This is a genomic window from Nitrospira defluvii, from assembly GCF_905220995.1.
GTDB lineage: Bacteria > Nitrospirota > Nitrospiria > Nitrospirales > Nitrospiraceae > Nitrospira_A > Nitrospira_A defluvii_C.
On the sequence record NZ_CAJNBJ010000003.1, the window covers coordinates 1 to 57,671 of the forward strand.

Annotated in this window: 51 protein-coding genes and 1 pseudogene (1 of these 52 running past the window's edge); 39 read left to right on the forward strand and 13 right to left on the reverse strand. The window is 57.5% G+C overall.

Going from position 1 to position 57,671, the window contains the following annotated elements; genetic code table 11:
- Positions 1-241: 241 nt before the first annotated feature.
- Entirely contained in the window at positions 242-2,518 is a 2,277-nt protein-coding gene (locus KJA79_RS09660; protein WP_213041839.1) for a [protein-PII] uridylyltransferase family protein, read from the reverse strand.
- 69 nt (positions 2,519-2,587) lie between these two features.
- Between KJA79_RS09660 and KJA79_RS09665 the strand changes: the two genes are divergently transcribed.
- Positions 2,588-4,402: a [protein-PII] uridylyltransferase family protein gene (locus tag KJA79_RS09665; protein ID WP_213041840.1), complete on the forward strand. Its 1,815-nt coding sequence runs from the start codon at positions 2,588-2,590 to the stop codon at positions 4,400-4,402.
- On the opposite strand, the gene groL is transcribed toward KJA79_RS09665, so the two are convergent.
- From groL to KJA79_RS09685, 4 genes are all read right to left on the reverse strand, one after another.
- Entirely contained in the window at positions 4,399-6,039 is a 1,641-nt protein-coding gene (groL, locus tag KJA79_RS09670; RefSeq protein ID WP_213041841.1) for a chaperonin GroEL, read from the reverse strand. The genes KJA79_RS09665 and groL overlap by 4 nt on opposite strands.
- 51 nt (positions 6,040-6,090) lie before the next feature.
- Complete coding sequence (locus KJA79_RS09675; protein ID WP_213041842.1) at positions 6,091-6,393, reverse strand: co-chaperone GroES; 303 nt, start codon at positions 6,391-6,393, stop codon at positions 6,091-6,093.
- A gap of 313 nt (positions 6,394-6,706) precedes the next feature.
- Entirely contained in the window at positions 6,707-8,197 is a 1,491-nt protein-coding gene (locus KJA79_RS09680) for a N,N-dimethylformamidase beta subunit family domain-containing protein (RefSeq protein ID WP_246507539.1), read from the reverse strand.
- A 49-nt stretch (positions 8,198-8,246) separates the two neighbouring features.
- On the reverse strand, positions 8,247-9,263 hold the full coding sequence (locus tag KJA79_RS09685; protein ID WP_213041844.1) for a sigma-70 family RNA polymerase sigma factor: 1,017 nt from the start codon (positions 9,261-9,263) through the stop codon (positions 8,247-8,249).
- Positions 9,264-9,396: 133 nt separating this feature from the next.
- Between KJA79_RS09685 and KJA79_RS09690 the strand changes: the two genes are divergently transcribed.
- From KJA79_RS09690 to KJA79_RS09790, 21 genes and pseudogenes are all read left to right on the forward strand, one after another.
- Positions 9,397-10,677 carry an MFS transporter gene (locus tag KJA79_RS09690; protein WP_213041845.1) on the forward strand — a complete coding sequence of 427 codons (1,281 nt, stop codon included), beginning with the start codon at positions 9,397-9,399 and terminating at the stop codon, positions 10,675-10,677.
- A gap of 68 nt (positions 10,678-10,745) precedes the next feature.
- Positions 10,746-11,954 carry a bifunctional 3,4-dihydroxy-2-butanone-4-phosphate synthase/GTP cyclohydrolase II gene (locus KJA79_RS09695; protein WP_213041846.1) on the forward strand — a complete coding sequence of 403 codons (1,209 nt, stop codon included), beginning with the start codon at positions 10,746-10,748 and terminating at the stop codon, positions 11,952-11,954.
- A 156-nt stretch (positions 11,955-12,110) separates the two neighbouring features.
- Positions 12,111-12,569 (forward strand): annotated as a pseudogene (gene ribH, locus KJA79_RS09700) (6,7-dimethyl-8-ribityllumazine synthase); the annotation flags it as partial.
- Between the two features lie 97 nt (positions 12,570-12,666).
- A complete protein-coding gene (nusB, locus tag KJA79_RS09705) occupies positions 12,667-13,119 on the forward strand; it encodes a transcription antitermination factor NusB (protein ID WP_213041848.1) in 453 nt (150 codons plus the stop codon).
- Positions 13,120-13,214: 95 nt separating this feature from the next.
- A complete protein-coding gene (gene purB, locus KJA79_RS09710) occupies positions 13,215-14,546 on the forward strand; it encodes an adenylosuccinate lyase (RefSeq protein ID WP_213041849.1) in 1,332 nt (443 codons plus the stop codon).
- Positions 14,543-15,337, forward strand: coding sequence for a chlorite dismutase family protein (locus KJA79_RS09715; protein WP_213041850.1), 795 nt, complete (start codon positions 14,543-14,545; stop codon positions 15,335-15,337). The genes purB and KJA79_RS09715 overlap by 4 nt, the downstream gene beginning before the upstream one ends.
- Before the next feature lie 13 nt (positions 15,338-15,350).
- Positions 15,351-16,064 (forward strand): phosphoribosylaminoimidazolesuccinocarboxamide synthase, encoded by a 714-nt coding sequence (purC, locus tag KJA79_RS09720; RefSeq protein ID WP_213041851.1) that lies wholly within the window; start codon positions 15,351-15,353, stop codon positions 16,062-16,064.
- 134 nt (positions 16,065-16,198) lie between these two features.
- Entirely contained in the window at positions 16,199-16,426 is a 228-nt protein-coding gene (locus KJA79_RS09725) for a hypothetical protein (protein WP_213041852.1), read from the forward strand.
- Entirely contained in the window at positions 16,423-16,662 is a 240-nt protein-coding gene (gene purS / locus KJA79_RS09730) for a phosphoribosylformylglycinamidine synthase subunit PurS (RefSeq protein ID WP_213041853.1), read from the forward strand. Before KJA79_RS09725 ends, purS begins: the two co-directional genes overlap by 4 nt.
- Before the next feature lie 101 nt (positions 16,663-16,763).
- Complete coding sequence (purQ, locus tag KJA79_RS09735) at positions 16,764-17,486, forward strand: phosphoribosylformylglycinamidine synthase subunit PurQ (protein ID WP_213041854.1); 723 nt, start codon at positions 16,764-16,766, stop codon at positions 17,484-17,486.
- Between the two features lie 68 nt (positions 17,487-17,554).
- Positions 17,555-19,801, forward strand: coding sequence for a phosphoribosylformylglycinamidine synthase subunit PurL (purL, locus tag KJA79_RS09740; protein ID WP_213041855.1), 2,247 nt, complete (start codon positions 17,555-17,557; stop codon positions 19,799-19,801).
- A gap of 12 nt (positions 19,802-19,813) precedes the next feature.
- Positions 19,814-21,244: an amidophosphoribosyltransferase gene (gene purF, locus KJA79_RS09745; protein ID WP_213041856.1), complete on the forward strand. Its 1,431-nt coding sequence runs from the start codon at positions 19,814-19,816 to the stop codon at positions 21,242-21,244.
- 63 nt (positions 21,245-21,307) lie between these two features.
- Positions 21,308-21,733, forward strand: a complete 426-nt coding sequence (locus KJA79_RS23315) for a lasso peptide biosynthesis B2 protein (protein WP_213041857.1) — start codon at positions 21,308-21,310, stop codon at positions 21,731-21,733.
- Between the two features lie 315 nt (positions 21,734-22,048).
- Positions 22,049-22,369: a PqqD family protein gene (locus tag KJA79_RS09755; RefSeq protein ID WP_213041858.1), complete on the forward strand. Its 321-nt coding sequence runs from the start codon at positions 22,049-22,051 to the stop codon at positions 22,367-22,369.
- A gap of 228 nt (positions 22,370-22,597) precedes the next feature.
- Positions 22,598-23,638, forward strand: coding sequence for a phosphoenolpyruvate carboxykinase (ATP) (locus KJA79_RS09760; protein ID WP_213041859.1), 1,041 nt, complete (start codon positions 22,598-22,600; stop codon positions 23,636-23,638).
- 145 nt (positions 23,639-23,783) lie between these two features.
- Positions 23,784-24,935 (forward strand): nucleotidyltransferase domain-containing protein, encoded by a 1,152-nt coding sequence (locus KJA79_RS09765; protein WP_213041860.1) that lies wholly within the window; start codon positions 23,784-23,786, stop codon positions 24,933-24,935.
- 189 nt (positions 24,936-25,124) lie between these two features.
- Positions 25,125-25,670, forward strand: a complete 546-nt coding sequence (locus KJA79_RS09770) for a peroxiredoxin family protein (RefSeq protein WP_213041861.1) — start codon at positions 25,125-25,127, stop codon at positions 25,668-25,670.
- A gap of 17 nt (positions 25,671-25,687) precedes the next feature.
- Positions 25,688-25,927 (forward strand): hypothetical protein, encoded by a 240-nt coding sequence (locus KJA79_RS09775; RefSeq protein WP_213041862.1) that lies wholly within the window; start codon positions 25,688-25,690, stop codon positions 25,925-25,927.
- Between the two features lie 24 nt (positions 25,928-25,951).
- Positions 25,952-26,548 carry an MBL fold metallo-hydrolase gene (locus KJA79_RS09780; RefSeq protein ID WP_213041863.1) on the forward strand — a complete coding sequence of 199 codons (597 nt, stop codon included), beginning with the start codon at positions 25,952-25,954 and terminating at the stop codon, positions 26,546-26,548.
- Between the two features lie 6 nt (positions 26,549-26,554).
- Positions 26,555-27,379 (forward strand): tetratricopeptide repeat protein, encoded by an 825-nt coding sequence (locus KJA79_RS09785; RefSeq protein WP_213041864.1) that lies wholly within the window; start codon positions 26,555-26,557, stop codon positions 27,377-27,379.
- Complete coding sequence (locus KJA79_RS09790; RefSeq protein WP_213041865.1) at positions 27,376-27,807, forward strand: hypothetical protein; 432 nt, start codon at positions 27,376-27,378, stop codon at positions 27,805-27,807. Before KJA79_RS09785 ends, KJA79_RS09790 begins: the two co-directional genes overlap by 4 nt.
- Positions 27,808-28,669: 862 nt before the next feature.
- Here the strand turns inward: KJA79_RS09790 and KJA79_RS09795 are convergent.
- A complete protein-coding gene (locus KJA79_RS09795; protein WP_213041866.1) occupies positions 28,670-29,086 on the reverse strand; it encodes a hypothetical protein in 417 nt (138 codons plus the stop codon).
- Positions 29,087-29,477: 391 nt separating this feature from the next.
- On the opposite strand from KJA79_RS09795, the gene KJA79_RS09800 reads away from it, so the two are divergent.
- Positions 29,478-30,260 (forward strand): PQQ-binding-like beta-propeller repeat protein, encoded by a 783-nt coding sequence (locus KJA79_RS09800; protein ID WP_213041867.1) that lies wholly within the window; start codon positions 29,478-29,480, stop codon positions 30,258-30,260.
- Between the two features lie 3 nt (positions 30,261-30,263).
- Here the strand turns inward: KJA79_RS09800 and KJA79_RS09805 are convergent, their stop codons facing one another.
- Complete coding sequence (locus KJA79_RS09805) at positions 30,264-31,706, reverse strand: peptidase MA family metallohydrolase (protein ID WP_213041868.1); 1,443 nt, start codon at positions 31,704-31,706, stop codon at positions 30,264-30,266.
- A 216-nt stretch (positions 31,707-31,922) separates the two neighbouring features.
- Between KJA79_RS09805 and recG the strand changes: the two genes are divergently transcribed.
- From recG to KJA79_RS09820, 3 genes are read left to right on the forward strand one after another with little or no spacing between them, the layout of a single operon-like run.
- Positions 31,923-34,406, forward strand: coding sequence for an ATP-dependent DNA helicase RecG (gene recG, locus KJA79_RS09810; protein ID WP_213041869.1), 2,484 nt, complete (start codon positions 31,923-31,925; stop codon positions 34,404-34,406).
- Between the two features lie 39 nt (positions 34,407-34,445).
- Entirely contained in the window at positions 34,446-34,772 is a 327-nt protein-coding gene (locus KJA79_RS09815; RefSeq protein WP_213041870.1) for a hypothetical protein, read from the forward strand.
- 10 nt (positions 34,773-34,782) lie between these two features.
- Positions 34,783-35,760 (forward strand): Ppx/GppA phosphatase family protein, encoded by a 978-nt coding sequence (locus KJA79_RS09820; RefSeq protein ID WP_213041871.1) that lies wholly within the window; start codon positions 34,783-34,785, stop codon positions 35,758-35,760.
- 72 nt (positions 35,761-35,832) lie between these two features.
- On the opposite strand, the gene KJA79_RS09825 is transcribed toward KJA79_RS09820, so the two are convergent.
- Positions 35,833-37,326, reverse strand: coding sequence for a class I SAM-dependent methyltransferase (locus KJA79_RS09825; protein WP_213041872.1), 1,494 nt, complete (start codon positions 37,324-37,326; stop codon positions 35,833-35,835).
- A gap of 81 nt (positions 37,327-37,407) precedes the next feature.
- Positions 37,408-37,782, reverse strand: a complete 375-nt coding sequence (locus tag KJA79_RS09830) for a cupredoxin domain-containing protein (RefSeq protein WP_213041873.1) — start codon at positions 37,780-37,782, stop codon at positions 37,408-37,410.
- A gap of 228 nt (positions 37,783-38,010) precedes the next feature.
- On the opposite strand from KJA79_RS09830, the gene KJA79_RS09835 reads away from it, so the two are divergent.
- Both KJA79_RS09835 and KJA79_RS09840 read left to right on the forward strand, forming a co-directional pair.
- Entirely contained in the window at positions 38,011-38,607 is a 597-nt protein-coding gene (locus KJA79_RS09835; RefSeq protein WP_213041874.1) for a hypothetical protein, read from the forward strand.
- A 205-nt stretch (positions 38,608-38,812) separates the two neighbouring features.
- Positions 38,813-39,265: a hypothetical protein gene (locus tag KJA79_RS09840; protein ID WP_213041875.1), complete on the forward strand. Its 453-nt coding sequence runs from the start codon at positions 38,813-38,815 to the stop codon at positions 39,263-39,265.
- 27 nt (positions 39,266-39,292) lie between these two features.
- Here KJA79_RS09840 and KJA79_RS09845 read toward each other — a convergent pair whose 3' ends face one another.
- Positions 39,293-39,760 (reverse strand): S16 family serine protease, encoded by a 468-nt coding sequence (locus KJA79_RS09845; protein ID WP_213041876.1) that lies wholly within the window; start codon positions 39,758-39,760, stop codon positions 39,293-39,295.
- A 295-nt stretch (positions 39,761-40,055) separates the two neighbouring features.
- On the opposite strand from KJA79_RS09845, the gene KJA79_RS09850 reads away from it, so the two are divergent.
- From KJA79_RS09850 to scpB, 3 genes are all read left to right on the forward strand, one after another.
- A complete protein-coding gene (locus tag KJA79_RS09850; protein WP_213041877.1) occupies positions 40,056-41,156 on the forward strand; it encodes a pentapeptide repeat-containing protein in 1,101 nt (366 codons plus the stop codon).
- A gap of 99 nt (positions 41,157-41,255) precedes the next feature.
- Entirely contained in the window at positions 41,256-42,035 is a 780-nt protein-coding gene (locus KJA79_RS09855; RefSeq protein ID WP_213041878.1) for a segregation and condensation protein A, read from the forward strand.
- Complete coding sequence (gene scpB, locus KJA79_RS09860) at positions 42,020-42,940, forward strand: SMC-Scp complex subunit ScpB (RefSeq protein WP_213041879.1); 921 nt, start codon at positions 42,020-42,022, stop codon at positions 42,938-42,940. Before KJA79_RS09855 ends, scpB begins: the two co-directional genes overlap by 16 nt.
- Before the next feature lie 96 nt (positions 42,941-43,036).
- Here the strand turns inward: scpB and KJA79_RS09865 are convergent, their stop codons facing one another.
- Complete coding sequence (locus KJA79_RS09865; protein ID WP_213041880.1) at positions 43,037-43,606, reverse strand: hypothetical protein; 570 nt, start codon at positions 43,604-43,606, stop codon at positions 43,037-43,039.
- Between the two features lie 307 nt (positions 43,607-43,913).
- Between KJA79_RS09865 and KJA79_RS09870 the strand changes: the two genes are divergently transcribed.
- The 7 genes from KJA79_RS09870 (at position 43,914) to KJA79_RS09900 (ending at position 55,138) form a co-directional block, all read left to right on the forward strand.
- Entirely contained in the window at positions 43,914-46,883 is a 2,970-nt protein-coding gene (locus tag KJA79_RS09870) for a 6-bladed beta-propeller (protein WP_213041881.1), read from the forward strand.
- Between the two features lie 38 nt (positions 46,884-46,921).
- The gene (gene guaB, locus KJA79_RS09875) at positions 46,922-48,388 is read left to right on the forward strand and encodes an IMP dehydrogenase (RefSeq protein ID WP_246507544.1); all 1,467 of its coding nucleotides are present in this window, start codon (positions 46,922-46,924) and stop codon (positions 48,386-48,388) included.
- 87 nt (positions 48,389-48,475) lie between these two features.
- Positions 48,476-50,032 carry a glutamine-hydrolyzing GMP synthase gene (gene guaA, locus KJA79_RS09880; protein ID WP_213041882.1) on the forward strand — a complete coding sequence of 519 codons (1,557 nt, stop codon included), beginning with the start codon at positions 48,476-48,478 and terminating at the stop codon, positions 50,030-50,032.
- Positions 50,033-50,128: 96 nt separating this feature from the next.
- Positions 50,129-51,376 (forward strand): pseudouridine synthase, encoded by a 1,248-nt coding sequence (locus KJA79_RS09885; RefSeq protein ID WP_246507546.1) that lies wholly within the window; start codon positions 50,129-50,131, stop codon positions 51,374-51,376.
- Positions 51,373-53,136 carry an aspartate--tRNA ligase gene (aspS, locus tag KJA79_RS09890; protein WP_213041884.1) on the forward strand — a complete coding sequence of 588 codons (1,764 nt, stop codon included), beginning with the start codon at positions 51,373-51,375 and terminating at the stop codon, positions 53,134-53,136. The genes KJA79_RS09885 and aspS overlap by 4 nt, the downstream gene beginning before the upstream one ends.
- 18 nt (positions 53,137-53,154) lie before the next feature.
- Positions 53,155-54,318 (forward strand): chorismate synthase, encoded by a 1,164-nt coding sequence (gene aroC, locus KJA79_RS09895; RefSeq protein ID WP_246507548.1) that lies wholly within the window; start codon positions 53,155-53,157, stop codon positions 54,316-54,318.
- Positions 54,319-54,334: 16 nt separating this feature from the next.
- A complete protein-coding gene (locus tag KJA79_RS09900; protein ID WP_213041885.1) occupies positions 54,335-55,138 on the forward strand; it encodes an ABC transporter ATP-binding protein in 804 nt (267 codons plus the stop codon).
- Between the two features lie 66 nt (positions 55,139-55,204).
- Here KJA79_RS09900 and KJA79_RS09905 read toward each other — a convergent pair whose 3' ends face one another.
- Entirely contained in the window at positions 55,205-56,239 is a 1,035-nt protein-coding gene (locus KJA79_RS09905) for a S1C family serine protease (RefSeq protein WP_213041886.1), read from the reverse strand.
- Positions 56,240-56,395: 156 nt separating this feature from the next.
- Between KJA79_RS09905 and KJA79_RS09910 the strand changes: the two genes are divergently transcribed.
- Complete coding sequence (locus KJA79_RS09910; protein ID WP_213041887.1) at positions 56,396-56,953, forward strand: Slp family lipoprotein; 558 nt, start codon at positions 56,396-56,398, stop codon at positions 56,951-56,953.
- A 285-nt stretch (positions 56,954-57,238) separates the two neighbouring features.
- Here KJA79_RS09910 and ypfJ read toward each other — a convergent pair whose 3' ends face one another.
- Positions 57,239-57,671, reverse strand: the 3' end of a protein-coding gene (gene ypfJ, locus KJA79_RS09915; protein ID WP_213041888.1) for a KPN_02809 family neutral zinc metallopeptidase. Its footprint extends 434 nt past the window's final position; the window shows 433 of its 867 coding nt (coding positions 435-867); its start codon lies beyond the right edge, outside the window; its stop codon occupies positions 57,239-57,241.

A 57,671-nucleotide genomic window follows, 5' to 3' on the forward strand; every position in this document is an offset into this window, starting at 1 on the left:
GAATAAATCAGACCTTCCCTAGTAGATGGTGATACTTTCCGTACTGAATGCACTGGGCATCAAACGCTTCCAGCTGTGTTCTGTCTAGAAAATCAAAGGCCATGTTGCTTCGAAACTGATAGATCTCGATATACTCCCAAATAGTCTGTGCATGTCCAACGAGTACTGACCTTAGTGCAAGACTATCATGCATTCATGTGCGGGTGCGGGGGCAATGGAAAGAGCCAAACTCTATTCCCCCTCACACCTTCCCAAACATCTTCTCGAAGAACTGTCTGTTTTGCTTCATATGCTCTTCGATATCTGTCTGGAGATGTCTCGCCCCGGTCTGCCAGTCTTCGGTCTGGTAGCCGACGCGGCGGGCGAGGAAGATGAATTCGTCGGAGTCCGCTGGAGGGAGGACGAGGTCTTTGGTGTTGCCGCGCACCATGCGCAGGCCGTCGATGAGCATGCGGATGAAGAGGTAGGATTTGCGCAGGTTCTCGCCGGTGGCGCGGGGAATGAGGCCTGCGTCAATCAGGGCTGCGAGTGCGCGGAGCGTGTTCGGTGTGCGCAGGCTGGGATAGCGGTGGCCATGCATTACTTGGAGGTACTGAATGGCGTACTCCAGCGTGACGATGCCGCCATGGCTGTGTTTGAGGTTGATCTGCCCAGGCTCAACAAGTTGCTTCACCTGCTGCCGCCGTAGATCGAGCGCCACCGTCAGATCCCAGGGTGCGCCGCTGTAGACGAAGCTGTCGCGATGGGCTTCGACTTTCTTGCCGAGTGCGGCGTCGCCCGCGATATGGCGCAGCTTAATGAGCGCCTGCCGCTCGAATGGTGCAGCCTGCCCGTCGGCACTGTAATACTTGCAGACTTCGTCGAACGCATTGGCGAGCGAGCCCTTGCCGCCATGCGGCCGTAGCCGGACGTCGATGTGGAAAATGCCTTCCTGCTTGGCCTCGATCCACTGCAGAAATTCCTGTGCGAGGCGCTCGAAGTATTCGCTGTTCTCGATGCCTTGCTTCCCGCTTGTCCGCCCGGGGCCGCCGTAGACGAAGAGCACCTCGATGTCGGAGGCGTAGCCCATTTCTCTCCCGCCGAATTTTCCCGCGCCGAGTACCGCGAAGGGGCAGGGCTTCTTATTGATGAGCCGAGGGGAGCCGTAGAGCTTGATGAGCTTGGCCTGACAATCGATGAGGCTGCGTTCGACAATCACCTCGGCCAGTTCCGAGATCGCGAGCGAGAAGTCGGGGAGGCTGGTTTCCGGTTCGACGATGTGTTTCATGTCGATGCGGAACAGTTCCTGGTCCTTGAAGCGGTTGAGCGCTTCCTTCCTCGCCTCGTCGGTTTTTGCCTTCGCGATGATGCGGTTCAGCTCCTTGCGCAGGGAGGTTTGTGGCTTAATCAGCGGGGCGTCGCGGTAGTCCTTCAACAGCGGCAGTAGGTTGACATGTTGCCGTCTGAGAAAATCTTCCCACAGAAAATCGCTCGCCCCGAGCAGCCTCGCCAGTAGCGGAAAGGTCTTCTTGTCGTTGATGAAGTCCCAGGCCTGTTTTTTTCCAGCCTGCCGCGACCCTTCGAGTATCAGATCGAGGAACTGATCAAAGGACTCCAGGGCCTTTGCTGGATCCGGCGCCCAGGTCAAAGCATGGGTGAACTGTTTGATGAGCACGGCGGTGAGGCGGAGTTGTTCCTGATCGACCGGATCGAGCAGCTTCTGCCCGAAACGATTGCGGACGTAAAAACGGTCATGCAGTTTGCCGTCTTCGATCGCAAACTGCGCCTTGCTGATATAGACGTTGCGCATCGCCAGCGCGTTGGCAAAGGCATACAAAAACGCCGGTGTGTCGTCCGACCGGATGTCCATGATGGTATCGGTCGCGGACTGACTGTTGTCGAACGTGATCTGGACAGTGTGCAGCAGGCCACTGAAGGAACTGCGGCGTTTGCCGAGGTGCTCGACGAGTTGGCGGTTGACCTGTTGCCGTGCCTCGTCGAACTGATTGTCGTCCAGCAGCAGGATCATACGTGAGAGCTGCTCCGTGAGCCGTTTCTGTTCTGCGGCGGTAAACGGTTGTTTCTCTGTCGGACTCACCGTGAAGACGTCGACGATCTTCTTTCTGGTGAGGCCAGGGCGACTCTGTGGTCTGGGGCGTTCGCCGTAGGACGTGCTTGCGCGTGTCGGGCGGGGTGGGTCGCTTTCTGCGGAGGTGAAGATGCGTCCTTCTTCGATGTTCAGGCCGAAGGCGGACAGGAGTCCGCAGATCGTGGCGAATTCGGAAAAGTAGTCGTAGGCGACGATCGTAATCGTCCAGCGTCCGCGGTCGAGCTTGGTAAATCGGACTTCACAGGGATGATCCGGTGTGAGGTGGGCGGCGAGCGCGACATGTGTGGCGATTATGGCAGGGGGAAAGACCGCCAAATAGTCCTGGTCCATCCGTGAGACGAAGTCGTGCAGGATATCGGGTTCCACACCGTGGCAGAGCGGTGTGAGGGTGGCCAGCATCGATTCGCGATCGGTGGTCGCCTGCAGCATGATGCTGTGGAGTATACCCGAAGGTGGTCTCGTTGTACCGGAAGAATTGCGCCAGTATAATGCGGCGCCATGATACGACGCCCCCCTCAGCAGGACGGACCTGATCCGCGTCCAGGTTCCGCTGCGCCCCCTGTGTATCCAGACCCGACCCCTCTCCTGGTCGCATCCGGACTTGAACCTGAGCAGGTGGTGAGGATTCTTGGTCCCTATGGTGTGAGACATGCGGCCGAAGCGGACGCGAATATCCAGAGTATGGCGGGGGAGCCGCACACCCGTCGACTGCTGGCCGCAATTCTCCCTTTGCTGCTGGCGGAAATTGCCCGAACGGCCGATCCCGACCAGGCCCTGAATCATTGGGAGCGTTTGCTCGCGGGGAGTGTCAATCGCTCGTCGTTAATCCAATACCTTCAATCCTCCCCCAGAATGTTGGGCCTGCTGTGCACGATTTTCGGGAACAGCGATTCGCTCGCTTTCGCGCTCATTCGAGATCCCATGCTGATCTACTGGTTGGCGGAGGAGGACGTGTTGACGACGGCCCCGACCAGAGCAGGCATGGTGGCGGCGCTTCGCCAGAGTCTCGGTTCGCTCAAAGCCATGGAATTGAAGTTGGATGTCTTGCGGCGCGTCCGACGTCGCGAAATGTTACGGGTCGGCGTGCGCGATTTGCTGCGCCTGGCCACGGTGGAGGAAACGACCGCGTCCTTGTCGGACCTCGCCTCCGTCCTCATTCATGCCGCCTATGAAATCGTCGATAAGGCCCTCAAGGCGCTGCACGGCACGCCCATGCATCAGCTCGCGGACGGCACCTGGGTGGAGACGGAGTTTGTTGTGATCGGCATGGGCAAGCTCGGCGCCCATGAACTGAATTACAGTTCCGATGTGGATCTCATCTATGTCTACGGCTCCGCTGAAGGAGAGACGCGAAAGGCGAAGGGCAGCCGTCAGGCGAGGGTCGAGGCCGTCTCGAACGAAGAATACTTTGAGATGCTGGCTCGTTCCTTGACGAAGGCGTTGGCCGAGCAGACGAGAGAGGGTGCCGTGTTTCGGGTGGATCTGCGGCTCCGCGCGGAAGGCACTGTGGGACAACTGGCGCGGTCGGTAGAGGCCTATGCGAAGTACTACGCGCAGCGCGGGCAGGTGTGGGAGCGGCTGGCACTGCTGAAGGCGTGGCCGGTCGCCGGTTCCCCTGCGGTCGGGCAGGCCTTTGTCCAGATGGCGGAAGGTTTCGTCTTTCAGCCTGATCCCCGTCCTCTGACACGAGAACGTGCGCTTGCCGTCATTCGTGAGGTCCGAGCCGTGAAGGAGATGATCGATGAAAAGATCGCCATGCGTGGACATCAGCACCGGAACGTGAAGTTGGGGACCGGGGGCATTCGGGAGATTGAATTTCTGGTCCAGACGATTCAGGTGTTGGTCGGCCGGTCGGTCCCAGGGATTCTCGACCGTAAAACCGTGGGGGCGCTGCGCCGCTTTTGCCGGCACCGATTCGTCAACGAGGGTGACGAGCAGCGGCTGACTGAGGCCTATTGGTTTCTACGGGATGTCGAACACAAATTGCAGATGATGCATGACTTGCAGACACACGCACTTCCCGATAGTAGCGAGGAGTTGCAGCGTTGTGCGATTCGAATGGGGTATCAGGCGGAGTCGCGTCAGGCGGCGCTGGAGCAATTTCTGGCAGATCGGCAGCGGCACACGGCAGTGGTGCACCACACCTTCCGATTATTCTTCTACCACCCCGAAACGTCGGATTTGTTGGCTGCGGTGGTGGCTGCGGCGGAAGGCCACTCCCGTCGCAGCACGTCTCGGCTCGAAAAAGAGACCGGTCCGGCGGGGCCACCGCCGGACCGGTCTTCGACAGCGAAGAAGAAACGGAAACCTTAGTACATCCCTTCCATGCCGTGGTTGTGACCAGCATGGCCACCGGCAGGCTCTTTCTTCTCTTCCGGCAACTCCGTGATCATGACTTCGGTCGTCAGCATCAAGCCCGCGACGCTGGCGGCGTTCTGCAAGGCGCAGCGCGACACCTTGGTCGGATCGATGATGCCGGTCTTGATCATGTCCACGTATTCGTCGGTAGCGGCGTTGTAGCCGCCGTTCGGGTTCTTGTCCTCACGGACGCGGCCGACCACCACGGAACCTTCGGCTCCCGCGTTGGCAGCAATCTGACGAACCGGCTCCTCGAGCGAGCGGCGCACGATATCCACGCCGACTTTCTGCTCCAAAGGCAGGTCCTTCAGGGAATCCAAGCCCTTGAGGCAGCGCAGATAGGCCGTGCCTCCGCCGGGAACGATGCCTTCCTCGACGGCCGCCTTGGTGGCGTGCAACGCGTCTTCCACGCGCGCCTTCTTTTCCTTCATTTCGGTCTCGGTCGCGGCGCCGACGTTGATGACGGCCACACCGCCGACGATCTTCGCCAACCGCTCCTGCAACTTCTCGCGATCGTAATCCGAGGTGGTTTCTTCGATCTGGGCCTTGATCTGCTTCACGCGGCCTTCGATCTTCTTCGGATCACCATGACCTTCGACGATCGTGGTGTTGTCCTTGTCGATCGTGACGCGCTTGGCGCGGCCGAGGTCCGTGAGCTTGACGTTTTCCAGCTTCAAGCCGAGGTCCTCAGAGATGACCTGGCCGCCGGTGAGGATCGCGATGTCCTCCAGCATGGCCTTGCGGCGATCGCCGAAACCAGGGGCTTTCACGGCCGACACATTGAGGGTCCCGCGGAGCTTGTTGACCACGAGGGTCGCAAGCGCTTCGCCTTCGACTTCTTCAGCAATGATGATGAGCGGCTTGCCCAGCTTGGCCACCTGCTCGAGGACCGGGAGCAGGTCCTTCATGCTGCTGACTTTCTTTTCGTTGATGAGGATGAGCGGCTCGTCCATGACCGCTTCCATCCGCTCGGCGTTGGTCACGAAGTAGGGAGAGATGTAGCCGCGATCGAACTGCATACCCTCAACGACGTCCAACGAGGTGGTCATCGACTTGGCTTCTTCCACCGTGATGACGCCATCCTTGCCGACCTTTTCCATCGCTTCTGCGATGAGGTCGCCGATGGTCTTGTCGTTGTTGGCGGAGATGGTGCCGACCTGGGAGATCTCGGTCTTGTTCTGGCAGGGCTTGCTGAGCTTCTTCAGCTCGCCGATCACGACTTCCACGGCCTTGTTGATGCCGCGCTGGATTTCCATCGGGTTGGCACCGGCGGTGATGTTCTTGACGCCTTCCCGATAGATCGCCTGGGCCAACACTGTGGCGGTGGTGGTTCCGTCACCGGCCGTGTCGCTGGTCTTGCTGGCGACTTCGCGAACCAGCTGGGCGCCCATGTTCTCGTACGGATTCTTCAACTCGACTTCCTTCGCCACGGTCACGCCGTCCTTGGTGATCGTCGGGGCGCCGAACTTCTTGTCCAAAATCGCATTCCGGCCCTTGGGGCCGAGCGTCGCCTTCACGGCATCGGCGAGCTGGTTCACCCCTCTCAGGATGGCTGCCCGCGCCGCTTCGCTATACAACAATTGCTTTGCCATAGTCGTCCTCCGTTAGTCGTCAGATGATCGTGTTAGTCGGGTGAGTAGGAATTAGTGGGTGAAGATGCCCAGGATGTCCTCTTCCTTGAGGATCAGGCACTCTTCGTCTTCGATCCGCAGCTTGCTGCCGGAATACTTGTCGAACAAGACCTGGTCGCCGACCTTGATGTTCTCGACCTTCTTGCCGATTGCCTGCACGATACCCCGTTGCGGCTTTTCCTTCGCGGAGTCAGGAACATAGATCCCGCCGGCGGTGCGTTCCATTTCCTCGGTGTAGGTGACGAACAGACGATCACCCAGGGGCTGGAAGTTCTTCGCAGCCGTCGACTTCTTCTCTTTCGATTCCGTAGCCATACCCAATCCTCCTCTTAGATTAGTGAGCGTCTCGGCCCTGATGTACAGTTGTGTGAAAGCTGGAAATTCAGCTCTGACGTGTTACTGCAAGGGCTACCTGCAGAAAACTCGACACATAGATAGCGCCAGGAAGAGGCAAGTCAAGGGATGGACTATAAAATTATTCTTCTCGCAGAAGCAATGGGAAAGTGTGACATAAGTCGTTGATTCTTCTGAGCCGGTCGAAGCGTGATGTCTTGCGGGTTGGCGAAGTTTCCGTAGCGGACTCCTGGAGGGACTGTGGAAGATTGAAAGGGAGGAGCGGGTGAGCTGCCTATGGTCGTGCCGGAATGGCGCTCGCCCCCAAGAGTTTCAGCACATTGGCGGTAATCTGACGCGCGGCCTCATTGGACCGGGGGCTTCGTAGCGAAGGGGCATTGTAGTCGTCGAGGCCCCAGCTCCATTGCATGGTTCCCGCGGCAAATACGGAAGCGCCGCTCGGGGCTTGGTAGAGAGTCATATCGCCATAGACCACCTGCCTATCCCTTGGGTAAGGAGAATGCGCCAGGATGGTCAGGCCGGCAGGTCCGTCGGGAAACGCCCGGTCAATCTCATAGCCCAGCAGGCCGGGGAGTCGGCGGTCCGGCGGCAGGTCGACGCCTTCAAACAGGGGATGCGACGGCTGGGTGACCAGGATGTCTCCATCGACGGGCACGGTTTCGTACATGACGCCGAGCAGTTGATGCTCGGGGTGATTCACGGGCGGCTCACGCCACTGTACCGTGATCAGGTGGTCGTTCGACGGATCGCCGTCCAGGGCCAGGGGGTCCTCCTGCAGGGCCACTTCCTTATAACTGACCATGGTCCGGTTCGGCTCACCCGTCACCGGGCTGGGTTCCAGCCTGATCTGCCAATAGCAGGTATTGGCAGAAAAAAACCCGAGCCCGAGCCCTTGGCCGCGAGCGGCCTCCACATGGTGTCGCATCTCCTGTGACCAGTATTCATCGTGGCCGACCGACAGCCAGGCCCGGCGGCCCTTCCAGAAATCCACCCTGCTGTGCGTGTCGATATCGGTGCTATAGGTCACGTCATACCCCTGACGTTCCAACCAACGCACCATGTTGTATTCCCAGCCGGCGGTCGAGAGCGTGCGGGTGGGGTGGATCGACATGGCGGTGAGAAATTCTCCGGCACCGGTGCCGCTCCCGCCGCGCGGATGTTGGCTCCGGCCATACGGACGATTGAAGGAGACCTTGCGGGCCCATCGCTCGTCCTGGCTGTTCGATGGATAGGTCGATTTGCCGCCCCAGTTGTTGTAGGCCTGAAAGGTGGTGACGCTGGATTGAAACAGGAGTTCGGCGGGGCGGTCGTCTTCCCTGACGACAAAGATGATGTAACTTTGTTTTCCGCTGCTGGACCCGGTCAGCTTGGCGAGGTAGATCCCGCTGCGCCACTCCTGATCGTCGTCTGTGGTGGTGCTGAGTGTATAGGATACCTGCCAGTCGCATTCGATGAGCCCGGTGACCGGATCGGCGGTGGGCATGGGTTGCCGGACCCCCGGAATCGTAATCCCGCCACGCATCAACCTCGCGCCGCTCCCTCCATACCAGCCCATGCGGTAGATGGCGATCGTCACCGTGGGGTCGGTGCTGTGAATGTAGAAGCGCAGTGGCTCGCCACGATTGATGCTGGTGGCGGAGGCGTAGCCCTCGACTTCATGGTCTGCGGGATCGGTCAGGACCCAGTCGGACTGTCCTGGCCGGGCATTTTCCAGCGTGATCGGGGAGGCGGCATGGGCGGGGAGGACACTGAGGAAGACGAGCATGGTTGCGAGCAGGAGGCCGGTGGGGCCGATCTTGTCGTGGCGCCTCGCCCTACATCCGAAGGCGGTCAAAGTCTTTCACGTCCTTCTTGATGAAATCACGCAGTCGTTTGATGATGCGGGCCTCCAGTTGCCTGGTTCGTTCCTTCGTGATGCCATATTTGGCGCCCATGTCTTCCAGCGTGAGCGGGGTCTCGGACAGAATGCGATTGCGGAGAATGTCTTCCTCGCGCTCGTCGAGCGTCTTGGTGAATTCCGCTAGTTTGCGCCGGAAGAGGGCCTTGAGTTGGGTATCGGCCAAGCGTTCGTCCGCCGGTTGCTCATGGGCCGGCAGGATATCCATCAGCGTGCCGTCATGTTCCTGGCCGATGGGTTGATCGAGGGATAACTCCCAACTGCCCAGCCGCTGGTCCATTTCGATGACATCGCGTTCACGCACATTCAGGCGGTCAGCCAACAGTTTGCTGTCCGGCGCAAATCCTTCTCGTTCGAGTTTGGCCTTTTCCTTTTTCAGGTTGTAGAACAGTTTGCGCTGATCCTGCGTGGTGCCGACTTTGATGAGACGATAGGTGTTCAGCAGGTAGCGAAGAATGTAGGCCCTGGACCACCAGGCCGCGTAGGCGTAAAAGCGCACGTTCTTCGTCGGGTCGAACTTTTTAATCGCTTGCAGGAGTCCGACGTTGCCTTCCTGGATCAGGTCCATATGGTCGGCGCCTGTATGCAGATATTCGGAGGCGATGGAGACGGATACCCGCAGATTGGCCAGAATGAGCTTCATCGCCGCATCGCGGCTCCCGCGGAGCTGGTATTCCTCGAAGAGACGTAACTCTTCTTCCTTGCTGAGATAGGGATAGCGGCGGATTTCCGTCAGGTATTGCTGCAGGGTTGTGACGGGAACGAGGGACGTGCTCAACGGGGCGGACTCCGGCTCCTTCGACGGCTGCCGATCGGCCGCTTCATGTTCTTCCGTGACTTCCTCGTCCGTGGGTTCCAAGACTTCTGGTTCGAGTGAGTCTTCGTCCAGTTCTGCCTGGAGGTCGGACTCTTTTCTGTGTTTCGGTTGTGCCATGGTGCGTAATTTCGTGGGTCCAGGGGCTGACTATACCAGATGTCGGGCGTCAGGCAACAAGGCGGCGTGCTGAGGGCTCCCGTCTCCCTTGCGTCTCAGAAAGCGTGCCTCGTATAGTGCGTGAGCATTGCGCGTGCGTCGATCTGTTCCGGTTGAGGCCGGCGGTGCCGGAGAATTCGTCGCCATGAGTCTGAGTTCCTTCGCGGAAGCCCTTCGGAGCGGGCATTGGCCGACGTTGGCCGGCGCCTGGTTGCATCTGACCGTGAGTTTCATGGTGTGGTTGCTGTTCGGCGCGTTGGCTGTATCCATAGGAGATGCGTTACATCTCACCCCGGCTCAACAAGGCATGCTGGTTGCCTTGCCGCTGCTGAGCGGGGCGATTCTGCGTATTGTCGCCGGGTGGTCATGCGATTGGTTTGGCGCCAAACGGACCGGGCTGTTGGTGCTTGGGCTTGAGCTGATCGCGATTCTCTGGGCCGCGCTCGGCGGCACGAGTTATGAGGAACTGCTCGGCATCGCGCTGCTGCTCGGCGCCGGCGGGGCCAGCTTCGCGGTGGCCATGCCGGTCGCCGGTCGAGCCTATCCACCGGCCCATCAAGGCCTCGTTTTGGGGTTGGTGGCATCCGGTAATATCGGGACGGTGCTGGTCCTGTTGTTGGCCCCTCAGTGGGAGTCGGCATGGGGATGGCACGGAGCCTGCGGAATGTTGGCGCTGCCGGTGACGATGGTCTTTGGTCTGTTTGCGTTTGTGGTCCGGGAAGCCGAGCGGGCCGGTTCCTCCGCAGGAGGGGCCTGGTGGCACGCCGCCTGGGGCATGATGCACGTCCGATCGGTTTCGTGGCTGTGCCTGGTCTATGGGATCACCTTCGGCGGATTCGTCGGGCTCACCAGTTTTCTCCCCGTCCTGTTGCATGAACATTATGGCAGTGACCCCATTGTTGCCGGTGCCATGGCCGCGTTGTGCGGGTTCGTGGGGAGCTTGATCCGTCCCGTTGGAGGGGCGGTCGCGGATCGATGGGGCGGGGTCCCGGTTCTGGCGGGCGTCTTTGTGGTGTTGGCGTTGATCACGGCTCTCACCGGGTCTCTGCCCGCCCTGCCCTGGGCCTTGGGGCTATTGGTCCTGACGATTGCAGTAATGGGGTTCGGGAACGGCGTGATTTTTCAGATTGTGTCGGAGTGGTTTCCCAATGAGATCGGTCTCGCGTCCGGACTGGTCGGGGCGGCCGGCGGGATCGGTGGGTTTCTGGTACCGATTGGATTCGGGCTCCTGCGGGAAGGAACGGGGACGTTTGTGTTCGGGTTTGCGGGCTTGGCCGTGGCCAGCGTGATCGCCGCGATGACGGTCAGTCCTGTGCTCCGGTGGGGCCCTCCGGGCGTCGTGTCGTCGCCCAACGCCGGCGGTTTTTCCCGTTGACAGGGGCGGTTTGAAAAGGGTTAGCTGGGCCACCCATCGCAGGCCGGTCCGTGGACATTCGGGGGAATATGGCGACACCATTCAATTCGATCGAAGACGCAATCAAGGACATTAAGAAGGGGAAGTTCATCATCCTCGTCGACGATGAGGATCGGGAAAACGAAGGTGATCTCGTGATGGCGGCCGGGAAGGTCACGCCGCAGGCCGTCAACTTCATGGCCAAACATGCGCGAGGCTTGATTTGCCTGGCGCTCACGCCGGAACGGGTCGAAGAACTGCAGCTGGCGCCGCAGGCGGTGGAAAATACGGCCACGTTCGGGACGGCCTTTACGGTCTCGATCGACGCCCGCAAGGGGATTACGACCGGCATTTCGGCTGCCGACCGTGCCACGACGATTCATGTGGCGATCGACCCTCGCAGCTCACCGGCAGACCTGGCACGTCCGGGCCATATCTTCCCCCTCAAAGCCCAGGTAGGCGGTGTGCTGCGGCGGGCGGGGCAGACGGAAGGATCGGTGGATCTCGCCCGGCTGGCGGGGCTCTACCCCGCGGGCGTCATTTGCGAAATTATGAATGAGGACGGCACGATGGCCCGCGTGCCGGAATTGGCCAAGTTTGCCAAGCGTCACAAGTTGAAGATGGTCACGATCAAGGCCTTGATCGAATACCGGATGCATCGTGAAACCTTCGTGCGGCGGGCGGCCAGCGCCTTTCTGCCCACGACCTTCGGTGATTTTGAAGCGATTGCGTTTGAAAATGATATCGACGGCGCCACCCATATCGCGCTCGTGAAGGGCAAGGTGGATCCGGAGACTCCCATGCTGGTGAGGGTCCATTCCGGCTGCTTGACTGCGGATGTGTTGGGGTCGTTGCGTTGTGACTGTCGTGAGCAGCTGCATCGCGCGATGGAGATCATCCAAAAAGACGGCCGCGGGGTTTTGCTCTATCTCAACCAGGAGGGGCGCGGGATCGGCTTGTTGAATAAAATCCGCGCGTACGGCTTACAGGATTCGGGCAGCGATACGGTGGAAGCGAATCTCCAGCTCGGTTTCAAAGCCGATTTGCGTGACTACGGTGTCGGCGCCCAGATCCTCGTGCAACTTGGGTTGCATCGCATCCGTCTGATTACGAATAATCCGCGCAAGATCGTGGGCATTGAAGGGTATGGGCTCAAGGTTGTGGAGCGGGTGCCGATCGAGATTCCTCCTCGCGCCGACAATGAAAAATATCTCCGCACGAAAAAAGCCAAACTCGGCCACTTGTTGAAAAAGGTTTAGCCTGCCGCTGCGTCTCGGTCCGGGTCGCTCTCGTCGGAAAGGTGAGAGCGTCGCGCCCTGAAACGTGTAGCCATTTGTGGGCGTTTCCAGGTATGATTCCTCTTTTTCTTCGGCACACGCAGATTCCAGGAAACGTCTGACTCGGTATTGCATTCCATGAAGCTTCGCAAAGGCTCCCAAGACGCGACGGGTCTGACCTTCGGCCTCGTGGCGAGCAGGTTCAACAAGTTCGTCACCAGCCGATTATTGACCGAATGTGTGAAGGCCTTAAGCAAGGCCGGGGTGGCGGACGACGCGATCGAAGTCGTCCGGGTACCGGGCGCGTTTGAAATTCCCCTGGTGGCGCGACAATTGGCCAAATCCGGTCGGTTCGATGCAGTAATTTGTCTCGGCGCCGTGATTCGCGGCGACACTCCCCACTTCGAATACATCAGTTCCGAAGTCAGCAGAGGCATTCTCCAGGCTTCGATGGAATCAAATATACCGGTCATCTTTGGCGTGCTCACAACCGATACGGTGGCGCAGGCGATTGAGCGGGCGGATCCGGACAAGCTGAACCGTGGGGCCGATGCCGCCAAAACGGCGATCGAAATGGTCAATGTGATGCGGTTGCTCAAAAAGGACATGACCGAGGATGCTCCGCCCTCCGCGGCTCCCGCGCGACCGGCCGGGCGTCCAGCAGCGAGGTCGAAGCGCTGAACGGCGTGGCACTATGGCCTCTCGACATCAGGCCCGGGAACGGGCCGTACAAATTCTCTTTCAGTACGATATTCATGGCCAGGCCGGTCCGTGGCTGGATGATTTCTGGGTCCAGTATCCGCTCACGGAGGAGCTGAGGGCGTTCGCGGAACGGCTGGTCGCCGGCGTCCGCACCCATGCGAAGGAGCTGGATGCGCTGATCGGGTCCTATGCGACCAATTGGAAAGTGGGCCGCATGCCGATCATCGACCGGAACATTCTGCGTCTGGGATGTTTCGAGTTGCTCTACGTACCGGAAGTGCCGGCCAAGGTGACGCTGAACGAAGCGATCGAGCTGGCGAAAAGTTTCGGCGATGAGGAAGCCTCCAAGTTTGTGAACGGCATTCTCGACAAGGTGTTGGGCGCGGACGCCCGATTGGAACGCAAGCGCGCGTTTCCGGAATTACCGGTCGTCGGGAGCGATTAGGTAGTTGGACCGTACAAGTCAGACAATAAAAAGGCGATGGAAGAAGAAACCTTGCACCTGTTTGCGATTCACGGTGTTCGTTTCACGAGGTGGCGATGATTGAGCGATATACCCGGCCTCGCATGAGCGCGATCTGGGATCTCACGCACAAGTATGAGATTTGGTTGGAAGTTGAGCTGCAGGCCTGCGCGGCCTTTGAACGCGCCGGACAGATTCCGCATGGCACGAGCGCAAAGATCCGCAAAAAAGCGAAGATCGATGTGGCGCGTATCGCCGAAATCGAAAAGGTGACGAAACACGATGTCATCGCCTTTCTCGAATCACTGATGGCCTCCGTCGGGCCGGATCATCGCTTTCTCCACATGGGGCTCACGTCGTCCGATATCGTGGACACATCCCTGGCGGTGCAGATGACCGAGGCATTGGACCTCATTCTCGAAGACCTCGACGAGTTGATCGCCGTTTTGAAAAAGCGCGCGCTGGAGCATCGTCATACGGTGATGGTCGGCCGTTCGCACGGCATCCACGGCGAGCCGGTGTCCTTCGGGTTTAAGTTGGCAATTTGGTATGAAGAAGCCTGTCGGCACCGAACGCGGCTCCAAGCGGCGCGAAAGGACATTGCCGTCGGCAAACTATCCGGTGCGATGGGGACGTTTGCGCATCAAGGTCCTGAAATCGAAGAGTATGTCTGTGCGAAGATGGGGCTCGCGTCCGATCCGGTGTCGAACCAGATCGTGCAACGTGACCGCCATGCGGCCTATGCCTCTGCGCTGGCGCTGCTGGCCGCCACCATCGAGAAGATCGCGACGGAGATCCGTCACCTCCAACGGACGGAGGTGCTGGAAGCGGAGGAGTATTTCTCCGAAGGGCAGAAGGGCTCCTCGGCGATGCCGCACAAGCGCAACCCGATTGCCTCGGAGAACTTGTGCGGTTTAGCGCGTCTCGTACGCAGCAACAGCCTGGCGGCGATGGAAAATGTCGCACTGTGGCATGAACGGGATATCAGCCACTCCTCAGTCGAGCGAGTGATCATGCCTGACAGCACTATTCTGATTGATTACATGTTGGCCCGCGTCACGGACCTGGTCAGGAATCTGGTGGTGTATCCCGAGCGGATGCAGCGGAATCTGGATTTGACCGGGGGGCTGGTCTACTCGCAGCGGCTCCTGCTCGCGTTGATCGATAAGGGGGCTCAGCGCAAGGAGTCGTATGAAGCCGTGCAACGCAATGCCATGACTGCGTGGAAGGGCGGGGGCGGATTTCAGGAATTGGTCCGGCGCGATCCGTTCATCACGACTCATCTGAAGCCGACCGAGATCATGGCCTGTTTCGACCCGATGTACTATTTGCGGCACCTGGATCAGGTGTTCCGCCGAGTCTTCGGGGCCCGTGCAATTCCTGCGAAGCGGCGCAAGAGGCGAGCATGAGCCTCACGGCGGTGGTGCGAACGGCACTGTGTGTGGCCTTCCTGCTCGTGGCGACGGCTTGGCCCGTTCGAGCGGCTGATCGCGAGGCATTGCTGACACAGCCTGGTGTGTACGGCACGTTTGCCGCTTTTCAAATGGATCATGATTGGTGGGACCTCCCCGGGGAGGCACGCGTCATTGCCGTGGCAGAGGTGAAAGGGCTGATCGAACAGTTTTCGCGTAATGTCGTGATCGAATCCTATCTGCTCCGTGGGCTCTCGGACCATGCCGACTTTATGTTCAGAGTCCACGCCCATGCATTATCGGATACGCAGCAATTTCTCACGTCCTTGCTGGGAACCCGATTCGGACGTCACCTGGTTCCGACCAGCTATTTCCATGGGTTGACCAGGCCGGGGGTCTACGTGCCTGGTTTCCCTGAGGACATCAAGCAGGCCCTGCAAGTGCCGGGTGATGCCGGCGCCAAGTCTTACGCCATCGTCATCCCGATCAGAAAAGATGCCGAGTGGTGGGGGCTCGATCACGCGAGTCGTGGGGCGCTCATGCAGGAGCACACGGAAGCCGCGCTGCCGTACAGTGCCTCGGTCAAACGGAAACTGTATCATTCGAGCGGTCTCGACGACTTTGACTTCATCACCTATTTCGAGACGGACAAACTGGAAGATTTTCAGGGCTTGATCCGCGCGCTTGAGCAGGTGAAGGAATACCGGCATGATCGGCGTTTCGGTTACCCCACGTTGCTGGGCACAATCAGGCCGCTGGATGACGTTTTAGAACTGTTCGCGCGGTAGTGGAGGAGCGGAGATGGCTGGCGAACCGACAGGGACCATGATTTACGAAGGCAAGGCCAAGAAGATTTTTACGACCGAGCGGCCGGATCAGGTGTTGCAGTATTTCAAGGATGATGCGACGGCCTTTAACGCTCAGAAACGCGGGACCATCGTTGAGAAAGGGGTGGTCAACAACAAAGTCTCGGAGCGGGTGTTCCGTCTCCTGGAGCAGCATGGAATTGCGACGCATTTCATCGAACGGGTGAGCGATCGCGAGATGCTCACGAAAAAAGTGACGATTGTGCCCGTGGAGGTCGTGGTCAGGAACGTGGTGGCGGGCAGTTTGGCCAAGCGGTTAGGGCTGAAGGAAGGCGCAACGATCGAGCCGGCGATCATTGAGTTTTACTACAAGGATGATGCCTTGGGTGATCCCCTGGTGAATGATGATCACCTGCGCCTGCTGAATGTGGCCACTCCTGCGGTACTGCGTGAGATGCGTGAATTGGGCCACAAGATCAACGGGGTGTTGCTGCCGTTTTTCAAAGAGCGTCGAATGCTCTTGGTCGATTTTAAGCTGGAGTTCGGTGTGTTTCACAATCGCCTGATTTTGGCCGATGAAGTGTCTCCCGACACCTGCCGGTTCTGGGATCAGACCACGAAAGAATCGATGGATAAGGACCGATTTCGGAAGGACTTGGGCAAGATCGAAGAGGCGTATCAGGAGGTGTTGAAAAGGGTCTGCGGTTAGGAGAGGGTGAGGCAGACGGCTCTGCTCGCGCAACGCGCGGCCTCGGAAGGCCCTCGTTAGATGCGCGCAGGAGCCGCCCGCCTCACTCTCCCCCCGGCAACCTGGCTGGAATTTCAGAGGTGGGGTGGGGAAAGATGAACCGGTTTCTGCAACTATTTCTGAACTACGGCCTGGTGTTGGCCATCCTGGTGTGGGCTGCCACGGTCGCGATGATGGCCTACCATCTCGAAGAGTCGCCCTGGCGATGGGCGTTCATTTTATTGTCGCTGGCGGGGCTTGGAACCGTGGGGGTGATTTTTTGGATTCGCCGGTACGTGAAGAACAGTATGAAGACACTGCAGCAGGCAGGAAAGACATCATGAAAGCCAAAATTCATGTGACGTTGAAGCAGGGCATCCTGGATCCGCAGGGGAAGGCCATCGAACATGCGCTGGACTCGCTCGGGTTCAACAATGCCGCCAATGTGCGGGTCGGCAAGTACATGGAAGTGGATCTGAACGAGACGGACCGCGCCAAGGCCGATGCGCAAGTGAAGCGGATGTGTGAGCAGTTGCTGGCGAATACGGTGGTTGAGGAATATCGGTACGAACTCACATAGGAGCAGATAGCTTATCGCGTATTGCCGATGGCGGACACCAAGACCTCTTTCCGGTCGTGTGTGATACGCCAGCGGTCATAAATCATAAGCTCTTGAGAATTATGAAAATCGGCGTAGTGGTGTTTCCCGGCAGCAATTGTGATCACGATTGCGCGTATGTGTTTAAAGATGTGCTGGGTCAATCTGTGGAGATGATCTGGCATAAGGACGCGCAGTTGTCCGGGCTTGATGCCGTCGTGCTGCCGGGTGGATTCTCGTACGGTGACTATTTGCGAACCGGCGCCATTGCGCGGTTTTCTCCGGTGATGGGAGCGGTCAAGGAATTTGCCAACAGGGGGGGGCTGGTTATCGGTATCTGCAACGGCTTCCAGATTCTTCTGGAGGCCGGCCTATTGCCCGGGGTGATGCTGCGAAACACGTCGCTGAATTTCATCTGCAAGGATGTATACGTGAAGGTGGAAAATGCAGCGACCCGGTTCACGCATCGCTGTGAATCCGGTCAGGTGTTGAAGATTCCAATCGCCCACGCCGACGGCAATTATTACACGGATCCGGTCACGCTCGGCGGCATCAAGGCCAATGCGCAGGTGATTTTTCGATACTGCACCGCTGAGGGAAAAGTAACGCCCGCAGCCAACCCCAACGGTTCTTTGGACAATATTGCCGGCATCATGAATGCCGATGGGAACGTGCTGGGCATGATGCCCCATCCAGAGCGGAGTGCGGAATCGGTTTTGGGCAACGAGGACGGACGATTGATTTTCCTGTCGATCTTGAGCGCGTTCGGCACATCCGAGGTACAGACCAGGTTGGTCGGCGCGTGATGAGTCTGTGGATGCACGTAGTGTCCAGGACTCATCGCTCATTAGCTACCATTGAGAATGTATAACGTATGAAAGCCTTTGTCGTGACCCCGGCTATCCTTGAACAGCACAAGTTGAGTGAGGAGGAATATAAGAAAATCCTCGACATTCTGGGGCGTGAGCCGAACTGGACTGAGCTGGGCATGTTCTCCGCGATGTGGAGCGAGCATTGTTCGTATAAGAGTTCCCGCATCCACTTGAAGAAGTTGCCCACAACCGGGCCGCGTGTGGTGCAGGGCCCGGGAGAAAATGCAGGCGCCGTCGATATCGGCGACGGCCTGTGTGCGGTGTTCAAGATGGAGTCGCACAACCATCCGTCTTTCATCGAGCCCTATCAGGGAGCAGCGACCGGAGTCGGGGGTATTCTGCGCGATATTTTTACGATGGGGGCTCGGCCGATCGCATTGTTGAACTCCCTGCGATTCGGGGGATTGGACAGTCCGCACACGCGTCATCTCCTTAAAGGTGTGGTGGCGGGAATCGCGGGCTACGGGAATTGCATGGGCGTGCCGACGGTGGGTGGCGAGATTGTCTTTAACGACATCTATGCATTGAATCCGTTGGTGAATGTGTTCTGCCTGGGCATTGCGAAGAAAGACAAGATTTTTCTGGGCAAGGCGGCCGGTGTCGGCAATCCGGTGATTTATTTCGGCTCAAAGACCGGAAGGGACGGTATTCACGGCGCGACCATGGCATCGGACTCCTTTGATGAACAGGCTGCCCAAAAGCGCCCGACCGTGCAGGTGGGTGATCCATTCACGGAGAAGCTGCTGTTGGAGGCCTGCCTGGAGTTAATGGCCGGTGATTGCCTGGTCGGGATTCAGGACATGGGCGCTGCAGGTTTGACGAGTTCGGCCTGTGAGATGGCTTCCCGAGAAGGGACCGGCGTCGAATTAGAGTTGGCGAACGTGCCGCGTCGTGAGCCGGGCATGACTCCTTACGAAATTATGCTGTCGGAGTCGCAAGAGCGCATGTTGATGGTGGCCAAAGCCGGGCGGGAGGAAGAGGTCATCAGCGTCTGTCGTAAATGGGACCTGGACGTCGCGGTGATCGGTCGGGTGACGGATACGGGCAAGGTAGTGCTCAAGGAGAATGGGGAAGTGGTGGCGGAGGTTCCGGCCAAGGCTCTGGCCGACGATGCTCCGCGGTATGACCGGCCCAGTGCTCCCCCTGCCTATCAGGAGATGTTGCAGGCATTAAATCATGATGCGCTGCCCGACGTGAAGGATGCCAATGCGGCCTTGCTCGCGTTGTTGGAATCGCCGACCATTGCCAGTAAACGCTGGGTCTATGAGCAGTATGATCACATGGTGCGCACCAACACGATGGTCCGTCCAGGATCGGATGCGGCGGTGCTGCGGGTAAAAGGCACCAACAAGGCTTTGGCCCTGTCGGTCGACTGCAACGGGCGGTACTGCCTGCTCAATCCGTACGAAGGCGCCAAGATCGCCATCGCGGAGTGCGCGCGCAATCTGGCTTGTGCTGGGGCGGAGCCGATCGGTGTCACCGATTGTCTGAATTTCGGCAACCCTCAGCGGCCGGAGGTGATGTGGCAGTTCGTCCTGGCTGTCGAAGGCCTGAAGGATGCCTGTGAGGCGTTGCACGTACCCATCGTGAGCGGAAATGTGAGTTTGTACAATGAGACCAACGATCTGTCGATTTACCCCACCCCGATGATTGGTATGGTGGGCTTGATCGAAGAGGCTGAGCGCACCGTGACGCAATCGTTTCAACGCGCCGGTGACGTGATTCTCCTGCTGGGGAAGACCCGCGAAGATCTAGGAGGAACGGAGTATCTCAAAGTGCTGCACCATCGCGAACAAGGGTCGCCGCCGTTACTGAACCTGAAAGATGAACAGGCGGTTCAGACCTGTACGATTCGCCTGATCCGGGCAGGATTAGTCCAATCGGCTCATGATTGCTCAGACGGGGGACTCGCGGTCGCCTTGGCGGAGTGTTGTATCTCTGGTCCAAATGGGCATGTGGGGGCTATGGTACAATTACCGCTCGATGGCCTGCGCCGCGATGCCCTGCTCTTCGGAGAAAGCCAATCGCGCATTGTGCTGTCTGTGAAACCGGAACAGGCGGAAGCTGTGTTGGATCAGATCTGGGATGCCGGTGTGCCTGCCGCCAAGATCGGCACAGTCGGAGGAAGTCGGTTCGTGATCCGGCTGGAAGGTGATCAACGTACAGAAGGCTGCACCGTCGATCTTGATCTGAATGTCCTGCATGATCGTTGGGTGTCGGCTATTCCTCGCGCGTTGGGTCAGGACTAGGACACAAACGTCATGGCCAAAAAGTTACCGATCATCTCTCCCGATAAGTTTCACGACGAATGTGCCGTCTTCGGCATCTATGGTCATAAGGAAGCGGCGAACCTCGCTTATCTGGGTCTCTATGCCTTGCAGCATCGAGGGCAGGAAGCGTCCGGCATCGTGTCGAATGATGGCGAGCAGTTTCACATCGAAAAAGGCCAAGGGCTTGTCGCTGATATCTTCTCGCAACAAGCGTTGTCGCGTCTGCCGGGCACGATGGCCATCGGCCACAACCGCTATTCCACCGCTGGTGGCGCAGGTTTGAAGAATGTACAGCCACTGAGCGTAAACTTCGCATTTGGCAATCTAGCGGTGGCCCATAACGGCAATCTGATTAATGCCACCATGCTTCGCAGTGAACTGGAAGCCTATGGCGCGATCTTCCAATCGACCTCGGATACGGAGGTCATCATTCATCTGATTGCCCATTCGCGAGCGGACACTCTGCTCGAGCGGGTGATCGATTCCCTCACACAGGTCCGTGGCGCATTCTCCGTCGTGATCATGACCGATCAGGGGATTGTCGCGGCTCGAGATCCGCACGGGTTTCGTCCACTCTGTTTAGGACGGTTTCGCGATTCCTGGATCGTGGCCTCGGAAAGTTGCGCGTTTGATTTGTTGGATGCCGAATATGTACGGGAGATTGAACCTGGCGAATTAGTCGTGCTAGATCACCGGGGAGTGACGAGTTACAAGCCGTTTTCTCAGGCCAAGCCAGCCATGTGTGTCTTCGAGTACGTGTACTTCGCTCGCCCTGATAGCCGTATTTTCGGCGGCGGGGCTGTGTATTCCATTCGGAAAGCTTTTGGGCGACAACTTGCACATGAATCTGGAGTGTCGGCAGACATCGTGATTCCGGTTCCGGACTCCGGAGTGCCGGCCGCGTTGGGGTATGCTGAAGGATCGGGACTCCCCTTTGAAACTGGGCTTATCCGCAATCACTACGTCGGGCGCACCTTCATTGAGCCGGAGCAGTCGATCCGCCATTTTGGGGTGAAAGTAAAGCTCAACGCGGTTCCAGAAGTTCTTCAGGGAAAGCGCGTCGTCGTCGTGGATGACTCCTTGGTTCGTGGGACGACGAGTCGAAAGATCGTCAAAATGCTACGCCATGCCGGCGCCAAAGAAGTGCATATGCGTATTAGCTCACCGCCGATTGTGTCTCCCTGCTTTTATGGTATTGATACTCCGACCAAGAAGGAGTTAATCGCTTCTAGTCACACCAAGGATGAGATCCGCAAGTATATCACTGCCGACAGTCTTGCCTATCTGAGTTTAGACGGCATGGTGAATGCCGCCCCTGGAGTTTCAGGACGGTATTGCGACGCCTGTTTTACTGAGCGCTATCCCATTTCTTTTACCAGGGCCGAAGAACTTCAACTCGGGCTCTTTGAAGCCTCACGCTAATCACATCGTTCGTTGTTTCCCGGGATCGCCTGGACTTCTTCGCATGTCTTGTTAGACTGAGGCATGTCGTTGCCGAGGAAATACTGGCTCATTTTCAGCACCGGGCTTGTCATGTGTGGAGTTCGAGTTGCCTTGCATCTGATAAGTCTGAAGCGGCTACTCCACTGGTTGGCCTGCAAGCCGTCGCCTGACCACAAGGGAGAGGCCTCCATCGAGAGTGTAGTTTACTACCTGGATCGGTGGCTTGCGATCTTACCGTATCACCCCAAAGGGAACTGTTTCCCGCGTGCACTCACCCTCTTCTTCTTTGCCTGTCGCGCAGGGCTTGCCGTTCAATTCAATTGCGGCGTCATGAAGTGTGATCAGCGACTCGAAGGACATGCGTGGTTAATGCTGAATGGTCGGGACTTTCTCGAACCCTCCTCCAGCTGGAAAGCGTTCACCGTAACGCTTACGTTTCCTCGCTCGCCATCTGTTCCGACCGACTAGGCTATTGCCTATGTGGCCCTAGCCACGATCCAAAACCTTCCGATTGCCACGCCCAGCGTTAGGTATGGTTGGCCTTGGGCTTGCTGCTCATAGTGGGCCTAACTATGCCTAGGGCTTCCCCCCCCCCCCAAAGCGAGAGTTATCCACCCTCAACGGTGATAGAGAAGCCATTAAGGCACGGGTATCTTTGCACTGGTGAAGCCGCACTCAACGAGAGCAGTCCTGAGACCCGGTAGCCTTCTTCAGCCGGTCGGGAAGGGGCGGCAGCAGGTACAAGACTAGTGATATTCCCGAACCCTGACACTCTGGAGGTGCATGATGGATGTTGACGCGCCTAGCTGCGTTGAACCTCAGGTTGATCTGGCCCAGCTATTTCCTGTGCGTCACGAAGATGTGCATGGGACGGTTCTTGATGGGGAGTGTGTGCTGCTCAACTTGAGTACAGGCCGATATTACACACTGAATGCTGTCGGTGCGTTTGTCTGGGAACACTGCACCGGTACCCGTTCATTGGCGCACATTCTATCCTGCATTGCCGAGCACTTTGATGTGACGCCGAACCGGGCTCAATCAGATGGGCTGGATCTAGTCGTTCAGCTTCGCCAGGAGGGGTTAATTCAGACTGAAAGGAGGTGAGTTGGATGGAGCAACAGAAAAAAGCTGAGTATGTAAAGCCTCAACTCGTGAAACACGAGTTGCTGCGCGACGTGACGGCGATTCAGCTGTCGCGTGTGCTCGATCAGCGGGTTTCGTAACGGCACGGAGTGCTGTCCATGTCGGGAACTGGCCGGCCATTGCGGCCAGTTCCTGCTGGAGTCGGAGCAGCATTACGGCGGCATGAAAGTCTGACAAGGAGCGATGTCAATGTTCGTGACCTCGGCGACGAAGGAAATTCAGCTCTCAGTCCATGGTACTGAGATGACATTCACGACGAATTCACACGCGTTGGCCCATTCTGTCGAATCACTGCTTCGACATTTTAAATGCCAGACGCCGGCGACCGAGTCCATACCGATGCAGTTCACTGCCGTTCAGCAGAGAAGTGACATTCCTCTGCGGATCTCCGGCAAAGCTCTACTGCTGCACAGTGGATCAGGTCTCGTCCTCGGTTGTGGTAGTCACACAACTTGGCGTTGCGATATTTATTTAGACCAAGGCGTACTGTTTGCTGACTTTCATGAAGAAGGGCTTGTGGTGATTGATAGCCGGTCACAGTCTGCACAGGGTTATCTCGTGAGACCTGAGGATATGGCTCCGGATATCCGGAATAGCTTCGTGCATTTCGCCATGACGGAATTGCTGAAGCGGCGCGGCATCTTTACGTTCCATGCTACGGCCCTCGAGTATCAGGGGAAGGGAGTGTTGATTCCAGGATTTAGTGGACGAGGAAAAACTACGTCATTCCTCTCGTTGCTGCGATCCGGATATCGCTACCTCTCCGATGACCACCCATTCTTCCGGGTAACGGACAGCGGCGTAGAACTACTTCCCTATCCTCTGAAGATCAACGTTACCGATCAAACCGTTTCATATTTCCCTGAATTGCGTAATGCACCGCCTTCTGTGCTTCGTGCAGGAACTCCAAAACGCTACTTTTACCCGGAAGACCTGTACCCGTCCCCCCTGGGACAGTCCTGCACCCCTGCCATCATACTGTTTCCCTCCGTGGTGAATTCGCCGCACAGTTGCCTTGAGCCGCTATCGAAGAAATTAGCCATGGAGATGATTCTCCCGCATTCATTGCTCGTATATGAACCAGAGGTTGCGCGGCAAGAGTTCAAAGCGCTGGTGCGGCTCATTCAGGACACTGACTGCTATCGGCTTCATTTTGGCCGTGATGTCGTGGATTTACCCTGGCTTGTGACTCCCCTTTTGGACAACCATTCAATGAAGAAGGCAAGCTGAGATGGGACAACAGTCGAAGTCTGCAGCGTTCGGATGGGGATCATTTCGCACGAGAGTTGGTTCTCGCAAGGGGAACGAGCGGTCGACGGCTTTGTCTCGGATGCATGCGGAGGGGCGGTTGCTCATCCTTTGTGCGAGAACGGCAGTGAGTGAATTTGCCCGTGTCGAAGTCGAAGATTTGATCTCTGATGGAGTTCACTGGGACAGGGTCTGGCAGCTTTCGAGAGCGCATGGGGTGGCGCCGTTAGTGTATCGAAACTTGCTCACGATCTGTCCCAAGGAGGTGCCTGCGGCCACTCATCAAGCGTTTCGGCGGCACAATCAGGCTAATGTGCTGTTGAATACATTGCTCGCCAAAGAATTGGTGATGCTCCTTGATGCGTTAGCGGCTAAAGGTGTAAGAGCGATCCCATTTAAGGGAGTGACACTCGCGCAGACTGCATATGGCGACATTAGTCTGCGTGAGTGTGCAGACATTGATTTGATCGTAGAGCAAGAGGCGATCCCGCAGGCGAGAAAAGTTCTATGGTCTCAAGGCTATCAATTGACCAGCCGAGACACAGGCAAGAAAGAGGAGTCGGAGGAGCCCTATCACTTTTTTCAAAAGAAAAACGGTATTATCGCTGTTGATTTGCAGTGGAATATGGCCCGTCAACATTTCGGGTTCAGGCTTGACCGAGGAGAACTCTATGGAAGATTGAAGCCGGTGGGGCTGCCGACAAAAGCCGTGATGGGTTTGGCGCCTGAAGACCTGCTGATTCTGCTATGTGTTCACGGGACGAAACATGCATGGGAACAGTTGAAGTGGATATGCGATGTTGCGGAACTTGTGCGGCGCCGCCCAGTATTGGATTGGAGCCGGATCTTGTTTCAGGCAGAGGAATGGAGCTGTCGCCGAGTCGTATTGCTGGGTTTAGGTTTGTCGAAAACGCTTTTCGATACCTCGTTACCGGCTCTGGTGCTTCAGGAAATCGAGCTGGATAGGGATATAGTTTCCCTGCTGGGAAGAATGCCCAAACATTTGCTGAAGAATCCAGCTCAAGGCATCGATGAAAACTGCGCAGAGGCTCTATACATGTCGATCAAAGATTCCTCTTTGGAACGATGGAAGCTCGGTGTAGAGCTGTGTCGGACTGAGACCGAAGTGATGACGCGTTTCTTGCCGTGGTTCCGCTACCAATCCAGATTACGTATCATGTCGCATTGGCTTAGGCCCGTTCAGCGGGTAGTCTCCCGATGGGTCCTCTCCGCTCGTATGCGAGAAGCGATTGTCCGGTGGCTTCAGAGTTCCGGTTGATGGACCGAGACTCCTCACTCCAGGAAGATTCCGTGTCAACCGACACGCGGTTCTTCCTTGCTAAGTGGTTGCTCCAGAAAAAAAACGCATGCTAGGATGCCAGCATGCTTGGCGCTACCTAAGAGCTAAAAGGAATCGGTTGCAGTGGATATTTCTACTCTCTGCACCATGGTGAGGAAGGAGGCCTTGATGAGACGTGCTCTGATTGTCCTCGCGATCGCATTAGTTCCGTTGTGGGCTTCCCACGCCGTGTTCGCTGCTGGATTTTTCAAGGTCGGAGAACCTGCCCCTGTATTCGCGTTGACGTCAATCACCGGGGATGCTGTCTCGCTCGAGCAGTTACGAGGTAAGGTGGTGGTCTTGGGGCTTTTTCATATTTGTGACCCCTGCATGATACAAGGCACGAATTTGCAGAAGGTGCATGAGGCAACGGCTGGGAAAAATGTCGCGGTTGTTGGTATCAATTCGTCGGGAAACTCAAAGCGAGACGTAGGAGAATTCTTGAGCGCTTTCCCAGTGAAGGTGACATACCCCTACCTGCTAGATCCCAACAAGACGACCGATAAGCTTTATGGCGGTGGCAAGTTCATTCCCAACGTGTACGTGATTGACCAGCAGGGAGTGATTCGGTGGCAACGGGTCGGCAATATGGATCTAGCCGATGCCGATGTCATTACTCAAGAGGTCGAAAAATTGCTCGCTTCTCCGCCTGCGAGCGGTGCAGGGGGAATGTAGTAGGGAGATCAAGGTTGATGGACGAATGGGATGAAGGTAAACAAAAGTTTCTTGAACTCGTAAAGAATCTGGATCCCGCTGTTGAGGTGGTGATTCCGACGAAGCCAACGAACAGCATGTTCCTGATTTCTCTGACCAAGGGGTCAAATCGCAAATTCATCACCGTATCAGAGGACGATATTGTCGACCTCCCGGATGAAGCCGGCATACGTGCGAAAGTGACGAAGACTCTGCAAGATGCGATGGGCGTGTTGTAGATTGGTTAGAGGAAGGAATCACCAGTGAAACAGCTTCTGCCAGGGATTTGGCAATGGTCGTGGTTTTCGGCAGAGAAACAGCTTGATTTTAACGGATTGTTTCTTTCCGTGGGGGAGCATCGGATTCTGATTGATCCTCCCCCTATGACGTCCGAGGCGAGCACTCTCATTCGACGGCAAGGGGGCGTGGACTATATTATCGTCACGAATCGCGATCACGTTCGTGAGGCAGCTACCTACCAGAGTGAATTCCGCTGTCAGTTGCAGGTTCCTGAGGCAGATCGGGCTCAGATGGATGTGAAACCGTCAAAGACGTTCAAGGATGGTGAATTATTGCCTGGGGGCATTTGGGTCATTCAGCTCAAAGACCAAAAATCTCCTGGCGAGTCAGCCCTCTATATTCAGCAGGGAAAAGGCGTGTTGATTGTTGGTGATGCGCTCATTGGCAAACCTTCAGGTGCAGTGAGTTTACTGCCCTCCGACAAATACCGGGATTTGAAGGCAGCTAAAGAGGGACTTCAGCGCCTGTTGAAATATAATTTCGACTCCATTCTAGTGGGCGATGGAGCGAGCATCACATTTGGGGCCAAGCAGGTGGTGGAGAACGTGCTGCAAGGGTAATGAGCAATGCCTCTCCGCAACGGACTCTCAGAAGAGCTGAATCGTCAAGGCAACGAGCATTTTGCACGCGGGCATTACACGGATGCCTACGCCTGCTATGCTAAAGCCTTGGAGTGTGACCGTTTCACAGGCGACCGCCGAGCGCTGAGTGCTACGCTGGGCAATCTCGGCAATATCTGCGCGGTGAGTGGGCGGCGCGAGTCAGCCCAGAGTTACTATCAAGAAGTGCTGGAGTTACAAAAAGTTCTGGGGGATGAGAAGGGCATCGGGACGACTCTGGCCAATTTAGGGAATCTGCGTGCAGACGCAGGTGAGTGGGATCGCGCGCGCGCGTATTATCTTGAGGCTCTCGATATTATGACGCGAGTCCATGATGAACTGGGCAAGGCGGTGTTGTTTTCTGATCTTGGCCTGGTCGCACGGGAAACCGGACAGTGTGAAGACGCATTGCGCTATTATGAACAGTCATTGGTGCTGATGCGCCGTCTGAACAATCAGGGGGGTGTGGCGGATGCCTGGCGGATGATGGGGCGAACCTTCGCCATTCAGAAGCGATATGAAGATGCCATCGCCTGTTGCCAAACCAGCCAATCGATTGCAGAGCGAAATCGTGATGAATTGCGAGCCGGCGGTGCGCGGTATGTGCTGGCGCAATGTTATGAGGATCTAGGGCAGTTACACATTGCCGCTGAATTGTTGGAGCAAGTCGTACGGATGGACCGTAAATACCAACTTCCTAAATTGGCGGAAAACGCCAACCGCCTAGAATGTCTTCGTGCTCGCCTGCAAACGGAAAATCCGACTCCTCACTCACGGCGGTCACAGGCATGACTGTTGAATCTGGCCAAGTGTGGGCGCAAATCCGGTCTCGGCTGCGTGATGCCGTCCCTCAATTTTATGAACTGGAGTCTGGTGCTGCCCTTGCGCTGGATTTGGGTGATGATGGGTGGTTGTTGGAGGTAAGGTCTGACGGCCAATTTCTCTGTCAGCACGGAATCGCCATGGATGATGTCAAGAGTCTGATGTGCGATGGGACGACGGAGGATCTTGGAAGTGATGAGGTAGCGAAACAGGCCAAGTATTTTTTAGGTCCGGCTGCATCCAAGAAACGTCCAGCCCTTTTGAAGGCGGGATTTACAGAACAAACGGATATGAACGACGAATACGTTGCGATTACGTTTCACAAGCCCATCGATCTCCAGCGATTTGACGACGTCATTGCCGCCGTACGATGGTGTCAAACTCTTTTCAAATCATAGCATGAGTGCGATTCCAGGCAGTCAGCCCTCCTCTAAGCGTTCACCTCATTGCACGCAGAGAAGCCTTTCGCTCCACACTCGGCGTGTCCCAGTTGCCGCATGTCGTTTGAGTGCAATCTTTTCACCGTCCTAGGGCGACGGACGTGGTCCATTGTCAGTGTGGATGTTGTCCTCAAGGTGAGCCAACGCGGCTTGAAGATCCTGGTCGGAATCTCGCGCTGGTCGGGCCCTGATAAAAGCGAGGGCAAGGCTATCGCGCGACTGTATTTCACGTAACGGTCTTGAATGGTCGATGTCCTCTCTATTGGGGTGTCTATATCGAGCTCCTCACCAGTCACTGGGAAGATGGGTTGCATCTGACCGCGACCGTGCGTACCGGACGTCCCTTGGACCGCAACGAGCTTGATACTCCCGCCCCCGACATCAGTGCATCTGAGCCATGCACCATCGCACCCTTGGTATCGCAGTAAGGGGGGGCATACTGCTCGATTTGCAAAAGGCCAAGACTTTGCCGGATCTCGGGAGTGGCGCTGGGACCTGCGCGAGGGCATTCCTTGCTCAGTATCGCACTCAGGGCAACTATGTGCGATCGTGCGGCGGCCCTGGCTGTGGCAAAGCAGCTCGCGAACACCCACAAAGCGAGAAATCGCAGCGGTGCTTCGACGGGTATACGCGGCACTCATTCTCTGTGGCCGCTCCATCATACAAGACGCATTCCTTGAGGATTTTGAACGGTTGTATCCAGAGCAGGCGAATCTTTTCGCTGTGCGCAGGTTGTTATGGGCAGAGAGGGTAATACGTGTTCTCAGGGTGAGACCGGTGAGTGGCTCCAGGATGCACGATTTGTGAAAGGTCTGGCTGCTTAAGATGAGGAAGGGAACCGAAGATGAGGATGGGGATCTGGTGGAGGCGCTTCACCCGGTTGGAAGGTGAGTGCGCATCGTCCACCCAAAATCATGATTAGGAAATTCAATAAGCCGCTCCCTATCGTGAGCGTCAAGACGATTCCACGAGGAGCAGACTGACTCACTTCCTGAACGATTGTCGCCAAATCCAGTGCCAAAGCGATCGTGCTGTACATAACGGCCGCCATCACAATCCAATGTTTGCGGATTGCAAGTAGGCCGCCTATCAGCAATGTCGGGACCCCGAATAGAAATCCTACCAACACACCTTCCCGGATGGTTGATAATTCGGCTGATGTCTGAAGCAGGAAGAGAAGAGATTCGAGTGCGGTCAGCCCGGCAAGCAAAACGATAACGGGGCGAATTTCCTTCATAGTGGCACTATAGTCCCTGTCTTTGACGACCGCAAGCTACCTTCTTACGCCAGTGCCACAGTGTCTTTCATCAGTCTGGAACTCTCAACGACAATCGGTGTCTACTCCCCTCGTCTGATCTCGTTCCCACCCTTCGAGGGGCCTATCAGACCCGCTGGGTGATTTACCAGGATTGCGTCTCCAGGGGAGAATTCGCCTCTCACCAGGGGAGGCACAGGTGAACCAACAAACACGCCGAATAAGTATGCTAGCTCGTGTCCTGGGACGTAGACCTTCCGCAGCACTGAGACGAACTCGATATCGAAATTCTGTCCAACGGCTCCTGTTTCTGCTCGTCCTGTTGTTTGCTAATTGCTTCGCCGCTGCTCCTTCGATAGGGGCATCCTATGAAATGTCCGGCAGCTACATCTGGGCTTTTGCGCTTGGTATACAACCGCCTGATCAACAGTCGCGCACCCACTCAGAAGTGTTGGCGGCGGGCTTTGGGTTTCAGGCCGCCGGGTCTTCGATGATCATGGTTCGGACGTACGATGCGCTGACCGGGGCCATCCTGTCCGATGACGCTTTCGACCTCAGCGTCAAAGAAGATGGCGCTATGGGAGGTGATGAGTGGAGGGGGCGTATCTTTGCCGGGGGAATCGGGATTGATTCAACCGGCAAGTCGAAGTTCCTGTTGAGTGCGTATGATGCAGAAACCGGCAAGTTTCTCTGGGAAGGCCAACTAAATTTGCTGAGGAGTGACGATGACGGAGTGGCGAAGGTTAAGGCCCATGTCACCCAGAACAGTGCCCAGGCCTTCATAATGATGAGCAATAGGCCCAAAGCGTTGGACACCTTCTTTTCCCTGCGAGCGGTGAATCCCATTACGGGAAGCCTGGTCTGGCAGGACCAGTTTGTTCCGGGCAGCAGAAGGCGAAGTCAGGTGCAGGGGGTGTCAATTCACGAACCCTATCAGGTCCAGACGAACAATGAGATGTCTCACGTGTTTGAATTGGCTGTGCGAACCTACGATCGTGGCTCAGGGGGACTGCTCTGGGAGGATTCGTTTGAACAGCTCGATCAGGTTGAAGAGTCAATGAGAGTGCCGGGAACGAATCGGTATCCGCAGTCGATTCCGTTCTGGCATACTCTTGAGGGTTCGGCGGCCAATCCACTGAAGGCCGCTCTTCAATAAGTCTTACGATTTTGCTGGAGATACGGTAGCGCCAAGGCTTTCTGCCCATTGTTGCTGGAAGCGCTCGTAGGACAGGAGGAGTCGGTCCTGCATGGCCGCTGCAATCGTTTGCCTGGCTTTGAGGTGGACCAGAATTTCGTGAACCTTGTGCATGCCGAATCGTTCAATCAAGTAATGGGTGGCGCCATTGGCTACATGATAGGCCACGTTCACCTTGTCCGTCGGTAAATCTTCCCAACTCCCCTCAAGCGTAGCCAGCGGAATCAGGCTCTGTTCTCCCTGCGGCACACTCGTAATCTCATGCCAGGAATCACCGGCAAGTTGCATGGCTAATCCTTCATTCAGCCACGTGGGAATTGATCCGGCGGTCGCGCCCAATTCCTCATGAATCAATGCATGAACAAATTCGTGCCGGAGGACTCTCGTCAACCAGGTGCGATCTGTCGCAGCACCCTGAGTGGGAATCTGGATGCGTCCGAGCACCGGATCGAACAGTCCATCCGCCCAAATTGGACTTCCGGTGGCACCTTGGAATTGACTCTTTGCGAGAAGCACGACCATGATCGGCCTTGATGGGAAGAAATGTAATCGTTGACCGATTTCTCGATACGCCTCCTCGAGGATGTCGAGAACCACCGTCCACGTTTCCGGATCCTCGGCCCCATCATATTTGACGGTGAAGTGGACGCTACTGTGACTGGAAAACTTTCCCTCCACCTTTTCTGTGCGGTGCACCTTGGCAGTGACGGCTTTGACGTACGACTGCAGACCAGGATCTTTCTTGAGTCGATCCTTGGCTTGCGCCAGATGTTTTCCCGCCTCTGTAAGACGATCTTTTTCCTGTAGGAGATCCGCGAGCGCAACGTGTGGAAACGGTTCGTCAGGAGTCAAGGTCACAACTTTCTGCAAAAATTCTTCAGTAAGAGCGGGGTCCCGGAGGCCCCAATAGGCGTGGGCGAGGTTGAGATGGGCCACTGGGTTTTGTGGATCAAGGGCGACGGCCTTTTTGAAGGCTTTTACGGACACTTCGGTTCCACCGGTCTTTTCTTGAAGAATTCCTAGGTTGTTCCACAATATCGCGATGTGGCGCTTCGTGGCAGATTCCGTCAGAATTGAGGCAGGCAGTTCGGCAAGTTTGACCTCCGCTGCGCTGATATTGTGTTTCTCAAGCTCCTCGTGAATTGCGCCAAGCAGTTCGGAGTGTCGGGGCACTGGTATGCTGACGGGATCGATGGTTCGGGATCGCTTGAGCTCTCCAAGGGGAGCGGATGGGGGAGGTGCCACCGGGGCTGTGGGCGCGGTGGCGCCCTCTTCTGCAACGATTTGTGCCGGCGGTGCCGGAGTGTCGTGAAAATACCGAGGTTTGAGCCACGTCTGATAGAAAATAAAGATGGCAATCAGCACGGCCATTGGCCCGAGAATATGCTTGATATTACGTCGATACATAGGTGTCCTTCCATGAGTCCTACAAGAACCCACTCTAGCACCCGGTCTGGGGAGGGCCAAGGAAAGTTGGAAAAGCCGTCGCGTTCCGGTGAGTGGCCGCCGCCATGAGGGGGCGATCGTTGAGCGGCCGGAAGGGCTGTGATACCATCCCGCACCAGGATGCCACGTCCTGATTTTCCTCATGTTTGCGATCCCCTCCGAGCATTTCTGCATCGTGTGATTCGACCCATTGAGTTCGCCTGCCGTGATGCCCATGCTCATCTTCAAACTGTCAAGAATCTCGACCGTTTCGTCTCCGAGCAGGTGATCGGGGCGCTAGGCGAGCATGTTTATCCTCGAGCAGTCGAGGTTGAGCTACTCTCGCTCCGCAACCTGTTTGTCGATTTTTACACGCGACTCACACCAGCCGAACAGCGGGATCGTCTGACCCAAGCGTTCGCGCTTCTTCGCCGACTGCAAGATGGGGAGAGTATGATCCAGCCCTCGCCAGTGATTCCCACAACGCACCAGCCGCCGCCGATCCCGCTGAGTGACGATCCACCAAGGCCCTTGTGGGAGCTGTCGATTCAATTTGTGAAGGGGGTTGGTCCGAAACGAACGATACTGCTGCAACGATTGGGAATTAGCACGGTCGAGGAGGCATTGTGGACCTTGCCCTGGCGGTATGACGATCGATCGGTGGTCACGCCGGTTGCCAAGCTGGTTCCCGGAGGCATTCACTGCGTGTGCGGAGTGATCATTCGAGCGGAATCGACCCGCGCGCGGTCGCGTCGACTGTCGATCCTTGACGTGTCCGTGCAGGACGCAACCGGTACAGTCCATGCCGTGTTTTTTAATCAACCCTACCTGGAAGAGGTCCTGAGAGAGGGGGGGCGGGTTATGATGGCCGGACGGGTGGTCGCCGGCAGGCGTGGATGGATGGATCTGCGCTTGGAAGCCACGCAATTTGAAGTGTTGAGCGGGGCTGACGATGAGTTGCTGCATGTCGGGCGGATCGTGCCCATTTATCATGAGACAAAAGGTTGGACTTCCCGTCAGATGCGAGTTCTCCTGCACAGCCTGCTGGCTGAGCACGGGGGTAACCTGGAGGAAGTCCTGCCGCTGTCTGTACGGGCGCGGCACCGGTTGCCGCCGATCGGTGAGGCAATACAACAGGTGCATTTCCCGGCATCGGATACTGACCTTGCATCTCTCGATCACGGGGTAACCGCTGCCCATCGCCGGTTGGCATTTGAAGAGCTGTTCCTCTTGCAGGCGGCCATGGCGCTTCGGCAGCGGGAATTGAAGGAGGAACGCAAGGCATTCCGTTTCAATCCTCAGGCCGAGCCACTGAAGGAGCTTGCTCGGCGGTTGCCCTTCACACTGACTGCCGCTCAGGAGCGGGTGTGGCGGGAAATCCAAGCCGACATGGTCACATCCAGGCCGATGAATCGGTTGGTGCAGGGGGATGTCGGTTCCGGAAAGACCGTTGTCGCGCTGCACGCGTTAGTGATGGCGTGCGGGTCAGGCTGTCAGGCTGCGCTGATGGTTCCCACAGAAATTCTGGCTGAGCAACATTATCTGACACTCAAGCCGCTCTTGGAGTCGGTGGGCCTCAACGCGGTATTGTTGACTGGTAGCGGAAAAACGAAAGCGCGTCATGCCGTGCTGCAGCAGGTAAGATCCGGCAAAGCCCAGGTGGCGATCGGCACGCATGCCTTGATTCAGAAGCGGGTGCAATTTGCGCGCTTGGGTCTCGTGGTCGTCGATGAACAACATAAGTTCGGCGTGCTGCAGCGAAAAACCTTGCTCGACAAGGGGTATCAACCGGATGTCCTGGTCATGACGGCCACCCCGATTCCGCGTACATTGGCAATGACGGTTTATGGAGACTTGGATGTGTCGGTGATCGACATGCTGCCGCCTGGTCGTAAGCCGGTGCGGACGATGCTGTATACGGAGGGGCAACGCCACAAGACCTGGCAGTTGGTGGGAGACGAGTTAAAGGCTGGACGTCAGGCCTACATCGTGTATCCGTTGGTCGAAGAATCGGAGAAAATCGATCTCAAAGCAGCTATTCAAGGAGCGGAGGAGCTGCGGCAGGATGTCTTTCCAACAGTGCAAGTGGGGCTACTGCACGGCAGAATGGCGACGGCCGAAAAGGAACAGACGATGGCGGCCTTCAAGGCCGGCACTATTCAGATCCTGGTGGCGACGACGGTGATTGAAGTCGGCGTGGACGTGCCCAATGCAACCGTCATGGTCATCGAACATGCGGAACGGTTCGGGCTGGCGCAACTCCATCAATTGCGGGGGCGGGTCGGGCGGGGAGCACATCAGTCCATGTGTATCCTCATGGCTTCGTACCCTCCGCGGGAAGCCGGTTCACGGCTCAGCCCTGAGGGGAGTCCGGAAACCGACCGTTCCCATGCGCAGCAGAGACTAGCTGCGCTCGTCCGCTCACACGATGGGTTTGTCATTGCCGAAGAGGATCTTCGGATCAGGGGCCCAGGCGAGTTTCTGGGGTTGCGCCAGTGGGGAATGCCGGAGTTTCGTGCGGCCAATCTGGTGCGGGATGCAGAGCTGTTGGAGCTGGCCAGGCAAGAGGCCTCTGCGTTGCTGGCGCAGGATCCTCGTCTGACGTTACCGCAGCATCAGATATTCAAGGGTGCTATGTTGCGACGGTGGAAGGGCAAGTTGGCGTTGGGAGCGGTAAGTTAGGCCGCTGATTAGGTTGCCGATCGGGTGAGGAGAGGAAGGATGGGACTTCTGCAACGGTTGAGTCACGATCTTCGCGCCGGATGGGTCACGTTACGACATGGTACCGCGAAAGCGGCGACTCGGGCGCTGGAAGAGGGGGAATTGCTTCGGTATCGTCTTGAGCTGCGAAAGGTCGAGCAGCAGTTGAATGATCTTCATGCCGACATCGGGGAACGGACCATCGAGTTGCACGATCGTGGCGAAGTGGCTGATCGCATTGTGTCCGACGGTGAGATCACACGCCTGATGAAGCAGGTGCAGACGTTGCAGGACGAACGTACGAAGCTGCTATTGGAAATGAACGACATCACGGTGGACGAAGAGTAAGGGCTGTTCGATGACCGTCCATCAAATGTCTTCCTCGCGACTGTTTGCCGGCATCGACATCGGAACCTTAACCTGCCGTTTACTCATCGCTGAAATCACGTCGTCTGGAACCTTGCGGGCGCGGCATGCTGATCGGCGCATCCTGCGGTTGGGCCAAGGGGTTGATCGGGACCGCATGCTGCGAACCGACGCTGTGGAGCGTGTGGTGGAGACGTTGAAAGAGTGGCGTGCGGTGATGGACGGGTACGAGTTGGTGGCCTCCACCGCGGTGGCAACAAGCGCGGTGCGTGATGCCGGGAACCGCGATGAGTTCGTGAATGTGGTCCGAGAGCGAACAGGGCTTCAAGTTGAAATCATCTCCGGTGAAGAGGAGGCACGCCGAACCATGCTGGGCATCCGATCCGGTCTGCCCGCCGATGTCAACGACGTGCTGGCCCTCGATATCGGCGGGGGAAGCACGGAATTCATCCTGGATCGACCGGCCCTCTCTCCACTGGTGCGTTCAATCGACATCGGTGTCGTGCGCCTCTGTGAGCGCGTGTTACACCACGACCCGCCTGCCAGCGATGAGGTTCGTCAGGCACGCGAGTGGGTGCGGAACGAGACAGCTGCCGCTGTGGCAGATCTGGCATTGCCGGTTGGACTCACGTTTGTGGGGACAGCCGGCACGATCACCGCACTGGCTGCCATGGCGCAGCAGTTACCGGCCTACGAACCGGCTCGAATTCACAATTACCGCCTCGCGCGGACGGTGGTGCAGGATTTGGAATCGATGCTGCTGGCACGCACCAAGGCCGAACGTGCGGGACTACCGGGGTTGGAACGCAACCGTGAGGACGTCATCGCCGCCGGCGCCATCATCTTACGAACGGTGATGGAGACGGTAGGTATGCCGAGTCTCCTGGTCAGCGATCTTGGGCTGCGTGAAGGGGTGTTGATTGATTTGGCAAGTCGATTGAGTCAGGATCAGGCCGATTCCCATCATTGAGGTCGTCGCCTGTGACACGACCCGTCGAATGCGAGTTGTAGCGTGGACACAGATGCTCTCGTCTCGCGGGAATCAGCGCTGTGAGTACCAGCGGAAGCCGCCTTGTTGTTCAGTGAAATTGGCCTGCGGGATTCCGCCCGGTTTCTCGAGCAGCAGCACTTTGAAATCGATGAGGCCGAACCATGCCGGATCAGCGATGTCATGGTAATGGCAGCCCTGGAGTTTCGGAAGGATGTCGCCTAACGTTTTGGTAAGTTCACTTTCAGTGTACGCCCTCACGGCGAAGTGTTGCCCGAGCCCCTGACAAAATCGCTGAATGGTATAGGCGGCTCCGGTACAGAGGACCTTCGTGTCCGGTTTGATCTGCAGAAATTGCGGCAGCGACAGATACCGCTCCTGAAATCCGAGCCAGCGCACTGCTTGCCGCAGATGGCTGTATTGTACTTCGTATTCGGTATGATGCGGGAGCTTGACGGCTGCGGGCCAGCCCTCTTCGATGCCGAATTCCGTCAGAAATGCTCGGCCTCCCGGTTTGAGGACTCGCCAGACTTCGGCAACGAATCGCACCGGTCCCAGGTTGAAGATCACTTCTTCCGGTGGGTCTTGTTCGATCGGTAGCCGCAGCCGTCTGATCCAATCCAATGCTTCCTGATGTTGCGCGGTCGTGCCCCGTCCTTCCGTGAGTTCCTGACGGCTGAGCTTGACGGGGGTCATATCCGCCATGTTCTCATTGTCGATGAGGAGGTCGACCGAGTTATCTTTCAAGGGGAGGCATTCCGCATTCGCATGTGTGCCCGTGACGGTCCAGCCGCCGGCCTTGGCTCGTTTTGTCTGCAACTGTAGGAAGGGGCGGGTGACGTCCAGTGAGATGTAGTGGACACCCTGTTTTTCGAACGGCAACAGTTCCTGCCCTAATTCGCGGGCTACATAGCCGAGTCCGCCTCCGATTTCCACGATCACCTTCGGCTTCGGTTTGAACCAGCCCAGGCGGCGCAATTGGCGCATGAGCAGGCGTCCGTAGGTGGTGCCGCCCAGCGCTTCGCAGGGTTCCCGGAATAGGTGAGATACGGTGGTCTCGATCAGGTCAAAGTGGCCGTCCTCAAGGTCGCTTTCCTTGAGTTCGTCGACATGGAACGCCTCGAGATGTTCTTCGCCCTCGAACTCTTCTTGACCGGACCAGCCTTCCCGGATCTGTTGCAGCAGTAGGTCCCATTTGGCCTTGTGGCGATGCCCCCCCGGTGGTTCGGTGCCGAAATAGCAGAGAGAATAATTGGGGATCGACCACCGTTCCAGGTGCCAGGAGCCTGGTTGGCCGTCGGGCCCGCAGATCTTGTGGCCGTATTTTTCGAGCAGCGCACCGACCGTGATGTGCCCGTTCATGGACGTGAGCATCTCAATCCCCACCCGGTTGAGCCGGACGAGCGGGAAATCGTCGTCAAGCGGCGCCAGCCACCATTCGTCAAAGGCGTGCTGGTAGGCCACCAGGTCAGGAATGCGCCAGGCAATCAGGTTGAGGACGTCGCCGCTCAGTATGAGCGGTTGTTGGATGGCGGCTGCAGCTTTCATCGGAAAGGCGATCCACTATGAACGAGAAGCCGCAGCCTACACGAGGCTTGCGCCGACCTGCAAGGACCTCGGTCGCGCGGCCTAGGTCTGCGAGGGGAGCATGGGGGAGTCGGTCACGATGATCATACCGCGCATGATGGGATGGATACGGCATTGATAGGGATAACGACCCGGAGGCAGGCTGGGAATTGTGTAGGTTCCCCCTGGCTCGACGGCACCGGAATCAAAAGCGCACCGGCCGCTGTCTTCAAAACAACCGTCGTGGGTCACGGTGTGATGGGTGGGGGTCGGATTATCCCAACGAATGGCACCTCCCGTGATGACGGTTGCCGCCGCCGGCACATAGTAGGGCGAGCCGCTGTCCATCATGACTTGGGTGGCCGGAGGGGTGGCGAAAGAAGGCCAGGCCAGCACCATGCCCGTGACCAGGCTCAGGAAAGCAAGGTGTGAGTTCATCGAGTGGTTGACTCCAGTGAATAGATCTATCGCTCATTATACATAGAGACAGCCTCGATGCGGAAGGATTCAGCGTCGTAGGGCGGGCACGAAATGAAGAAGGGGGAAGGACGGGTGAGTCGTGGGGCTATGGGGTGTACACGGTTGCAAGAACCCGCGTGTTCATGCTAGATGGAGGCCGCTTTACCACCGACGTGCCACGCTGAAGACCTGAGAGGAGGACGTGGAATGGCAAAGAAGATCGTGAAGAAGAAGAGCGCGGCTGCAAAGGCTGGTCGCCCGAAAAAAGCTGTGGCAAAAAAATCCTCGGCAACAAAAGCGGCTAAGCCCAAGAAAGCTGTGAAAGCTCCGAAGCCTGCCAAGGCCAAGAAAGCAGCTCAACCTAAGAAGGCTGTTGCCGGGAAGGCAGGAAAGAAGCCAGCAAAGAAGGTCGTGAAACAGAAGGTTGCCGCGAAGCCTGTCCGGCCGTCCAAACCAAAGCCGGCCATCAAGGCCGCAAAGCCGACGATCAAATCGAAACCCAAGTCCAAGCCCGCGGCATCTAAGGCAAAAGCACCGGTCGAATCCCCGGTAGCGGTTCCCGACACGAAACCCGTGAAGCCTGCGGTCCCGGAGGCAGCCAGGCCGGCCAAGGTAGAGGTGGAACCTCAGCAGTTAGATCTCGACGACGAAGAAGACATGGCGGAAGATCTTGATGAGGTGTCGGAGGACATCGAGGAAGAGATGGAGGAAGAACTCGGACTCGATGGTGAAGACGACGACGTGGACTATCTCGAAAAATCGGAAGATCTGCTCGACGACGCAGACGAATATCGAAACAATTAGCCTGTGTTGCTGCCGTGGCTTGATGGGATAGGCTCGGTCACCCCCTCATTGTGGCCGGCCTCTTTTAACCCGTCACGGCTTAGCGGAACAAATCCCTTGTGATGACTGATCGCAGCGTGCTGCATCGTCGGACTGCTGGATTTGATGATCTTGGCATGCCTCGTGGGGTTGCCTCCCTCAGTCCTTCTGGCCTCTGATACCTTGCATGAGCCACTTCCTGTTTATTGCCGGAGCGTTGCGTGAACGGAGCTCGCTGGACAGTGCCGAGCTTCAACTGGGGGCTGGGATCTGGGGGCTCTGCACGGCCTTAATTCGTGACAATCTTCAAAAGTTCCTGACGCCGGATTCTCACGGGTTGGTGTATGTCCTCAAGGAGGGCATCCGTGCGGAGTTCTTGATCGTGTCGCCGGTCCAGCCGTTTCAAGCCCTGGACGAGTTACTCAAGGACGAAGTGCGGACAGAGGCCCGATATGGATTTGTGCGAGTGAGACCGGTGCGACGGTGGCAGGCGCATGCGCCGGATTGTCAGGCATTGCTGCAGCAAGTGCTTGGCATTGAAGAGCAGTCGGAGCTTTCCAGGCGGCTCGCGCTTGGGATGCACCGACTCACGGATGCGGAGTATCGGACAATCGTCGAACGGTTAGGCCCTGGACAGTGATCAGCGATTGACGCCTGTATGCTGAGGTTACTCGAGGGTGCCTCCGGTCATGAGATGGTAGGCCTCTTCGACCGTACTGACTTCTTTGACATCGACGTTGAGTTCCCATGCAAGCCGGGTCAGATTCCATCGTGGATCGTCTCGTTGGCCCTGCGGGATGAGAATGGTGCGATAGCCCTCGCGCGCCGCAGCGCGAATTTTATCGGGGATCCCTCCCACATGGCCAATCGTGCCGTCTTTAGAGATCGTACCGGTCATGGCAATGCCTCGTCTGAGGTGATCCCCTTTGAGCAGAGCGGCAAATCCGACAGTCATCACCCCGCCGGCACTTGGGCCGTCGGTTCCGGTGGCAGCATAGGCGATGCCCAAGGCGCTGACAGTGCCAGCGTGGTCCACGTTCTGTGTATGCTCGATCGCATATTGAAACGCCAGGGCCATCGAGCTCAGGTTGGTGGGGCCGGGCTGGATGTTCCCGCCCTGCAGCTGCAGCATCATGGGCGAAGGACTCGGTCGGTGGTCCCATCGTAGAAGCAGAACCTCGAATGCGCCAAGGTTGTTGGATTGGATTGCCGCGAGCATCGGCACCTCGACTACAGACTCGGCGGAGGCCCAGGGAATGCACGCGAATATCCAAGAGCAGCAGAGGAAGAATGACCAGAGGGGGCGTGATTGCGATCGCGTGAGGGGGTGGGATCTGGTGGCTGACATATGAGAGCGAGTCTAGCAAAGCGTGGGATGGTGTAAAGTGCCGGCGCAATTTTCTACCTGCTGGTTTCGGCAGAGCGTCTTCATGGCATCGCGGAAAGGTCGCAATCAGTCCTGCCGACCTGCTGTTTGGGCGCTGAACCTGCTGTTGGGAATCGGGCTGTTTCCTGCCCTGGTACAGGCTGAGTGCAAGGTTGAGACGGGTGGGACGAATGCCGCAGCCGTGTTCACCTTGCATCTAAGCGAGACGTGTACGGAGGCGGAACGGGAAGCGCGCGCAGTTTCTGCGAAGGATCTCATGCGGGCGCTCGCGACTGGGAGGGGCGTGGATCTCGCTGGCGTGGTGATCCAGGGGGACTTGGTGCTCGATGAATTGCCGGCGCAGAAGGTCGCGGCAGTGAAAGGGTTGTCGTTAGAGGATCGTCGTCTACTTGAAGGGCTGAACGGTGAGGAGGTGCATGTCATTCATGGGCCCTTTGTTATTAAGCATTCACAGGTTAGGGGGCGCCTCGTCAACAGGTTGAAGCAGGGATTCCTCGTGATCACCGGGCCTGTGGTATTGATTCAGACTGGGTTTTCCGGCCCTGTGGACTTGTCGAGAACGGTATTTCTGGGGCTGGTTGATGGATCGAGCGCAAAGTTCGAACAGGAGAGCTATTTTGTCCAGGATCGGTTTACCCAGGGTGCCATGTTTTCAGAAACCCGGTTCGGCCCCCATGCCCGCTACCATCGCTCGATGTTTACCGGACCGGCTATTTTTCGCGGCGCTGATTTTCCCGGCCTCACCGAATTTCTGGAAGTGGTCTTTGAACAAGATGCCAATTTTTCGCGCGCCGCGTTTCACATGGGAACCGGGTTTTCTGGGGTTCAGTGCCGGGCTAAATGTGATTTCTCATCGACACAGTTCGACCGGGAAGCGTTCTTTCTTTTCGCACGCTTCGACCGTGCAGTAACGTTTGCTTCCGCACGGTTTCACGCACAGAGCGACTTTTCCGACGCCACTTTTAAAGAGCCCGATGATCTGGCCCAAGCGACTTTCACGCGTGCGCCGGTGCTCACCAGAACCGCCCGCGTGACCTCGGCCGTCCCGGGTCGTCAGGAGGCCGGTCCATTCTCCCAACAGGTGACCATCGTCCTGCTGGTCGCCGCTCTGGGACTCCTCGTCTACATCCTCAAGTCCAAGTGATGGCCCCGCGAACCCCCAACATATAGTTTTGGCCTTGCCCCATTCCCCTATAAATTGGTATAAGATTGAAAATTTGTCCAAGGGAGCGTCTGGTACCTGATGGACCAACCTGAACTGCCCTACCAAGTCAAGATCGAGAATTTCGAAGGTCCGCTCGATCTCCTGTTGCATCTGATCAAGAAGAACGAAATCAACATCTACGATATTCCGATCGCGCTGATCGCTCAGCAATATTTGGACTATCTGTCGGTGATGAAGGAGTTGAACCTCGCTGTCGCGGGGGAGTTCTTGGTGATGGCGGCTACGCTGTTACACATCAAGTCCCGGATGCTGTTGCCGGTCGACGAGGTCGCGGTGGATGAAGAGGATGGGCCGGATCCTCGCGAAGAACTCGTGCGGCGGTTGCTCGAATATAAGCAGTTCAAAGAGGCCGCATCACAATTGGATTACAAGGAGCGTCTCTGGCGGGATACATTCGGCCGCGAGCCAGGCCCCACGGTGGAACTCACGAAAGACGAAAGCCTCCTCGACGACCTTTCACTTTTTGATCTCGTCGATGCGCTGCAAGGGGTGCTGTCTCGCCATCCGGGAAAGCGATTGGTCGAAATCATCCCGGATAACCTGACCGTCCGTACCCGCATGAGCGCTATTATTGAAGCGTTGGAAGTGCAGGACTCCATGCCGTTCACGGCGCTCTTCGAGGAATCGAGTCATCGGTTGGTCGTGATCGTCACCTTCCTGGCGTTGCTGGAATTGATTCGCATCAAAGTTGTGCGTGTGTTCCAAACGGAAACCTTTGGGACAATCCTGGTTTCTCGGGCCTTTACGGCGGTGGCAGAAGGCGACCTGGTGGAGGAGTCTGAATGGAAGAACCTGTAAGTCTCAGCACGGAAGACGACATCGTGCAATCTGCCGAAGCGCCGGATGCGGTTGCAGAACCAGCCGGATTCACCGTCGAGCAGGAAGTGGAAATGGAGCCCTCCGCACCCGTACAGGCCGAGATGTCGGCCCCGGCACCTGATCCCGCCCTTTCCGACGTCCGGGCATTGAAGGGAATTTTGGAGGCGTTGTTGTTCGTGACAGCGGAACCTATTCCAGTGACGCGATTTTTGGCGTTGCTGGGAGCGGTGACGAAGCAAGAGGTCGAGCAGGCGCTGACGAGTCTTGGCCAGGACTATGAGCAGGAGGGGCGCGGCCTTCAATTGGCTGAGGTGGCAGGAGGTTACCGCATCGTCACCAAAGCTGAGTTTGCTCCCTGGCTCAAGCGGTTGGAGAAGGTAAAGGCTCCGTCAAAGCTGTCCCGCTCCGCCCTGGAGTCCCTGGCGATTATCGCCTACAAGCAGCCGATTGTCCGTGCGGAGGTAGAACAGATTCGCGGCGTTGAAACCTCGGGAGTGATCCGGACGTTGTTGGAGCGTAAACTCGTGCGTATCGTGGGCCGCAAAGAGGAACCCGGGCGTCCCATCATGTATGGCACTACGAAGGCGTTCCTTGAGCATTTTGGTCTCAAGGATCTTTCGCAACTGCCGCCGCTCCGCGAGTTTAAGGAGTTGGGTGAGTCCGAGCAAGCTATGCTGCCTATCGAGGAATCCGAGTCTTTGGGCGAAGTGGGCCAATCCCGGACTGAAGGTGTTTCCGAGGAGGGCATCGCCGGGGTGGTGGCTGAGTCAGTCGCGAGCCTAGAGAGGAATGGTCACGTTGGGGCAGCGCCAGACGACTCCCCTACCCAGGAGGGTGACGCTCAGAGCGACATGATGGTTGCCGAGGTTGCGGAAGAATCTTAATTCCCCCTGCTGCAGTCACAAGGCCTTCGGGTGGTCCGGCGGGTTTCGCTGGATCCCGAAGGCCTTCTTGCTCTGGGCGAATCACGCAGGGTGGGGCTAGCGGCAGCCGATGGGAATGAAACCTGCCCCGAAGATCTGCGACAACGCGAGATAGCGTGCATTGTCGTAAAACGAGTAGCTGGGAGCATACCAGTTTTGGGCGGTAGGGTTTCCGCCGTATGACGGATCTGTTCCGAATAGGTGTCCCCCTCGCGTGTTCTGATTGAGATGAATCCATTCTGCGTACATGCTGCAGACTTCTGTTTGTACCGACCCGCTCCCAGCATTGGCCGCGTGCCAGTCACGTCCCGAATCGGGGATCTGGGAAAAGTTTCGTAATGCTCCAATAGGCGTGTCATAGGAGAAGTCTTGCGTTCGGGGAGACGGCCGGGAGGGTGAACTTCCGCCTGAGAAGGGAATGGGCAGGTCCGGCGGCGAAGGTACCACGGAGAGTGCCTGCAAAACTTTTGGTTGGCAATCGGGCCGCTCTTTGTTCGTGTAGAGGATCGTGCCTTCGGGACCAGGGCATTCCCACATGTCGACCGTCAGAGACTCGAACGCCTGTGCGCCGGGCTGGAGTGGGAAACTCACGGCGAGAGTTGCGAGTACAAGTCGTAATGACCACATGGTAGACCTCCGATTGGTTCGCCCTATTCGATGACGTGCGACTGTGATGATGGTTGCGAATGCAGAGCCTATGACAATCGAAAGAAATGCGTCCATCCAGCTTAGGGGGGATGGTGGCCTACTGCTCGATCGTGGTCCGGCTAGCGTCTTCTGGCCAGGACGCTGAGTCCCCTGATGGATACGTGAACACGTTCTTCGACCGCGCCGCTCTTGCCTTGACTCCCTTCTTTTCGCTTTGTTAGACTCCCCCTTCTAAGTTGTTGAAACATCCGCCAATCTTCACCAATCTCGTACCACGAGGAACACCATGATCAAGGCTTGGCTGCTCGACGAAATGTTTCGGTTTGACCGGCGGTATCTTGCCGCAGAAGGAAGTCAGAGCGAGTGGGGCGCCGGGGACTCCGTAGCCGAGGAGGAGGAATTGCCTCCCGCACCGACCGGGGTTGCTGCCAAAGCCGGAAATGGCCGGGTGATGATTACCTGGGATGCGGTACCGGATGCGATGTATTACAACTTATATTTCATGACCACCAAAGGCGTGCAGATCAAGTTTTCGGAACTGACCCGCCCCATCGCCAGCGCGGAAGATTTTAAGACCGTCATTGGTGTAACGAAGGAAAAAGGAACCTGCATCGAAGGCGCGCAGTCGCCCTTCATGCATGACGATCTGGCGAACGGAACCTGTTACCACTATGTCATCACAGTCGTGACACAGAAGGGGGAAAGCCCTGAGTCTCAGGAAGTTATGGCGATCCCGGCCCCGTACTTGATCGCCAAGGTGATCGGGCGGGAAGGGGTCGACGATGGCGAGTTCAGTTCCCCGACCGGCATCGCGGTGGATAAAGACGGGAATATTTACGTTGCCGATACGGACAATCATTCCATCCAAAAGTTCGACAAAGAAGGAACGTTCCTTGGGCGCTGGGGCGGAGAAGCGGGCAGTGCGGAAGGAAATTATTACTATCCCCGCGGCCTCACCACGAACAATGATGGTCAGGTCTACGTCGCCGACACCGGAAACAATCGTGTACAGCGCCTCGATACCGACGGCAATCCGATGAAGGCCTGGGGCAAATTTGGGTTTGCCTGGCGCGGGGCGGATATGAACAAATTCGACGCGCCCTGGGGTGTGACGACCGACCAGGAAGGCAATATCTATGTCACCGATACCAACAATGCTCGGATTCAAAAATTTAAAGGTGACGGGACACCCCTATTGAAGTGGGGGCGGGACGGGAGCTTCGACGGCGCATTTTTCTTCCCGCGCGGAGTGGCGGTCGATTTCGTCGGAAATACGTATGTCGCAGATGAAGGGAACAACCGGATCCAGAAGTTCGACACCCGCGGCAGCTTTCTGACCAAGTGGGGGCGTGAGGGCAGCGGTCCAGGGCAGTTCAAGGCACCGTGGGGCGTGACGTGCGATGCGCTAGGCAATGTGTATGTCGTGGATCAGGGGAACCACCGTATTCAAAAATTCGACGGAAACGGCACGTTCCTCTGCGCCTGGGGAAATCGAGGGAAGACCGAAGGTCAATTGAACTTTCCATCCGGTGTTGCCGTCGACAAAGAGGGGGCGGTGTATGTCGTTGATAGCGGCAATCATCGCGTCATCAAGTATGTGCCGACAGATGAGGAATTAAATCGGGGGAAAGAGGAGCGTGAGCGAGCGCAGGCGGTGAGTGACTACCCTGCTCCGGGAAATCTGGCCATCAAGCCGGGCGACACGGAAACCTTCTTGAGTTGGCTTGATGTGCCGAAGGCGGTCTCTTACAACCTGTATTTCCACACCTCGCCGAATCTGAGCCAGGAGGGCGGGACGAAGATCGAGGGTGTGACCAGTCCCTACAACCATACCGGCCTGACCAATGATCAGGCCTATTTCTATGCGCTGACTGCGGTCTATGAGGATGGGACCGAGAGCAAGTTGTCAGAAGAAGTGTCGGCGACGCCGGTTCTGATCGACATCACGGCGCCTCAGACACCTTATGCCGTGGTGAATCATGGCGCATTCATGACGAATTCGCCGGAAGTCGTGGTCACGATTTCCGCCACCGACCTCGATACGGGTGTTGCCGCGTACTATATCTCGGAAAATCCGATGACCCCAATGGCGGGCACGCCGGGCTGGGTTGAGGTTCCGCCGGCTATTAAGTTCGGTGCGACCATCCCCTTCATTCTTTCTCCGGGGGACGGACAGAAAACCGTCATTGTCTGGTTCAAAGATCTTGGTAACAATATTTCCACGCCGGCGAGCGCCACGATTCTCGTCAATACCTCGGGCTACCTCTGCGTCTCCAAATGGGGCAAGCCGGGTCGCGGTGCCTCCCTGCTGCACGGCGGCGAATTCATGGCGCCGATGTACGGACTCGCCATCGATCAACAGGGTTCCCTCTTTGTCGTCGATAACGGGAACAACCGCATTCAGAAATTTGACCGTAACGGAAATTTCATTATTTTGTGGGGAAATTTCGGCGCGGCCAATGCGAACTTTCACAATCCGACCGGCATCGCCTGCGACGCGAAGGGCGATGTCTACGTGGTCGATACGAACAACCACCGGGTGCAAAAGTTCGACGGGAAATTGGGCGGCTACCTGATGAAATTCGGATCGCGCGGGAATGGTGAAGGCCAATTCAACGCGCCGTGGGGCATCGCGATCGATCGCGTGCGCGGGTACATTTACGTGGTAGATAGCGCCAACTTCCGCGTACAGAAGTTTGACATGAGCGGGGAGTTCATCATGTCGTGGGGGAGTTTCGGAAACGGTGACGGCCAGTTTTACTTCCCGCGCGGCATTGCCGTCGATCAGGCGGACGGCACCGTGTACGTCGTTGATATGGGCAATCACCGCGTGCAGAAGTTCGATACGAGTACCAACGTGCTGCCTCAGTTACTCACCAAATGGGGGGGCAGTTCCGAGGCCGGCCACGCCAGCAGTCCGCTGGCGCAGGAAGCCGGGCAGTTGCGGTCACCCTGGGGTATTGCGGTTGATGGGCAGGGTGACGTGTATGTCACCGACACCGGCAATCATCGCATTGAAAAATTCGACCGGGAAGGCAATTTCATTGCCCAGTGGGGTGGATTTGGTGGTGGCGACGGGCAGTTCAACTTCCCGTACGGCATTGTCGTGGATCCACGGGGCAGTGTCTTTGCCGTCGACAGCGGTAATACCCGAGTCCAGCAATTCATGCCGGCTGAGGAAGGCAGCGAGCGGTTGCAGGAAGAGGCGGATGCCGCAGCGGAGCTCGGGCAGATGGATCGTACCACGAAGGTCTAACGGGAACGGGCAGGAAGCCCGGGAGAGGGTGGCGGCTGATGTTAGAGAAGGAGATTCGGCTCGGGTTGACCTATGACGATGTCGTCTTGGTTCCGGCGAAATCGCAGGTCCTCCCGAGTGAGGTTGACACACGGACTCGCTTGTCTCGGAATATTCAGCTGAACATTCCCATCGTCAGCGCTGCGATGGACACCGTGACTGAAGCGCGCCTCGCCATCGCCATGGCGCAGGAGGGCGGCATCGGCATTGTGCACCGAGTGTTGTCCCCGGTGGATCAGGCGGCAGAAATCGATCGGGTCAAGAAGTCCGAAAGCGGGATGATCCTTGATCCCATTACCATTGCACCGGATCAGACCATTCGCGATGCCCATGAGTTGATGGCCAAGTACAGAATTTCAGGTATTCCGGTCACCAAGGCCGGCAAGTTGGTCGGCATCCTCACGAATCGTGATTTGCGCTTCGAGACGAGGATGGACCTGAAGGTCTCCCAGGTGATGAAGCGGGATAAACTCGTCACGGCGCCGGAAGGTACCAGTCTGGAAAAGGCTCGTGAGATCCTGCACGAGCACCGGATTGAGAAACTGCCGGTCGTCAACAAGCAGTTCGAACTCAAGGGGCTCATCACGATTAAGGACATTGAGAAGCGGATTAAATACCCCAATGCCTGCAAGGATGCTCATGGGCGTTTGCGGGTCGGGGCCGCGTTAGGTGTCGGTCCGGATACTTCCGATCGGGTGGCCTTGCTCGTGAAAGCGGGAGTGGACGTCGTGGTGGTGGATACGGCGCATGGGCATTCCCAGGCCGTGCTCGATACGGTGAAGATGGTCAGAAAGGCGTACCCGCAACTGGACATCATCGCGGGTAACATCGCCACCGCCCAGGCGGCCAAGGATTTGGTCAAAGCCGGTGTGGATGCGGTGAAAGTCGGAGTCGGGCCAGGCTCCATCTGCACGACCCGCATGGTGTCCGGGGCCGGGATGCCGCAATTGACGGCGATCGGCGATTGCGCCAGAGCATTGGCTGGGTCCAATATCCCGGTGATCGCCGATGGCGGGATCAAGTATTCCGGCGATATTACAAAAGCCCTGGCGGCTGGTGCTTCAGTTGTCATGTTGGGCAGTTTGTTGGCAGGGACGGAAGAAGCCCCCGGTGAGACGGTGCTATTTCAGGCTCGAACCTACAAGGTCTACCGCGGAATGGGTTCGATCGGAGCAATGGAGCGAGGCGGCGGCGATCGATACGGACAGGGTGGGCGACCGACTCCAAAGCTCGTTCCCGAAGGCATTGAAGGCCGAGTTCCCTACAAGGGCCTCTTGGCTCCGCACATCTACCAAATGGTCGGTGGCGTGAAGTCCGGGATGGGCTACTGCGGGTGCAAGACCATTCCCGAGCTGCAACAAAAAGCGACGTTCATTCGTCAGACGCTGGCCGGCCTTCGGGAGGGGCATGTACACGACGTCATCATCACCAAGGAAGCGCCCAATTATCGTACTGATTGGGAATAGCATTCGTACAGGTGGAAGGTGAATCGTCCCTTCCCCTGTTCTTCATCCCCCGCACTGAACCTCTAACGTATTTCATCCCAAGCGCTTATGGAACTTTGGCACGATCGAATTCTCGTTCTTGATTTCGGCTCCCAATACACGCAACTGATTGCACGACGTATCCGAGAAGCGCAGGTCTATTCGCAAATTCTGCCCTGCACCGTGTCGCTCGCGACTATCCTGGCCTATCGGCCCAAAGGCATTGTGCTCTCTGGCGGGCCTTCCAGCGTCTACGACAAAAAATCCCCCAAGGTGCCCAAGGAGTTGTTTGACCAGGGCATTCCGATTCTCGGCATCTGCTATGGGATGCAGCTGGTGACCCACCTGCAGGGCGGCGATGTGGAAAGGGCGCAGCACCGAGAATTCGGCCGGGCCGAGCTCAGGCTTGATGATCGGTCGGATCTGTTCAAGGGCATTGGCACAAACGGTTCGACGATCGTTTGGATGTCGCACGGCGATCGCATTGAACGAATGCCTCCGGGATTCCGTTCTATCGCGCACACCGACAACTCTCCCATTGCCGCGATGAAGCGGCATGATGCCAAACAACGGATTTACTGCCTGCAGTTTCATCCGGAGGTCGCGCACACGACTGAGGGCGCCACGATGCTCAAGAATTTCGTCTACGACATCTGCGGCTGCCAGCCGACGTGGACCATGCGGTCCTATGTCGACACGGCCGTGGAACAAATCAGACAGCAGGTCGGGACGGAGCGGGTGATCTGTGCGTTGAGTGGCGGGGTGGACTCATCTGTTGCGGCGGCGCTGACGCATCGTGCGGTCGGCGACCAATTGACCTGCATCTTCGTGGATAACGGGGTGTTGCGAGCCGGCGAGCGGGACCAGGTGGAGAAGACCTTCGCCTCGCAATTGCACCTGAATATGCGGGTTCTCGATCGCAGCAGTCAGTTTCTCACCGCGCTGAAGAGCGTGACCGATCCGGAGCGAAAACGGAAAATCATCGGACGCCTGTTCATCAAGAATTTTGAGACCGAATCCAAGAAGTTTAAAGGGGTGAAGTACCTGGTCCAAGGCACGCTGTATCCCGACGTCATCGAAAGCGTCAGCTTCAAGGGGCCGTCAGCGACGATCAAGACGCATCACAACGTGGGCGGGTTGCCGACACGTATGAAATTGAAGCTGGTGGAGCCGCTTCGTGAATTATTCAAGGATGAAGTACGGGTTTTGGGACAGGAGTTGGGTTTGCCGGAGGACATCATCTGGCGGCAGCCGTTTCCAGGTCCTGGGTTGGCGATTCGGGTGCTGGGGACGGTCACCAAGGAGCGTTTGGCGATCCTGCGTGGGGCAGAAACCATTGTCGATCAGGAAATCCGGGCCGCGGGGCTCTACCGTGAGATTTGGCAAGCCTTTGCCGTGCTGTTACCGATTCGAACCGTCGGCGTGATGGGTGATCAGCGCACGTATGAGCATGTGATCGCGATTCGCGCCGTGACTAGCCTGGACGGGATGACTGCCGACTGGGCCAAGATCCCGAACGAGGTGCTGGGAAAAATGTCGAGTCGTATTATCAACGAAGTCAAGGGTGTCAACCGGGTTGTCTATGACATCAGCTCGAAGCCACCGTCGACCATTGAATGGGAATAAGAGTGGCGTAACACCCCGTTGGTAATGCCTGGTGGCTGCAAGGGTGCAGGTGAGATGCACGACGCGTGCTCCGGCGCGCTTCAGTAAAGGATGTGTGTGGAAGTCAGACTGCAAAAATTGATTGCCGGAACCGGCCTTGCTTCCCGCCGCAAAGCCGAAGAATTGATCACGTCCGGCCGCGTCACGATCAACGGCGCTGTCGTCAGAGAACTCGGCATCAAAGTTGATCCTGACCGCGACCATGTCAAAGTCGACGGCAAACATCTGCGCGCCGCCCAGCCCTATGTCTATGTGATCTTGAATAAGCCTAAGAACGTGATGTCCACGCTCGACGATCCTGAGGGGCGTCCGACCGTGAAAGATTTCCTGCGCGGCGTGTCGGTGCGGGTGTTTCCGGTCGGTCGGTTGGATTTCGATAGTGAAGGACTCATGCTTCTGACCAATCACGGAGATTTGGCTCAGGCACTTCTCCATCCGCGGTACCATGTCCCGAAGACCTATCTGATTAAGGTCAAGGGCGTCCTGAACGATGCCGAAATCGGGACATTGGAGCGGGGCGTCAAGCTGGAAGATGGACTGACGGCGCCGGCGAAGGTGCAGAAGATCAGCCGGGCCGAGAGCAATTCCTGGCTGGAGGTCACGATCCATGAGGGACGAAAGCATCAAGTAAAGCGGATGCTCGAAGCCGTTGGTCATGCAGTCATTAAGCTGACGCGGGTGCGGATGGGGCCGCTCTTGTTGGGTGATTTGGCGGCGGGGGAGTACCGGTTTTTGACCGACCGTGAGGCCAATCGATTACGGGAGCTTGTAGGCGATCGCATCGCCCGCGCGGAACGTCCGGAACTGGATGCATCGGGAAAGCCGGTTCGCTGGATGCCGCCGACCGAGCCGGCCCCGCCACGACCACCCAAGCCTGTGCGAACAGGGCGGGGGCCGCGATCGCAGCGATCGGAATCTGGCGGCCGGCCGAAGCCGGATCGGGAGGTCCGGATATCCTCACGCCCAGGGTCCGGGGGGAGGAAGCGCCCCATGAGTCACGGCGCGAAATTCCGGCGCAACACCACATCGAGCGGGGTAAAACGAGGGCCCAAGCGGGAGGTCGGAGAGTTCGAGGGGCGTGTCTCCGGAGAGGCACGAAGCCTTCAACGTCCGCAGGGGGAACGTGGGGGCCGACCGTTACGCTCAGGCGAGAAGTCCCAAGGATCTGGTCGTGGTGCGGCGCCAGGCCGTCCAGGTGCAGGTCAGAAATTTCAACAGAACCGGCGTGGTGGGTCTCAGTCGTCGCGTCCGGGAGAGCGGGGCTCTGCGAAACCATCGCGGCACTCGACGCGGAGAAGAGCATGAAGATCAGGACCCATCGGTGCGGAGAGTTGACCAAGGCGCATGTCGGTCAGCAGGTCGTGTTGAATGGCTGGGTGCAGCGCCGCCGCGATCACGGCATGGTGTTGTTTATCGATGTGCGGGACCGAACCGGCGTCACTCAGGTGGTGTTTAATGCCGAGAGGAACGCAGCGGTGCATCAGGCCGCGCATACGCTGCGGAGTGAATGTGTCATCTCGGTGACCGGCCAAGTCATGGCTCGGCCGGAGGAATCGCGCAATCCGAATTTGCCCACGGGGGACATCGAGATATTTGTCGATGCGGTCGAGATTCTTAATGAGGCGAAGACCCCACCGTTCATGATCGAGGACGACGTAGAGATCACCGAATCGCTGCGGTTGAAGTATCGGTACCTCGACCTTAGACGTCCACGGATGCAGCGGCTCTTATGGCTACGACACGGGATTATGCAGGCGGTGCGCACGTTTCTGAACGCCGAGCACTTTCTCGAAGTGGAAACGCCGGTGTTGACGAAAAGCACACCGGAAGGTGCCCGTGACTATCTGGTGCCGAGTCGTGTGAATCCGGGGATGTTTTATGCACTGCCGCAGTCGCCGCAATTATTCAAGCAGGTGTTGATGATCAGCGGCGTGGATCGGTATTACCAGATCGCCCGTTGTTTTCGCGACGAAGACCTGCGGAACGATCGTCAACCGGAATTTACCCAGATCGATCTCGAGATGTCCTTTGTGGATCGTGAGCAGGTCATGGCGCTGATGGAGCAGATGATCGTATCGGTGTTCAAGGATGCCGGCGGGGTGCAATTGCCCGTGCCGTTCCCGCGGATGACCTATGCGGAAGCAATGGGCAGATATGGATCCGACAAGCCGGATCTGCGGTTCGATATGCCCTTGCACGATGTCACGGACTTTGCGGCGAACAGCGACTTCAAGGTATTCAAGGATGCGGCGACCAAGGGAGGGCTCGTCAAGGTGTTGATTGTGTCCGGCGGCGCGTCGATCGCAAGGAGCCGCATTGATGCCTTGGGCGAGACAGCGAAGAGCTTTGGGGCGAAGGGCCTGGCCTGGTTGAAAATCACCGCGGAAGGACAGCTTGAGTCGGTCATCGCCAAGTTTCTCGATGCCAAAGCTTTTGCGGCAGCGTTGCCGGAGGCGAAGCCGGGAGATCTCGTCCTCTTCGGCGCGGATAAGCCGGCGATCGTCCATGACGTACTGGGCCGGATTCGCCTGTTGCTCGGCGAAGAACTGAATCTCATCGACAAGACGGCCTGGAAACCCTTGTGGGTCACCGAATTTCCACTTCTAGACTATTCGCCGGAAGAGAAACGGTATGTGTTCATGCATAATCCGTTTGCGGCGCCGATGGATGAAGACGTGCCGTTTCTCGACACGGAGCCGCTGAAGGCACGGGCGAAAGCTTACGATATGGTGCTGAACGGGAGTGAGATCGGCGGTGGCAGTATCCGCAACCATCGCAGCGACATTCAGTTTCGGATTCTGGATCTGCTGGGGATCGGCAAGGAGCAGGCGCAGGCGAAGTTCGGTTTCCTGCTGGAAGCGCTGGAGTATGGTGCGCCACCGCATGGAGGCATTGCGTTCGGGCTGGATCGACTGATTATGCTACTGGGTGGCGCTGATTCGATTCGCGATGTCATTGCGTTTCCCAAGACGCAACGGGCGCAGTGCCCGCTCACCGAGGCGCCATCCACAGTGGGAGCCGACCAGTTGAAGGAATTGCGAATCAAACTGGATGTCGTCGAGTAGGGAGGCGTTTTCCGCTCCATGGCCGGCAATACGTTGGGTCGAGTCTTCACCGTCACCTCATTCGGCGAAAGCCACGGGCCGGCGATCGGCTGTGTCGTCGATGGCTGTCCTCCGGGGCTCGTGCTTTCGGCAGAGGATATTCAACGCGATCTCGATCGTCGGAAACCGGGCACGTCACGCCACGTCACACAGCGGCAGGAATCCGATCGGGTGGAAATTCTCTCCGGGCTGTTCGAAGGAAGGACGACGGGTACACCGATCGCCCTCCTCATTCGCAACGAAGACCAGCGCAGCCGCGACTACGGCAACCTCATCGACACCTTCCGTCCCGGCCACGCTGACTACACCTATTGGCAGAAATACGGGATCCGCGATCATCGGGGCGGCGGGCGTTCTTCCGCCCGTGAAACCGCTGTGCGGGTGGCGGCTGCCGCGATTGCCAAGAAGTGGCTCTCCGAAAAGCATGGCGTCGTCATCCACGGTTATCTCAGTCAACTCGGCCCCATCGCTGTTCCGTTCACCAACTGGACGACAGTGGCAACCAATCCGTTTTTCGCCGCCGATGACGAGGTGGTCGGGAAACTGGAATCCTATATGGATGAGCTCAGGAAGGCCGGTGACTCGGTGGGTGCGAAAATCACCACTGTTGCGGAGCATGTGCCGGTCGGGTGGGGTGCCCCCGTGTATGCAAAGCTGGATGCGGATCTGGCCGGGGCCATGATGAGCATCAATGCGGTAAAAGCGGTGGAGATCGGCGCAGGGTTGGCTTCCGTCGAACAACGGGGATCCGAGCATGGCGATGAATTAACTCCAGAAGGATTTGTCACCAATCATGCCGGGGGGATATTGGGCGGCATTTCCACAGGGCAGGATATCGTCGTCACCATCGGCATCAAGCCGACCTCGAGTATTCGCGTGCCACGCCGGTCGATCGACAAGCAGGGGAACCCGGCGGTGGTCGAGACGAACGGTCGTCACGACCCCTGTGTAGGCATTCGTGCCACGCCTATTGCCGAAGCCATGATGGCCCTTGTGTTGATGGATCATGCCCTCCTTCATCGTGCGCAGAATGCCGATGTCGCCACCGCCACGCCGAAGATCGCCGGCTCAGTCGCGCGGACAGCCTCATCCCGTGACGGACAGGCTAGTTCGAAGGCCAGCCAGAAGGCGGAAGACCTCTAGCCTAGTGACTCGTGCCATGCAGGCCAAGCCCCCTCACTCCTTGCCTGTTCTCGACATTCAACACGCCACCGTCTACAGGGGGGATACCTGCGTCTTCGCCGATTTTTCCTTCTTGCTTCAGGCGGGTGAGCATGCGGCGATAGTCGGACCAAACGGAGCCGGCAAGTCCACGCTCCTCAAACTCTTGTCGGGCGAAGTTCATCCACTGGCACTGGATGAGACGCGGCTCTGTCTTTTCGGCCAAGAACGCTGGAGCGTGTGGGATGTGCGGAAGCATCTGGGGCTGGTGTCGCATGATCTTCAGCGAGACTATTTAATTTGCGCCGAGGGTCTGCAAGTCGTGCTCTCTGGTTTCTATGCCAGTAACGACACCTACGACCATCAAACATTCACCCAGGCACAGATCGCGCGTGCGTATGAGGTGATGCGGGAGTTGAGGATTGACTCGCTGGCCGGGCGGATGTTCGGTCATTTGTCGACCGGTGAGCAGCGGCGATTTCTCCTGGGGCGCGCGTTGGTCCACGATCCGTCGGTTCTTGTGCTGGATGAGCCGACCAGCGGCCTCGACATCAAAGCCTGTTTCCAGTACCTCGATCTGCTGCGGACTCAAATTCACAAAGGGAAGAGCGTGCTCCTCGTCACGCATCATCTGCATGAGATACCGCCGGAGATTGAGCGTGTGGTCTTGATCAAGAGCGGGACCATCTTTGCGGATGGGCCCAAAACGGAGCTGCTGACAGAGGAAAATTTGGGGCGGTTATTCGACCAGCCGCTCACCCTCATTCAGGCGAACGGCTGGTACCAAGCCCTGCCGGTGTGACGTTCGGCCCACGCTGGTCCTTCATCCTTCCATTGATTGTCTCGAGCTGATTCCTGAGCGCGCTAATCAGCCGCCCCCCAAGGTCACCGTAAACGTCAGATTGGTATCGATGCGACGAACTTTCACGCTCACCTGTTGGCCAGGCTTGGTGCGCTCGATCAAGTAGTTCTTTAAGTGCGCGGCGTCCTGAATGTCGGTGTCGTCCACGGCAATAATGACGTCGTGCTTTTGAATGCCGGCAGACTTGGCCGGTTCCATGACGTCTTTCACCGCCATGCGCCATCTGGTGCCGTCCTTCACGGCGACCATATGGATGCCCATTTTGGAAAAGGTCAGAGGCTTGCCGTCCAAGGCGGCGGTGACGATGCGTTCAGCCAGCAGGGCGGGAATCGCAAAAGCCATGCGACTGCAGTGGGCAGTGGAATCGTCGCGTTCCGTTTGAATGATGGCGTGCATGATCCCCACGACTTCGCCCTTCTCGTTAAAGAGTCCGCCGCCGGAGTTACCACTGCAGGCGGCGACATCGGCCTGAATCAGGCGGGTGTCCACCGTTTGAAGGAAGGTGTTCGTGTTGCCTAGATGGCCGAATGACATGGTCGGTCCCCAGCCCATGGGATAGCCGACGGTGAACACTTCCTGGCCCGGCTGAACATCACCGGCCGCAAACGCGACCGCTGCCTGGAGTTTCGGGCGATGGGCCTCGGTGACGCGATACACGACGACGTCCATGAATGCGCTGTCGCCCACGAGATCGGCCGACAATTCATGGAGGTCTGTGGTCAGAATTCGAATCTGCTTTTGAATGATGGTGCCGGTCGTGGCATCTTGCTTTTCTGCCGCGTGGCGGGCGGTGACGATGTACCCGTCGCGTAAGTGAAAGCCGGTGCCGCGTACCAGGATCTTGCCTGGCTTGTCCGGGGTGCGTTGATCTTGAGTGTCTTCTAAGACTCCGATGGTGGCAAGTTTGGCGTGTTCCAGCCTGGCGGCGTCGATGGCTGTGGCGTCGACCGGGTGCAGGTCAGCCAGAAACGCCACGGAGGCCAGCATCAATACCGTACGGATGACGAGCTGCTGCGAGTAGCGAAAAGGCATGCACGACATAGAGAGCCGTTCCTTTCGATAGAGAAACTGTCAGAATCCCAGTATAGACCAGAGCCGGGGCCTGAAGAAATGTCGTTGTGCTCAGTGAATAAGTGGCGATGTCCTGGAGTGGCCATGGTTGTAGTATCGGTCGGTGATGTTCGTTATACTGCTCACATGATGTGTGTGTGTCGGTATCTGGCCATCGGGCTCTTGGTCGTGACGGCCGGTTGTGCGTCCACGCGGGTGATCCCGGAATCTTTGGAACCCCAGGTTGAGAAGACGGTGTCATTCGATCAAATAGTGGCGTCCCCCGATTCGTATCGGGGCAAGGTTGTCTTGCTGGGTGGCGAAGTCCTCAAGGCGAAGGCTACAGAGGGCGGGACTCAGCTGGAGGTCTTGCAACTTCCCTTGGATGATGAGGAGGAGCCTGAGGTAGATCGCCTGCAATCAAAGGGGCGATTTCTGGCCTTGCACAAAGAATTCCTCGATCCGTCGACCATCGTAGAGGGCACAAGAGTGACCATTATCGGGGAGGTCACGGGTGCGTCGGTTGAGAAAATGGATGAGGCCGATTACCGATTTCCCACGCTGGACGTGAAACATCTTCACCGGTGGGATCGCAGGCGGGATGACCATCCACGGACCTCCGGTCCTTGGTGGGGTGTATTCGGAGGTGTTGGGTTTGGTGGTGGCGGCAGCCGTAGCGGTGGCGGCATCAGCATCGGATTCTAAGCAAAGCCTGGCATAGCAAATTCGTGCCCTGAGTGCGGTCGTGCGGGCGGTGTTCCCGACGATCCGGAAGGCGTTCTGCTCGAAACTCGGTCTCCATACGTCTTCGATGCTCATGCACACCGTTGTGCGTACTGACCTGTTTCTTCCTACCGGTTACTTCCTTTGGAATCCGACGACTAATCTGGCCGCGGTTGTTCCGGCGGGGCGGGACCCAGTCAGGAATTGTCTGAACCATTGTACGCCACGCTGCAGCGCGTCGATGCTGTATGATGCAGCAACATGACGCTAGGAACGTTTCTCGGTGAACGTGTCACAGGCAGCGGGATCTCCTGATTGTAAGCCTTGCCGGAGCCAAGTCATCCGTTGCTCGGACGAGCCGTGGGTCCAACTTTCCGGTTGTACCTGACCCTGCTCCATGTTCTGCAGCCGGTCGTCACCAATCGCCGCGGCCGCTCGGAGACCGGCTTCGAAATCGCCCGGCTCGATGAGGTTGCGGTTGTGCCTGGCATGATATCCCCAGACCCCAGCCAGACAGTCGGCTTGCAGTTCCATCTTGATGGAGAGGGCATTGCGCTCCGCAGACGAACCGCGCTGTTGTAACCGGGTGACCTTCTCTGCAATACCGAGCAGGTTCTGGACATGGTGGCCGATCTCGTGCGCAATCACATAGGCTTGGGCAAAATCGCCCGGTGCCCCGAGGCGTTGCGCCAGTTCTTGA

What these genes read in the sequence shown, in the direction of transcription:
- purB (WP_213041849.1), top strand. Translation starts at nt 13,215, where the DNA reads ATGATTGAGCGATATACCCGGCCTCGCATGAGCGCGATCTGGGATCTC.
- KJA79_RS09760 (WP_213041859.1), top strand. Translation starts at nt 22,598, where the DNA reads ATGTTCGTGACCTCGGCGACGAAGGAAATTCAGCTCTCAGTCCATGGT.
- purS (WP_213041853.1), top strand. Translation starts at nt 16,423, where the DNA reads ATGAAAGCCAAAATTCATGTGACGTTGAAGCAGGGCATCCTGGATCCG.
- KJA79_RS09870 (WP_213041881.1), top strand. Translation starts at nt 43,914, where the DNA reads ATGATCAAGGCTTGGCTGCTCGACGAAATGTTTCGGTTTGACCGGCGG.
- KJA79_RS09675 (WP_213041842.1), bottom strand. Translation starts at nt 6,393, where the DNA reads ATGGCTACGGAATCGAAAGAGAAGAAGTCGACGGCTGCGAAGAACTTC.
- KJA79_RS09775 (WP_213041862.1), top strand. Translation starts at nt 25,688, where the DNA reads ATGGACGAATGGGATGAAGGTAAACAAAAGTTTCTTGAACTCGTAAAG.
- KJA79_RS09835 (WP_213041874.1), top strand. Translation starts at nt 38,011, where the DNA reads ATGGCAAAGAAGATCGTGAAGAAGAAGAGCGCGGCTGCAAAGGCTGGT.
- KJA79_RS09680 (WP_246507539.1), bottom strand. Translation starts at nt 8,197, where the DNA reads ATGCTCGTCTTCCTCAGTGTCCTCCCCGCCCATGCCGCCTCCCCGATC.
- guaB (WP_246507544.1), top strand. Translation starts at nt 46,922, where the DNA reads ATGTTAGAGAAGGAGATTCGGCTCGGGTTGACCTATGACGATGTCGTC.
- KJA79_RS09715 (WP_213041850.1), top strand. Translation starts at nt 14,543, where the DNA reads ATGAGCCTCACGGCGGTGGTGCGAACGGCACTGTGTGTGGCCTTCCTG.
- purQ (WP_213041854.1), top strand. Translation starts at nt 16,764, where the DNA reads ATGAAAATCGGCGTAGTGGTGTTTCCCGGCAGCAATTGTGATCACGAT.
- KJA79_RS09855 (WP_213041878.1), top strand. Translation starts at nt 41,256, where the DNA reads ATGGACCAACCTGAACTGCCCTACCAAGTCAAGATCGAGAATTTCGAA.
- KJA79_RS09865 (WP_213041880.1), bottom strand. Translation starts at nt 43,606, where the DNA reads ATGTGGTCATTACGACTTGTACTCGCAACTCTCGCCGTGAGTTTCCCA.
- nusB (WP_213041848.1), top strand. Translation starts at nt 12,667, where the DNA reads ATGGCCTCTCGACATCAGGCCCGGGAACGGGCCGTACAAATTCTCTTT.
- purL (WP_213041855.1), top strand. Translation starts at nt 17,555, where the DNA reads ATGAAAGCCTTTGTCGTGACCCCGGCTATCCTTGAACAGCACAAGTTG.
- KJA79_RS09905 (WP_213041886.1), bottom strand. Translation starts at nt 56,239, where the DNA reads ATGTCGTGCATGCCTTTTCGCTACTCGCAGCAGCTCGTCATCCGTACG.
- KJA79_RS09755 (WP_213041858.1), top strand. Translation starts at nt 22,049, where the DNA reads ATGATGGATGTTGACGCGCCTAGCTGCGTTGAACCTCAGGTTGATCTG.
- KJA79_RS09800 (WP_213041867.1), top strand. Translation starts at nt 29,478, where the DNA reads ATGTCCGGCAGCTACATCTGGGCTTTTGCGCTTGGTATACAACCGCCT.
- KJA79_RS09805 (WP_213041868.1), bottom strand. Translation starts at nt 31,706, where the DNA reads ATGTATCGACGTAATATCAAGCATATTCTCGGGCCAATGGCCGTGCTG.
- aspS (WP_213041884.1), top strand. Translation starts at nt 51,373, where the DNA reads ATGAAGATCAGGACCCATCGGTGCGGAGAGTTGACCAAGGCGCATGTC.
- KJA79_RS23315 (WP_213041857.1), top strand. Translation starts at nt 21,308, where the DNA reads ATGTCGTTGCCGAGGAAATACTGGCTCATTTTCAGCACCGGGCTTGTC.
- guaA (WP_213041882.1), top strand. Translation starts at nt 48,476, where the DNA reads ATGGAACTTTGGCACGATCGAATTCTCGTTCTTGATTTCGGCTCCCAA.
- KJA79_RS09795 (WP_213041866.1), bottom strand. Translation starts at nt 29,086, where the DNA reads ATGAAGGAAATTCGCCCCGTTATCGTTTTGCTTGCCGGGCTGACCGCA.
- KJA79_RS09850 (WP_213041877.1), top strand. Translation starts at nt 40,056, where the DNA reads ATGGCATCGCGGAAAGGTCGCAATCAGTCCTGCCGACCTGCTGTTTGG.
- purF (WP_213041856.1), top strand. Translation starts at nt 19,814, where the DNA reads ATGGCCAAAAAGTTACCGATCATCTCTCCCGATAAGTTTCACGACGAA.
- KJA79_RS09770 (WP_213041861.1), top strand. Translation starts at nt 25,125, where the DNA reads ATGAGACGTGCTCTGATTGTCCTCGCGATCGCATTAGTTCCGTTGTGG.
- KJA79_RS09815 (WP_213041870.1), top strand. Translation starts at nt 34,446, where the DNA reads ATGGGACTTCTGCAACGGTTGAGTCACGATCTTCGCGCCGGATGGGTC.
- KJA79_RS09845 (WP_213041876.1), bottom strand. Translation starts at nt 39,760, where the DNA reads ATGATGCTGCAGCTGCAGGGCGGGAACATCCAGCCCGGCCCCACCAAC.
- KJA79_RS09695 (WP_213041846.1), top strand. Translation starts at nt 10,746, where the DNA reads ATGGCGACACCATTCAATTCGATCGAAGACGCAATCAAGGACATTAAG.
- KJA79_RS09830 (WP_213041873.1), bottom strand. Translation starts at nt 37,782, where the DNA reads ATGAACTCACACCTTGCTTTCCTGAGCCTGGTCACGGGCATGGTGCTG.
- KJA79_RS09685 (WP_213041844.1), bottom strand. Translation starts at nt 9,263, where the DNA reads ATGGCACAACCGAAACACAGAAAAGAGTCCGACCTCCAGGCAGAACTG.
- KJA79_RS09900 (WP_213041885.1), top strand. Translation starts at nt 54,335, where the DNA reads ATGCAGGCCAAGCCCCCTCACTCCTTGCCTGTTCTCGACATTCAACAC.
- KJA79_RS09660 (WP_213041839.1), bottom strand. Translation starts at nt 2,518, where the DNA reads ATGCTGCAGGCGACCACCGATCGCGAATCGATGCTGGCCACCCTCACA.
- KJA79_RS09825 (WP_213041872.1), bottom strand. Translation starts at nt 37,326, where the DNA reads ATGAAAGCTGCAGCCGCCATCCAACAACCGCTCATACTGAGCGGCGAC.
- KJA79_RS09840 (WP_213041875.1), top strand. Translation starts at nt 38,813, where the DNA reads ATGAGCCACTTCCTGTTTATTGCCGGAGCGTTGCGTGAACGGAGCTCG.
- purC (WP_213041851.1), top strand. Translation starts at nt 15,351, where the DNA reads ATGGCTGGCGAACCGACAGGGACCATGATTTACGAAGGCAAGGCCAAG.
- KJA79_RS09785 (WP_213041864.1), top strand. Translation starts at nt 26,555, where the DNA reads ATGCCTCTCCGCAACGGACTCTCAGAAGAGCTGAATCGTCAAGGCAAC.
- KJA79_RS09910 (WP_213041887.1), top strand. Translation starts at nt 56,396, where the DNA reads ATGATGTGTGTGTGTCGGTATCTGGCCATCGGGCTCTTGGTCGTGACG.
- KJA79_RS09725 (WP_213041852.1), top strand. Translation starts at nt 16,199, where the DNA reads ATGAACCGGTTTCTGCAACTATTTCTGAACTACGGCCTGGTGTTGGCC.
- KJA79_RS09665 (WP_213041840.1), top strand. Translation starts at nt 2,588, where the DNA reads ATGATACGACGCCCCCCTCAGCAGGACGGACCTGATCCGCGTCCAGGT.
- KJA79_RS09820 (WP_213041871.1), top strand. Translation starts at nt 34,783, where the DNA reads ATGACCGTCCATCAAATGTCTTCCTCGCGACTGTTTGCCGGCATCGAC.
- groL (WP_213041841.1), bottom strand. Translation starts at nt 6,039, where the DNA reads ATGGCAAAGCAATTGTTGTATAGCGAAGCGGCGCGGGCAGCCATCCTG.
- scpB (WP_213041879.1), top strand. Translation starts at nt 42,020, where the DNA reads ATGGAAGAACCTGTAAGTCTCAGCACGGAAGACGACATCGTGCAATCT.
- aroC (WP_246507548.1), top strand. Translation starts at nt 53,155, where the DNA reads ATGGCCGGCAATACGTTGGGTCGAGTCTTCACCGTCACCTCATTCGGC.
- KJA79_RS09790 (WP_213041865.1), top strand. Translation starts at nt 27,376, where the DNA reads ATGACTGTTGAATCTGGCCAAGTGTGGGCGCAAATCCGGTCTCGGCTG.